The sequence below is a fragment of the Cloacibacillus sp. An23 genome (genome assembly GCF_002159945.1).
GTDB lineage: Bacteria > Synergistota > Synergistia > Synergistales > Synergistaceae > Caccocola.
Window position 1 is genome coordinate 1 of sequence record NZ_NFJQ01000015.1, and the last position, 48,554, is coordinate 48,554.

Below are 48,554 nucleotides of genomic sequence, written 5' to 3' on the forward strand. Positions count from 1 at the left end.
ACACCGCTTTATAAAACGCGCCTAAATACATTAAACAACAGCCAAAAACATCGCTTGGCTTCTCCATATTATTACAACACCTTCTGTAAAAGTCAATCGCGTACTGGCGAAAAAGGTACACCTTTTTCGCCGCTTTTTTTATTGCAATGTCAGTCTGTCTTGTGCGGACGGCATATTGCAATCAAAAATTATAAGAAGCTAAAACTATCATTTTTTCAGCGGTAAGACGGCGTGAACGCCGGCACGCGCGTCCGGCTGGGTTAAAAGTGTGTCGGATATTGCAGGCTGAGGGGGGTACCGTCACCGTACGTCGCGGTAGAGTTTCAGCAGCTCTTCGGGCGCGACGCCTTTTCTGTAGAGGTATTGTATTTTCTGCATTTTCCACATCGTGCGCAGCATCCCGCCGTCGGTGAAGCGGCGCGCGGAGGTCTCTATATATCCGTCCGCGACTGCTATTTTCGTCTCGCGCGCTAGCGTTTCTGAGAAGCGGTAGTCCTCCATGAGAGGGATGTCGGGGAAGCCGCCGAGTTTGTCAAAGAGGGTTTTTTTTACGAATATGCCTTGGTCGCCGAAGGCTATCTGGCGGTGCTTCACGCGGAAGGTGGACATGAAGGCGCATATTTTCATTAGAGGATGGCGCATGTCGAAGCGCAGCCGGAAGCATCCGGCTGCGCAGTTTTCCCGCTCGAGTGTGGAAAATATCAGCGCCTCGCAGTCTTTCGGCAGGCGGCTGTCGGCGTGCAGGAAGAGCAGGACTTCGCCGGACGCGGCGGCGGCTCCCGCGTTCATCTGGCGCGCCCTTCCGCGCGGCGCGTCAGCGAGGCGGAAGCCGCTTTTCGCGGCGAGCTCGCGGCTTCCGTCCGCGCTGCCGCCGTCGGCGAAAATCACCTCGTGGGACGCGCCTTCGAGCCGCGCGAGGTTTTCAAGCAGCGCCGGCAAGGCGCGCCGCTCGTTGAGCATCGGGATTATTATCGAGAGTTTTGGGTTCGATTTCACGCTATTATGCCGGTTTCGCGCATGAAGGCCTCCGTGCGCGGAGCGAGGATTTTTCCAGAAATTACGCCTTGCGCCAGAATTTCCAAGTCTTCCGGAGTGTCCACGTCCCGGCATTCGGCGGCGCGCGCGAGGGTTATTCCGGCCTCTTTCGCCGCCGCTTCGGTCGCGGCGAGGACGTCCGCTCCGCCGTAGGTTTCGACGGAAAAGAGACGCGGCAGGTATTTTTTCATGCCGATCAGGTAGTATCCGCCGTCGGCGGCGGGGCCTATTACGGCGTCTTTTTTTTCGAGAAGTCTGAAAGAATCGGTCAGGATATCCGCCGTCAGCGCGGGGAGGTCGGAGCCTATGAGCACGGCGGCACTGTGCTCGTGCAGCGTTTCTTCGAAGGCTAAGCGCATTTTGTCTCCGAGGCCTCCGTCCGCCTGTTTGAAGAGCGCGGCGCCGCGCACCGGTTCCGGCAGAAGCGCGGGGCTACCGCCGGTGTAGTAGAGCCTTACGTTTTTTTTCGCCGCGAGGCATTTTTCGTAGACGTCGCAGAGAAACGCCGCGTGCAGCGCGGCGCACTGCACGCCCGTGAGCGCGCCCATGAGGCGCGTCTTGACCATGCCGGGCACCGGCACACGTGTGAAGAGTATTACCGCTTCGCCGCGCATAGCGCCGCCTTTACCAACGGCGGCGGCGGCCGCGCAGCGCGCCAAACGCTATCAGGACGTACCCTATGACGAGGAACGCGGCGGCCGCGGCGTTTATCGCCGGCACGCCCACAAGCCGCGCGCCGAGCCCTTCGCGTATTATGAGCGCGGGCAGGACGCACATCCTGGAAGGGCCGAGGAAGAAGGCCCCAGCCGCGCATATTAAGACGAGGCTCGCGGTCGTGAAGAGCAGCGAAAAGCGGACGTTCCATATCGCGGAGACGACAAAGAAGAGCGCGAACAGCGCGAAGAGGACCAGCCCCATGTTCACGCGCATTTCGAGCCACGTGTTCTGGAAAAGGGCCGCGGATACGGCCGCGGCCCATATAAACGAGTTGTACAGCCTGCCTATGTGCGTCATGCCAAGGCTATTTCACGAGGCGGAAGATGACGTTGACGCGCGTGCCGTCCGCTGGCAGCACGTCTTTATTGCCGCGGAACTCGACGACTTTGTTCTGCGTCGTTCCGGTCGGATAGGCGGCGTTGCTCGTGATGCCGACGGCACAGCTGTCGAGGCAGAGGACGCATCCGGTGTTGTTTTTCTTAGCGGCTTCGATGTTGCCGCCGAAGCGGATGTCCATCGGCCTGTCTTCGGTCGCGACGATGATGTCGTGGAACGGTATTTCGCCGTTCGAGCCTTCCCATGTCACGAAGACGTCGAGTTTGTCGCCCTCGACGGATCTGCCGTTGTCGGGGCCGGCCTTCATGTCTTCGGCTGTGAGGTTGTCGCCGGCCTTTGCGCCTATGTCAAGGAGCGCCTGATAGAATACTTTTTCGTTTGAGAGTCCGCGAAGGACGGACTTCTCGCCGTTAGAGCCCTTGGCGTAGACCACGCCGTGGCGCGTCGGCTCGGTGAAATACTTCGCGTTGACCTCGGCGGGCATGATTATCTCGGCGCGGTCCTTGTTGACCTCCATCGGAAGCCCCGGGTCGTCTCCGCTTTTCTTCGAGCCGTTCCACAGCGCGAATCCGGCCGCTATGACTACTATCGCTGCTGCCGACCATATTATCTTCTTGTTCATCTCTGTTCCTCCTGTTCAGCTTCGCTGAATTTTATTTGCGTCCGTGTTTTTACACGGCGTATTACTGTTTCGTCGCGCCGCCGCAGCTCGAACCGCTTCCGGCGGTGCAGGCGTAGCAGTGGCTGCCGAAGCGTATCCTGCGCCGGACGCTCTTCGCCTCGGCCCATTCGCCTATCGTCGCCGGCCCTTCGGCGCGGAGGCCGAGCGCCTGGTTGAAATCGCAGTCGTATATGTATCCCTGCCAATCGACGGAAATCTGATCGCGGCACATCATCTTTTCGACCGCGCCGGGATTGAAGCTGTTGTAAAGGCGCTCCATATACCCGCAGAGGTTGCCGCTTCTGTCGAGGAATTCACGGAAACGGCCGACGGGGTTGTTCGTTATCGTGTAAAGGCTGTTGAAGACTATCCCGTGATCCTCCATAAGCCTCGCCTTGTAGTCGCGCTCAAGGGCGGACTGCGACGGCGGCAGGAACGCTCCGCCAGGATTGTAGACAAGGTTCAGCCGCAGTTTTTCATCTTTGCCGTAGCCCAGCTCGTTGAGGCGGCGCAGCAGCGTAACGGACTTGTCGAATACGCCTCCGCCGCGCTGGCGGTCGTTGTCGCGCTTCGTGTAGTACGGCAGCGAGCAGACGACCTCGACGCCGTATTTCGCGTAGAGCTCGGGGATGTCGCGAAAGCCCTCCGTGTCGAGGATGACGAGGTTTGTGCGCACTATGGTGTTGACGCCGGTTTTTGCCGCGTTCTCCAGCAGCCAGCGGAAGTTAGGATTCATCTCCGGAGCGCCGCCCGTTATGTCGAGCGTCTGAATGTTGCGTGATATGACGGCGCGCAGGCAGTCCGCGGCCACTTCGCGCGGCATTATCTCCTTTCTGTCGGGGCCGCACGATACGTGGCAGTGCTTGCACGAAAGGTTGCAGAGCCGCCCGACGTTCATCTGGAGCGTGCGCACCGTATCGTAGGTGTAGGCCCATTCTTCGTTCGGAATCTTGCTCTCGAAGCACGGGATCGGCGGGACAGCGTTGATTTCGGTTTCTGTGCAGGCCGGCATCTTACATCTCCAGTTTTTCGAGAATTTTTTTCATCTGGACGCCGTGGACGAGCGTGGCCCCGCCGCGTATCGCAGCCGCGACGTGGACGGCCTCGGTCATCTGCTCTCCACCCGCCCCCTGTTCGAGACAGGCCTGGGTGTAGGCGTCGATGCAGTAGGGACACTGCACCGCGTGCGCCACGGCGAGCGCTATGAGCGCCTTCTCGCGCGCCGTCAAAGCCCCCCCGGCGAATACGGCGCCGTAATACTCCGAGAACTTTTCCCAGAGCTCCGGCGCTTCTTCGCCTATGGAAGAAAACTTCGGCAGATCATTAGGGTCGTAGTATGTCTCCATCTGAAATACACTCCTTAACACACGGGAAAGCCCGCCGCGCTACGCGGCGCGCCCCCGTTTCAGATAACGCTTGTAGAGAAACGCGCCTATCAAAGCCAGCATCACAGCGAAAACGCCGGCCGCGCACATGAGCCCAGCCCTGTTCTCCGCGTCGGAAAGCCCGGCCGCGCCGATTGTGAAAAGCGCGACGCCCGGCAGCATGAACACGAAGGTGTAGAGCGTGTAGGGCATCAGCCCGATGTCCGTTATCCCGTAGGCGAAATTCTGCAAATTGTACGGGAAGACGGGCAGCAGCCGCGTCACCATCAGCAGCACCAGAGCGCTGCCGTCCGCGTTGTCGAACAGAAAACGCTTCAGCGCCGGGCTCTTTTCGAGCATCGGCTTCACGCTGTCCTTGAGGAAAAAGCGTCCCGCAAGAAACGAAAGTACCGCGCCGAGCGTCGCGGAAACGAGGCACAGAAAAGTCCCCATCACCGGGCCGAAGAGCACGCCGCTGATTATAGCGAAGCAGACGCCCGGCAGCGCCAGCAGCACGCATCCGGCGGTAGTAGCCGCGACGTAGATCAGCGCCGCGGACATATAATGCTCAGCCGCGTAGGCGCGGAAACCGTCGATATACCCAGAATCCGCGAAACACTCCGACAGCCCCATGCGCCGCGACAGGACGTAAAGCGCCGTCAGCGCTGCGGCGAACGCAGCGGGCTTCAGCCATTTGCGGTGCGCGGCGAAAAATCCGCCCTGAGTCACAGCAGCCGCCCCGTAACGGCGTCTATACGGTTGCGCCACGTGCCGCGCTTCTTCCGCGTCCCAGGGAAGAGCAGCTCGAGGCCGTGCGCCGGACTGCATCCAGCGCCGGCGAAAGACTCGACGCAGGCGAAGCAGTAGGTCAGGATGTTCCTGTTCTCGCTCTCCGCGATGCGCATATTGAGTATCTCGCGCCCCTTCTCCGGGTTCAGCACCATAATCATACCCGCCTTGCCGCAGCAGCGCGCTTTCGCGCGCGACGACGGGTACTCCTCCCACTTTATACCGCAGCGCGCGAAGACGTTCCGCGCCGCCTGCTGCGTATCCGGGTCGCTCCGCGTCGGGCATGGGTCGTGCAGCACGAACTTCCGCCCGTCCTCAGTCCTGCGCTCGAACTTTTCCTCGTCGAGCAGCCTCCATATAGAGACCACAGAAAGGCCGAAGCCCTCCTTCAGCGTCCCCGAACAGTTGGGGCAGCAGACGACGAGGCGCTTAATGCCGAGCCCGCCGAGCAGCGCGGAAAGCCGTTCGCGGTGCGCCGCCGCCTTCTCTCCGTCTCCGAGCGCCAGCGTCGGATGTCCGCAGCAGGCGCTGACGAATCCCATCTCTGGATTGACGGAGACGAGCCAGCGGTAGACGCGGCGCATAAGCTCCGGGTCGTAGCCCATGAGGCTGCACCCGGGGAAAAAAGCAGTATCGCCGCCGCGCGACACGGCTTTCTGGAAAATCGGGGAAAAGCTCAGAAACTGATGGAGCTTAACACCCATATATCCGATTTTGTTTTTACTGTTTCGCGCTGCCATTTCCGGCCTCGGCCCGTTTTTTCACCCTTTCCTTATATATCTGGCGCAGCATCACGCTCAGCACGGAAAGGCTGAAAAGTATAAGCAGCCCCATGACGACGAACTTCGCGCCGCCGGTCAGCATACCGCCGACATACGAGTAAACGATCGTAGCCGGGAGCTGCCCTATGCCCGTCGCGACGAAGAATCCGACGAAGCTCATCGACGTCAGCCCCGCGGCGTAGCTCACGAAGTCGAAAGAAATAAACGGCAGAAGTCGCGCTATGAGAATGCTCTGCTTGCCGTGGCGCTCAAAAAATTCGTCTATCGCGCACAGCCCGCTCTTGCTCGTCAGCTTCTCCACAACGTCGCGCCCGAAGATGCGCGCGATATAGAAGCAGAGAGCGGCTCCGGCCATAGCGCTCGACCAGGAAAGGATGGCTCCCTGCCACCAGCCGAAAAGATTCGCGTTAGCGAAAGTGATGAGGAAGGCCGGCAGCGGAGCCGCGACCGACTGGAAGACCATAAGGAAAAACGAAAGCGCGGCGGCCTGCTTGCCGTACTTCGCGATGAACTCGCGCATGACCTCGAAATCGCCCGTCGCGAACGTACGCAGTATGTCGTCGATGACGGCTTTATAGCCTGGGCATACGAAATACGCCCCCACCGCCGCGGCAAGGACGGCGGCGGTTACTATTCGCTGTACTCTCTTTGATTTTTTCTTTGCTTCGGCGGACGCCTCTGCCATCAAAAACCTCTCCTTTTTATTTTACTCCGGCCCGCACAATCCACATACACGCCAAAAATTCCGCGCGCAAAACGACTGCGGAACCGTATAGCTTCCTTTCATATTTTTATGTATATCTTTGACGTTTTCTTAGAGAATGGAGACGGACGCCGTAAAGCTGCGCGCCTAAACGGCGCTTCGGACTGAAGATGCGGACTTACGCTATGCGGACATGCCCGGCATGACGGCGCTCTGTTCTCCGCGCACAACGTGCACGCTCAGAAGCCGTCTCACGTCAACTAACTGCGAACATACGCGCCACCTCCCGCCGGACACGATAAGTGAATTCTAACGCGAGTATATAGTCTGAAACGCCGCATGTCTTTATTCATCAGACCAGAAAGCAACGAACAAAAGCAATCATAAATAAAAGAATGATAAATTTTCAAAGACAACTGGCAAAATTCTTAAAAGAAGCGTCATACGAATTGAGCGCGTGAAAGACGGATATAGACACAACAAAAAAGACATAGAAAAAGTCTTCTATGTCTTTAACTCTTAAAAAAATGGCGCGCCGGACAGGATTTGAACCCGTAACCTTTGGATCCGTAGTCCAATGCTCTATCCAGTTGAGCTACCGGCGCGTATTCGGTTTTTATGGCGGTGAGGCAGGGATTTGAACCCTGGAGGGAGCTTTATGGCCCCCTACCCGCTTAGCAGGCGAGCGCCTTCAGCCTAGCTCGGCCACCTCACCAGCGCGAGGAATATTCTATTGCACATCCTCGGATTTGTCAACGATTTATTTTTGCGTTTTTTATCATTTCCATCAAAAATCGCGGCGGCGCATTTTTGTGGACAAACGGCGTTTTTTACGCTAAGCTGAAAATGTTTATACGTTTATATTAGGCGGCCGCCAAGAAGCGCGCCGCGCATATCGGAGGCAGGCTCGTGAGGTATGTCGGTAAAACAGCAGCGCCGCACCGTTTTTTGTCCCGCATTTTTTTGACAGCTTTGTTCGCCGCAGTCCTTTGTACTGCGGTCCGGCACGCGCTCCCGGCCGCAGCGCTTGAAGCCGGGGACGACGGCGTCTATATCATCGCGACGAGCGCGGATCTCATCGCTTTCCGCGACGCGGTGAACGAGGGCAGCGGCGGCATAAGCGCGAAGCTGACAGCCGATATAGACCTGTCGTCCGGCGGCAGGCCCATAGAGTGGGAGCCCATCGGGAATCCGACATACAACGGCAGATTCGACGGCGGTGGGCATACAGTGAGCGGGTATGTCGTGACTGAGGCTGTCTACGATTCTCGTTCGACATATTATGCCGGCTTCTTTGCAAAGATGGGAGATATAGGCAAAAGATGCGAAATAAAAAATCTCGTGCTGCACGGCGATGTGAATCTGTCGGCCGAATACGACGGCTACCTGCGTGTCGGCGGCGTCGGCGGTCTGCTGTATGGGAAAGATCCGGTTCGCAGTCGTATTTCAAACTGCGTACATGTCGGTTCTGTCTATTCCATCGACGACACAAAGACAAAGTTAGGAGGATTTCTCGGTTATAATGACGGCGGTACGATTGACAACTGTTTTCATTCTGGCGATGTTTACACGAAACCGTCCGGCGATGTCACAGATATGGGAGGCTTCGTTGGAAGCAATTCAAAGGCGCAAAACATACTAAACTGCGGCTGGCAGAGCGGCGGAGGCAGCGGCGAGAATTATGTGAAAAACGGAGTCTGCGGCACAAGCAGTGCCGCAGATGTGACGACGCTTGATTATCAAATTGCAGCCCCTCCCATAGCAACCGCGCTCTCTGCGTCAATAGAAAAAGCTTCCATTGATACGGATGAAGTCACAACGGTAACTATCACAACCGCTCCGGGGACTCCGGCAAACGCCGGTGAATACATCGCCGACGCCCATGTTGCCGAAGATTCCTACAACCGCGCAGTGATAGAAGTTTCGGATAGCGGCGGCCTCACTTTTACAATTACGCCGGTCGCGGCCGGAGAGACCTCCGTAACCTTCGTAGCGGAGCTTCGTCCTACGGATTTTTCAAAGCTTCCCGATTTCGTTCCGTCTTCCGACGACGGCTTGACTAATGAGATGTCGATGACGGTCGGTGTAAAAGTGACGAAAAAAGCCGCGGCCGAGGATATCCGCGTCGTTCCGGCGTCGGCAGATATGACGGTTGGCGAGCGGCTGACGCTTGCTGTTTTTTCTGGGGAAACGCGGCTTGAGGATGGCGTTAGCTGGGCCAGCGGCAGCGAGATGTGCGCGTGCGTCGACGCCGGCGGCGTTGTGACCGCGCTGGCGGAGGGGACCGCCGTGATCACGGCCTGCGCCGGTGAGGAAAAGAGGGCGCGGTGCTTTATCAATGTGTCGCCAACCGACGACGAAAAACCTGTTTCGGACGACGTGCCGCCGCGGCCGGAGGCTCCTGGCGGCACGGACCAGCCTGACGCGCCGAGTTCTTCCGGGGGCGGATGTTCCGCGGGCTTCGGCGCTCCGCTGCTTATAGCTGCCGTTCTCCTCGTTGTTTGCAGACGGCGCTAGCGGCTGTTTTGCGGCAATATCCTGGCGTTCGGCACGAAGTTCTATTCAACTCCGGCATTCGCCATGCCGCGCTCCATCACGGCATCAGCCGTAGTCGCTTTATAGCGCGTTTATAAAAACTCCGTCGCTGGGCGAATGTCTGCCACGAATGACAAAAAGCCGCGAAGAAGCTTTCGCGCTTCCCCGCGGCTTTGACGTTTTCCCGTACTTCGCGCTTCTATTGCTGCTGCTGGCCTCCGGCGGGCTGTTTTACCGGGTCTATGGGACGCGAGACGACGGGCGACGACAGGACTATCGCGGTGGTCGTCATGCCGCAGCTTCCCATTTTGCTGATGACCTCTTCTAGGTGGCCTACCGACGAGACTATGACTTTCAGTATGACGCCGTCGCTCCCCGTGAGGTGGTGGCATTCAAGCACTTCGGGGATCGATTTCGCCAGCTCGTCGGCCTGAGCGAGGAATGAGACCGGAATGGAAAGGCGGACGAAGGCCATTATCGGATAGCCGACGCGCGACTGGTCTACTATCGCGCGGTATCCGAGGATTATCCCCGCTTCTTCCATGCGGCGCACGCGCTCCGCCACGGCTGGAGACGAGAGGCCGACCTTGCGGCCGAGCTCATTGAATGATATTCTCCCGTCTTCCTGGAGGATTCTGAGTATCTGTCTTCCAATGTCGTCAAGAAGTTTATTGCTGAGCATCTGTTAAATCCCCGCCCTTCTCATTAAAAAATAAGTTTATAAAACAATACAACGTTAATATTAAAGCATAATCGAAAAAAAAGGAATAGCTGATAAGGAATTTTTATCCCGTAAAGAGATTTTTTACTAAAAAACGCTTTTTGCCGCTCTTTAGGCGGCGCCGGACGTCTCGTCAAATGAAAAGGAGGGCGGCGCGCGCCGTCCTCCGGTTTCGTCTTGCTTCGTTTATCTTTTGCCGAGCCCCGCCGCGACGGCCCACGCCGCGGAAATCGAGTGCAGGCACGGGATGCCCGCAGAACAGGCGTGGCGGCGTATCAGCGTGCCGTCCGCCATGTGGCGCTCGTTGCCGCCGGGGATGTTGAGCACTAGATCCCAGCCGCCGGAGCGCAGCCGTTTCACAAGGTCTTCGCGTTCGACGCATCCGGCCTCTATGCCCCACTTTTTGAGGTAGGCCGCCGTGCCTGCTGTCGCCTCGACCTTCCAGCCGAGCTGTTTGAAGAGCGCCGCGACAGGCATGGCCTCCGACTTTTCGCTGTCCGCTATGCTCATCAGTATGCGTCCGGCCTGCGGCGGCGTCCAGCCCGTGCCGCGCAGCCCTTCCATGATCGCGTCTGAGAGGTTGTCGGCCATTCCAAGGCTTTCGCCGGTGGACATCATTCTCGGGCCGAGCTTCGGGTCGAGGCCGGGCAGCTTGTCGTTGGAGAAGACGGGGACTTTCACGCCCCAGAGGCCGCTCTCATGGTAGAGGCCGAGGCCGTAGGGCATGTCGCGCAGTTTTTCGCCGAGCGCGAGGCCGACGGCTATATCGACGAGCGGCAGGCCGGATATTTTGCTGGCTATCGGCACAGTGCGGCTCGCGCGCGGGTTGGCCTCAATTATCCAGAAGGCCCCGGACCTGAGCACGAACTGTATGTTGAGCAGGCCGTGGACGTCGAGCTCGCGCGATATGGTCGAGACGAAGCTGAGCACCTCGTCCTGCTGCTCCTTCGTGAGCGAGAAGCTCGGGAAAACGGCTATCGAGTCGCCTGAGTGTATTCCGGCAGGGTCTATGTGTTCGAATATGCCTGGGATGAGCACGTCCCCGCCGTCGCAGAGCGCGTCACATTCAAACTCGCGGCCCGCGAGGAACTGGTCCACCATTACCTTCTGTCCAGGGACCGCGTCGAAGGCTTCTTTAAGCACTGCGACAAGCGATTTTTCGTCGTAGACGGCGCGCATCGCGACGCCGCCGATGACGAAGCTCGGGCGCACCATGAGCGGGTAGCCGAAGCGTTCAGCCGCTTCGAGAGCCTCTTCTACGGATGCGACGTCCACGCCCTTGGGCTCCGGCACGCCGATGCGCGCAAGCAGGCGCGAGAACTGGCCTCTGTCCTCAGCCGCCTCGATGACCTTAGCGTCGGGGCCGAAGAGCTTCACGCCGCGCGCTGCGAGGTCGAGGCCGAGGCGCAGCGATGTCTGCCCGCCGAAGCAGGCGAAGACGCCCGCGGCCTTTTCGCGCTCGAGTATCGGCACGGCGTCGTCCACGGTGAGCGGCTCGAGGTAGAGCGCGTCGGATATGTCGTGGTCTGTGCTGACCGTCTCGGGGTTCACGTTCATCATTATCGCGCGCACGCCGCGGCGGCGCAGCGCTTCGACCGCCTTGACGCAGCAGTAGTCGAACTCGACGCCCTGCGCTATGCGTATCGGGCCGGAGCCGAGGACGACTACGCCGCCCTCATGGTCGCCGTGCGGGTCGTCTCCCGCGCCCGGCGCGCCGTAGTAATAGCCGGAGCCGGAGGGGAACTCGCCGGCGCAGCCGTCAACTTCACGGTAGCCGGAGGCGCAGCCCTCTTCTTTTATGATCCTGCGCGCCTCGTCCTCGGAGAGTCCCGCGGCGCGCGCTATCTGCGAGGCGGTGAATCCCTTCATCGCGGCGCTGGCTATATTGCCGTTGACTGCGCCGTCCTCTTCGAGATATTTTTCCGCGAGCTGTATCGCGTTGAGCTGTTCTATAAAGTAGCGGCGTATGTGCGTCCTGCGCGCTACTTCTTCGACGGTCGTCGAGCTGCGGCGCAGGAGTTCGGTTATAGCGTCGATTCGCAGGTGCGTCGGGCGGTTGACCTGGTCCCAGAGCTTGCGCGTCTCCCACGTGCGCATATTCCTGTCGGGCAGGCTCTTGCCGCGCGCGACGGAGCGCCACGCCTTTGTAAGCGCCTGCGCGAAGTTCGTGCCTATCGCGAGGACCTCGCCCGTCGCCTTCATGCGCGGGCCGAGCGTGAAATCCGCCTGCGGGAAGCTGTCGAAGGGCCACGACGGAACCTTGACGGCCACGTAGTCGAGCGCCGGCTCGGAGAGCGCGCTGCCGGCGCCCGTGACGGGGTTCGCCATCTCGGTGAGCTCGAGGCCGAGCGCGATCTTCGCCGCCATGCGCGCTATCGGATATCCCGTCGCCTTGCTCGCGAGGGCGCTGGAGCGGCTCGCACGCGGGTTGACCTCTATTACGTAATACTCGCTGCCATCCGGCGCGAGCGCAAACTGCACGTTGCAGGCCCCGCGTATGTCGAGCGTGTCTACTATCTTCAGCGCCGCCGTGCGCAGCATCTGCCATTCCTTGTCGGTGAGAGTCAGTGTCGGCGAGACGACGACGGAGTCTCCAGTGTGGACGCCCATCGGGTCTATGTTCTCCATTCCGCAGACGGCCAGCGCATTTCCGGCGCAGTCGCGGACGACTTCTATTTCTATCTCGTGCCATCCCTCGAGGTAGCGCTCGATGAGCGCGCGCCCGACCGGCGATGCGGCGAGCGCGTCCTCCGTCTGGACGACGAAGCTCTCGACGTCGCGCACGACCGAGTTGCCCGAGCCGCCGAGAGTGAAGTCAGGGCGCAGGATAAGCGGAAGCGGCGTGTGCAGGGCGAACTCCTGCGCCTCCGCGACCGACGAGATACCGCGGCTCGCTATTATCGGCTGGCCTGCGTCGAGCATAGCGCGGCGGAAGGGCTCGCGCGCCTCGGCGCGTTCGACCGCCTCGGGCTGCGTGCCGAGCACGCGGCATTTGTGGCGCTTCCATATCCCGCGCTTTTCGCACTCCATACATAGGTTCAGCCCCGTCTGTCCGCCGAGAGTGGCGACGACGCCGTCGGGCGCGTGCTCTCTGAGTATCTCTTCGACGACCTCGGGAAGCAGCGGGCGGATATACACCACGTCCGCGACAGAGCTGTCCGTCTGTATCGTCGCCGGGTTGCTGTTTAAGAGGATGACGCTGCATCCCTCTTCCTTCAGCGCGCGGCAGGCCTGTGTGCCGGCGTAGTCGAACTCCGCCGCCTGTCCTATCTTTATCGGGCCGGAGCCCAGCACAAGAACTTTCTTTATAGATGCGTCTCTCATACTAATTTCTCCCCTGGCGCGCGGCCTTCATGCGGTCAATGAAATTGTCGAAGATATATGAGGCGTCCTCCGGCCCCGGCGAAGCCTCCGGATGGAACTGCACCGAGAGCGCGTCGAAGCGCCTGTGGCGAAGCCCCTCGACCGTGCCGTCCCCGAGATGCTTGTAGGCCACCTCGAGCTCAGTATTCACGAGGCTATCCGCGTCCACCGCGTACTGGTGGTTCTGGCTCGTCAGCAGGCCGCGCCCAGTCGCCACGTCGAACACCGGCTGATTCGCGCCGCGGTGGCCAAAGGAGAGCTTCTTCGTCCTGCCGCCGCAGGCCATCGCAAGAAGCTGATTGCCGAGGCATACGCCGAGCAGCGGAAGTTTCCCGAGCATCTTCGCCGCCTCCGCCGCCTCGCGCCCGAGCACCGATGGGTCGCCGGGGCCGTTGCTCAGCAGCACGCCGTCGGCGCCGCTCGAAAGCACGGTATCGGCCGGCGTATCGTGCGGGAAGCGGATGACGCGGCAGCCGCGCCGCTCCATACTGCGGATTATATTCTCCTTCACGCCGTAGTCCATCACCGCGACGGTGAGCTCCCCACCACCGCTGACGATAGGCATATCGCAAGAGACCTCGTGAACCAGCGTCGGCGGCAGCTCGGTAAGCCCCGGGGCCGCCGGTTCCGTATCGAGGCGGCCCATCATCGAACCCACCTCGCGGATCTTGAGGACAAGCCCGCGCGTATCTATATCGTGGACGATCGGACGGCCGTTCTCCGCCATCCAGTCGTGTAAACTTTCAAAGCGCCCGCATTCCGTTTCGTCGAGGCGCGTCATCAGCGCCGCTCGCGGCCACACGCGCCGCCCTTCGAGATTCTCCTTGTCTACGCCGTAAATCCCGATGGGCGGGAAAGCGAAAACGACGATCTGCCCGTTGTACGAAGGGTCTGTCAGAGTCTGCGGATAGCCGCACGAGGCGGTCGTAAAGACGACCTCCCCCTCCACCGGCCCGTCGAGCCTGCCGCGCCCGCGCCACACCGAGCCGTCGCTCAAAGTCAGATATACGTGGTCATCCATAATCTATGCGCTCCTTCGAGGCGAACTAAAATAAACAGGAACAATTATTTTGTTTACTTTCATATTTCACCCAGCGTTCAAATTTCCAGTGTATTATAACCTTAACAGGAAAAACGTCAACCCCGCAAGCGCACGTTTTTCCGCAAATAATGCAAATTCAACCGATTGCACAAAAATTGGCCCTTATTTTTAGCCAGGAATAGTCAACATCGGGATATACGCGCGTCCGGCCACGCTAAAACACTGGCGCCGAAGCTTTTTCGGCCTCAACGGTACGAATCGAAGTCCGGAAATTTTATATACAACGGCGCATCGGTATGGCTCTCCGCTTCGTCAATCGAAACGCAAGAATTCCGCGCGGCGCGGCGAAAGGATATAATAGCCTGGTAAAAAACGGAAACGGAGGACGCGCGATGAAATACAGCTTCGGCCCGCTGATAAACGAAAACTCAAAAATACTGATACTGGGCTCTCTGCCGGGAGTGAGGTCGCTCGCCGAATCCAGATACTACGCGCATCCTCAGAACAAATTCTGGAAAATAATCTACGGGGCGTGGGGGCTGACGCCAGACGCGGACTTCGACGCGCGCTACGGCTTCATACTCGCCCACGGACTCGCGCTCTGGGACGTGATAAAATGCGCGCGCCGCGAAGGCAGCGCCGACGGCAGCATCCGCGACGAAACGCCGAACGACGTCCCGGCGCTCCTCGCTACCCACCCCGCCGTATCGCTGATAATCTTCAACGGAGGCTTCGCCTTCGCGAAATACAAAAAATACTTCGGCCTCCCGAAAATAGAATACAGAAAAATGCTCTCCACCAGCCCCGCCTGCGCAGGACGGGACAAGGAAAGAGAGGAGATGTGGAGGGCGGCGCTGAGGCGTGCAGCCCCAAGCTCAGCCATCCCATTACAATAGAAAACCACACGGCGCGGCAAAGCGAACACAGCGATGCCGCAGCGGGAGTATAGCATTTGACACCACATTATGTTTGGCTATAATAAAATCAAATTTTAGAATAGCCGGGTATGAATTAAATGTACATAAAACGCGCGGCAGAAGAAACGGTAAAAAAATTGTCGAATATGTTTCCTGTTCTGCTTGTCACAGGGCCCAGACAGGTCGGGAAAACTACACTGTTACAGAAGCTTATGGAGGACGATCGAAAATATGTGACGCTAGACGACCCTGACGTTCGGTATCTAGCAAAGCGCGATCCCGCTCTTTTTATGCAGCGCTATACTCCGCCGGTGCTCATTGACGAAATTCAGTACGCTACGGAGCTACTGCCGTATATAAAGATGAGCGCCGACCGCTCAGGACGCAAGGGAGATTTCTGGCTTACCGGCTCGCAGGTATTCCGGCTTATGAAGAACGTAAGCGAAAGCCTGGCTGGGCGCGTAGGCATCGTCAATCTGCTGGGACTCTCGGACGCGGAGATATACGGATACGAAAGCACTCCGTACACCACAGACGCCGCGCGCCTTATGAAACGAGCCGCTGGTATGAAAGAAAGAGGCCTGAACGAAATCTACGCCAGAATATTCAAAGGGTCGATGCCGGCGCTCTACGCAGGTGACACAGACTGGGAAGTGTATTATAGGTCTTACGTAGAGACATACTTGCAGCGCGATATCCGCGACCTTTCACAGGTGGCGGACGAGATGCAGTTTTATAATTTTATGACGATAACTGCCGCGCACACGTCGAAGCCGGTCGTATATGAGGAGTTTGCGGGCGCAGCAGGCATAAGCGCGCCGACTGCCAAGAAATGGCTCTCTCTGCTCGTATCGTCTCACATTATCGCGCTCGTTCAGCCATACTCGAACAACATCTTAAAGCGCGCGGTAAAAATGCCGCTCATGCATTTCCTGGACACCGGGCTGGCGGCGTACCTTTTAAAATGGGGAAGCCCTGAAGTCCTTGAACGCGGCATAATGTCTGGGGTTTTTTTTGAAAGCTACGTATTCTCCGAAATTTACAAAAGCTATCTGAACGCCGGGAAGGAGCCGCCTGTCTATTACTACAGAGACAAAGACCAGAAGGAAATAGACATCCTGCTCTATCAGAACGGTACGATATTTCCCATCGAAATAAAGAAAGCCGCTTCGCCAGGCAAGAGCTCAATAAAAAATTTCTCCGTGCTGGCTCCGCTGGATAATCCGGAACGCTTCGGAGGAATGCGCGAGCTCAAGACCGCAATAGGCCAAGGCAACGTAATTTGCATGTCGAAGAACCTGCTGCCCATCGACGAAAAAAACTGGTACGTCCCGGCCTGGCTCGTGTAATCAGCTGAGTCAGATACAAAACGAGGATGCCCCGCTTATAACGGCGCGGGGCATCCTCTGCTTCAAGGGAAAAACTCCGGGAAATTGCTGAATTAGTCTTTCGGTTTTACGTCGATTGCGAACTTCGGTCCCTTTACAAAATCTGCAATCGTATTGCGCAGCTCATACAACGACAAGATTGCAAAGGAGACAGGAATCGCCGAATATGTGTACCGATAAGGGATCCTAAGGGCCGGCGTCATGCGTGAGCCTGCGACATTCACGAAATCTATGCCTATGAGCATAACGATCACCGACGCGGCGAGCATAAGAATCTGCGAAACAAATGTCAGAGTGCGGTTCGCGCTGTGCGGCATCATCTCCTTAAAAACTACGATGCTCACATGCTCGCGCTGTACAGCTATTATGGTCGTGCTGAGCAGGCAGAACCACACTAGAAGTATCTTAAGCAGCTCTTCGGACCATGTCAGCGAATCGTTGAGCACATAGCGGCAGAATACGTGCGCCCAAGCGACGACCAGCATTACTAGCCCAATGGCGATTATCACCGCCAGCACTACATTGTAGACTGCTTTTATAAGCTTATCGAGAGCAGCCAGCATAGCTTACGCACTTCCTTCTAATTCATCCCCTTGAGAATATCTGCTTTAACCGCTTTGATGTCGGAAAGGAATTTATCGACGTATTCAGCCCCAAGCTCTTTCTTTGCTCTTTCTATAACGACAGGCTGCGCCGCGTTCCGTATCTCTGCTAACGCCGACGGTTCGAGACTGTTGACTTCCATGCCCCTTTTCTTAAGCTCTGCAAGTATCACGTCCTCGCGGCCCGCGTTTACGAAGCGGCTGTAGTTCTGTCCAAGAATCGCACCGACGGCGAGAGCCTCCTGATATTCGGGCGGCAGCTTTTCAAACCAGCGGAGATTGGCGACAAGCGGCATTCCGTCGTAAATGTGCCCGGTGAGCGAGACATATTTCTGTACTTCGTACATGTTGAGGTCCCACATATTGGAAATCGGGTTTTCCTGTCCGTCTACGATTTTCTGCTGCATCGAAAGATAGAGTTCGGAGAAGGGGACGGGCGTCGGGTTTGCGCCGAGGGCTTCAAAGCTCGCCATGTGCATCGGGTTCTGCATCGTTCTTATCTTAAGCCCTTTGAAATCGGCAAGCTTTGTTATAGGTTTCACGGAAGAGGTAACATGACGGAAGCCGTTTTCCATGTAGGCGAGCCCTTTCATGCCGCATTCTTCGAGCGAGGCGAGCAGATCCTGCCCGACTTTGCTGTCCATCACCATCCACGCTTCATTGTAATTATTGAAAAGGAACGGAATATCGAGGACGAAGAAATTTTTCTGGAACGTGGTGACGGGCGCCAGAGACGCGGTCGCCATTTCGAGGGAGCCAGTCTGCACCTGTGCGAGTGACTCTTCCTCGGCGCCGAGCTGGCTGTTCGGGAAGATGTTGATTACGAAATTGCCGTCGGTTTTGTCCTCGACGTACTGCTTCATTACAAGAAGGCCTATCGTCTGCGGATGCGTCATCGAGTTGCAGGCGGAGACGCGCGCCGTGATTTTTTCAGCGGCGAAGGCGCATACAGACGTCAACATGACGCAGGCAAGAGTTAAAAGTGCAGCTATCGCTTTTCTTCTCATTTTCAGAAATAACTCCTCTCAGTAATATTCTATGCTGCTAGTAACCCGCCAGGCGAGGCAGGAAAAGCACCAGTTTCGGGCAGAAAGTGACGAGCAGAAGGACGCATATCGTGGCGGCGATAAATGGTATCGCTTCCTTGACAGTGTCCTCTATTCGCACCCCCGCCACAGGGCTTGTGACGAAAAGTGTTATTCCAAAGGGCGGCGTCGCGAGTCCTACGACCAGGTTGATGCAGATGACGAGCCCTATATGAAGAGGGTCTATGCCGAGCTCCCACGCTATAGGCGCGATAAGCGGGGCGAGAATGACTATCGAGGCATAGTCGTCCATGAAACAACCGACGATAAGGAGCAGGATGTTGACGCAGAGCAGGAAAAGCCACCACGGCATCGTCGAAAGCGGGCCGATGAGGCTGTCGAGCAGACGCTCGTTCGCGATGGCCCAGGCCATAACGCTTCCTGCTCCAGCAAGCAGCAGGACGAGCCCGGTCGTCGAAGCCGCGTCAAGGAACATATCCGGGATGTCCTTGAGCTTGACGGAGCGGTTGACGCAGAAGGCGAGGAATCCGCTGTAAAGCACGGCAACAGCCGATGCCTCGGTTATCGTGAATATACCGCTGAATATGCCTCCGAGAATGATGACCGGCAGCAGCAGAGACGGCAACGCCTTCTTGGTCGCCGCTATTTTCTGTTCGGCCGTAGCCTTGCCGTGAGCTTTGTACCCGCGCTTCGTCGCTATCCTGTTGGCAATTACGATCTGCACCCCTGCGATAAGCAGGGCCGGGACTATCGCAGCCATAAATAGTCCGGCAATGGACGTTTTGCCGACGGACATGCAGTAAAGGATCATCAGGACGCTCGGCGGCATTATCGGGCCGAGAAGTGAAGCCGACGACATGACACCGGCGGAAAACGCAGCGGAATAGCCCTCCTTCTTCATCATAGGAATGAGAAAGACTCCGAGCGAAGCGGCGGCTGCGACCGCGAGGCCGACGATCGACCCCATAAGGAGGCTAGCGCCTATAGTGACCATCGCTATCGCTCCGTTGAAACGCCCGAAGAAAGCATTTACGAAGTCGATGAGCGATTCAAGCAGCTTCCCCTTGAGCATGAGCTGTCCCGTAAGTACGAAGAACGGAACTGCCAGGAAGGAGAAGCTGTTCATTCCCTCATACATCTTCTGCGTGATGACGATGACAGGAAAACCGCTGACAAGAAGATATGCCAGCGAGCTTATAATCAGGTTATAAGCTATAGGCAGCCCTATCACCATCAAAAACAGAAAACAAATGACCAGCGTCGCTAGTTCCATTTAATTGAACTCCTTCGGCAAAATTTCACCTTGTTACTTTATATACGGCTCGTCCCACAGCAGGAGCTTCTGGCCTACGCCCTGTTTCAGCGCGCGCTGGTAGAGCTCGAAGCCGCATGCGACGTCGAATACCGCCATTCCGCAGGCGACGAAGATTATCGTCTCGTCGTCGCTCGTGCGTCCGGGCTTGTTGCCGAGTATGACGTTTCCGATGTCGGTGGAGTCCTCAAGCTTCGGAAGCTTGCCTTCGTCGATGAGCGTGTATATCGGGCCGCCGATGACTCCGGCGTAATATCCGGGGACGTCGCCGGAGGCGTAGGCTTCTTCGACGTAGGCTTCGTGAAGCTTGATGTTGTCGTAGACTATCTTGCTCTTGAGCCAGAGGTCGTCGTCGCCCTTAGCGGGGCCGGTGAGCATGACGAGAGCGCCTTTTTTAATCCACGAGCTCTCGATGTGGAGCGGCTTGAGGCGCGACGCGGCGACGGTGACGAGGTCGGCCTCCTTGAGCGCCTCCGGCAGTTCCGTCGTGGCGGAGGCTTCGAGGCCGAATTCGCTCTTGGCCCAGTCGGCGAAGGCCTGCGCCTTATCGAGGAATATGTCGTAGGTTATGATCTTCTTGAGGTTCGGGGCCTGGGTTACGATGTGGCGGAAGCAGGACTTGTTTATCGGGCCGCAGCCTATAACGGCGCAGACTTCGGAATCCTTGCGCGCGAGGTGGCGCGTGGCGACGGCGGGGATGGCTCCCGTGCGCGTCGCGCTGAGTATGTTCGCCGACATGTGGCAGAGGGGCGCGCCAGTGTCCTTATCGTTGATGAGGACGGTCAGTATCGAGCGCGGGAGCCCCTTCGCGGTGTTCGCGGCGTTCGAGCCGTACCACTTGTTGCCGCAGACATCGAAGCGGCCGCCGAGATAGGCCGGCATTGCGAAGAAGCGGCGGTCGGGGCCGGCGACCGGCATATTCGGGAAGGGAGATTCCTTCGGGAAGATTATCCCCATGCCGTGGCTGTTGTGGTTCGGCCCGCCCATGAGGTAGTCGCCCTTGGCGAGGAGCCCGAAGACCTCTTCGCAGACGTCTACCCACGCCGGAGCGTCGGTGATACCGAGCTTGATGGTATCCGGCTCAGAAAGATAGATAAACTCAATCTTGTTGCTCATTCAGCATCTCTCCTTATTGCGATCAGTTTTCAGCTTTTGATAAAAGCTATATAACAATCAAGCGGCGCCGCCCTCCTTAACACGGCAAAAAGACAACAAAACCACTGAACTGTCTTTTATAACAGCCTTAAGAATGTATTCACAATAAGTTCTGTCAAACAGTATAGGCATAGGAATAGGTATTTTCTATTAGCTTATTAGCCCGTTTTATAAAAATATTAACTTGTAAGTATGGTACAATATGCTCAACGTGTAAGGGGTTGTGTGTTTATTTTTAATTCTCCAGAAAAGGAGAGTGGATTTTCTGTGATAAATTACCGCCCCATACTTGTAGACAGCACGCTCCAGGAGCTCACGGAGCACGGCGATTTCGCCTTCCCGATGTCTATGGACGAGCAGCGCGTCTCCGACAGCTATGTCGCCTTCGTTCCGCACTGGCACTACGAGATACAAATCTCTGCGGTCGTAAAGGGCTCCGTGATTTTCAGGACGCCGGAAAATGAATTCCGGCTTGAAAAGGGCGAGGCCGTTTTCTTCAACAGCGGCTGCATACACGAGGCCGTCCCGACCGAGGACAAGGACGGCGTCTACACATGCGTCAATTTTCACCCTAAGGTCGTTTACGGCTACGCCGAAAGTCTGCTGCGCCAGGACTATGTCAATCCAGTCCTCTACTCCAACGAGCTGCAGGCGATAGTTTTCCGGGACGAGCCGTGGCATCTCGAGGTGCGTAAGCTCATGGATTCGCTCATAGCGGTCAACCGCGCGGAGCGCTTCGGCTACGAGCTTGAGATGTACTCCATCATACTGAAGATATGGCACCTCATCGTGCAGAACAACGAAAGCCTAATCTCGGCCTCCTCGCTCGTATCCTTCGCGGACAAACAGAGGATAAGGTCGCTCACGCACTTCATACACAAGAACTATATGGAGCGCATATCCCTGACCGAGATAGCGGAGTCGGACCACATCAGCAAAGGCGAATGCTGCCGCGTCTTCCAGCGCGTACTCGGCACAACGCCATTCGCATATCTGATAAACTACCGCATACACCAGGGCATGAAGATGCTGGCGACGACCGACCACAACATTTCGGAGATAGCGCAGAGCGTAGGCTTCGGCTCCGGCAGCTACTTCACGGAATGCTTCAAGAAGATGATGCACTGCTCGCCGATGCAGTACCGCAAGCATATTCGCAAGGAAGGCAAATCGGAGGATGCGCCGCGGCCCGAGGAAGACTATTCGTAATATTGCCCTCAACTATCGACATATTGACGCTCCCGTTGACTTTGTTAAATAAAGCTTTTTATACTGGATTCGCACTCTGGACATAATAAAGCTTCGTACAAAGCCAACGGGAGGTTTTTATATATGCAGTGGAAAATAAGGAACCGCGAGCAGCTTTTATCCCACGGAGACACGGAGTCAAGACGCATCGTCCTCGACATAGCCGACAGGACGCTCCAGAAGCTTGACGCTAAGGAGCGCATCAAGAGCATAATGAGCCTGGACGGCGATATTCTGCGCATCGGGACGAAGAGCTGGGACCTTTCCAAGAAAAAGAACGTCTATCTGCTCGGCGCCGGCAAGGCATGCAACCACATGGCGATGGCGGTGGACGAGATACTCGGAGACAGGCTGACGCGCGGCATAGCGATCGTAAAAATATCGGAGCCGACGGACGTTTTCAATAAAACCGAAGTTTACGTCGGCGGGCATCCGCTCCCCAACGAAGAGGGCTACAGGGCCTGCAGGATAATACTCGACATCGTGGACAACTCCGGACCGGACGACCTGTTTATATGCGTCATCAGCGGAGGCAGCTCCGCGCTGATGAGCTGCCCGATAGACGGGATCTCGCTCGAAGACGAGATAAAGGTGACGGACGTGATGCTCAAGTCCGGGGCGAACATATACGAGATAAACGCGATACGCCGCCACATATCGCAGATGAACGGCGGCATGCTGGCGAAGCGTATAGAGGCGCGCGGCGCTGAGCTGATAGGTTTCGGCATCAGCGACGCCGTGGGCACGCCTCCGACAGGCGACATCGGCATCCCTTACGCAAATTACAAGAGCACGCCGATGGGGCCGGACGCGACGACGCTCGACGACGCGCGGCGCGTGATACGCGATTACGACGTCGCGGACAGGCTGCCGAAGAACGTCGTGGACTACCTGATGAACGCGGGCCCCGAGTGCGAGACGCCGAAGGCCTTCCCGAACAACACGTACTACTTAATAAACACGCTGCCAGACTCATGCGCCTACGCGAAAAAAATTGCGGAAGAGATGGGCGTTCCCGCCGTCATACTCACGTCGTTCCTCGAGGGCGAGAGCCGCGACGTAGGCACGATGCTCGCCTCAGTGGCGCGCGAGATACAGGCCTACGGCAACCCGGTCAAGGCTCCGTGCGTGCTGCTCGCCTCCGGCGAAGCGACGACGCAGATCCTCGACAACAGCACGATAACGGGCCACGGCGGCCCGTCGCAGGAGGAGACGCTGAGCTTCGCGCTATCGGCCGCTAAGGCCAGGGGGATATGCCTGCTCTCGATAGATTCAGAGGGCACCGACGGCACGACCGGCGTCGCGGGCGGCATCACCGACTCGACCAGCTACAAGGCGGCTCTTGAAAAGGGAATCGACGTACACGCAGCGCTGCGCGGACACGCGAGCTTCGAGGCGCTCGACGCGATAGGAGACGCGGTCTTCACAGGAAACACTGGAACCAACCTCTGCGACTTCAACGTAATGTACGTTCCGAAAATAGATTAGGAGGACGCGAAAATGTCAAAGATAACGGAAGTCAAGGCAAGACAGCTAATCGACTGCAAATGCCGCCCGATGGTGGAGGTAGACGTAATAACCGAAAAAGGCTCGCTCGGACGCGGAAGCGCGCCGACCGGAAGTTCCGTCGGAATGTACGAGTCGTTCGTGCTGCGCGACAACGACCCCAAAGAATACAACGGCATGAGCGTCCACAAGGCCGTCGAAAACGTGAACAAGATAATAGCCCCGGCGCTCATAGGCAAAGAAGTTAGCGGGCAGGAAGAAATAGACAAAATAATGATAGAGCTCGACGGCACGCCGGACAAACATAATCTCGGCGGAAACGCGATATACAGCGCATCGATAGCGGCTTTCCGCGCCGCCGCAGGAGACGCCGGCAAAACGCTCTACGACTATATAGCGGGCGAGCCGGTCAAAGACGTGCCGATACCGTCATTCAACGTCATCAACGGCGGGAAATATCCCGGACTGACGCAGGCCTTCAACGAATTCATCGTGATGCCCTACAAGGCCGATTCCATATACGAAGCCGTCGAGATCGCCGTCAAGGTGTTCCAGAAGCTCGGCCCCGTCATCAAGAACTATACGAAAAAAGAGCCGGGCGTCGGCGGATCATACGGCTGGATCGCGCCGTCGGAGGACCCGGAGGTGCTGTTATCGCTCATGCAGGAGGCGATAGACGCGTGCGGCTACACCGGCAAATGCGCTTTTGCGCTCGACTGCGCCTCCAGCGAGATGTACGACGCCGAGACTAAGACGTACTACCTTAACGGCAAGCGCCTTTCCTCCGACGAGCTCATAGGCTACGTCAAAGGGCTTACGGAAAGATGGAATTTCGTCTTCATCGAGGACATGCTCGACGAAAACGACTGGGATGGCTACGAAAAGGCCCACAGAGAGATAACGAGGACTCTCATCATAGCAGACGACTTCACCGCGACAAGCAAGGAACGCATAGCGCGCGCCTGCTCGACGAACTCGATAGACGGCTTCATCCTCAAGCCGAACCAGGTCGGCACGATAAGCGAAGCGCTCGACGCATACCGCTTTGCGCGCGAGCGCGGACTGCTCGCGATACCTTCCGGACGCTCGGGCGGCGTCATCGGCGACGTCGTGATGGACCTCGCGGTCGGCCTCGACGTGAGCTTTATCAAGAACGGCTGCCCGCGCTCCGGCGAGAGGATAGACAAACTGAATTTCCTGATGCGCGTCGCCGACCTGAACCCCGGCTGCGTGATGTCGGACATTTCTTCGCTCGTGCGCTTCTAGGAGAAGCGCGCCTTCCACACGAAAAGGCCGGAGCGACGGCTCCGGCTTTTTTACGTTGTTATATCCGTTCAAGAAACGGCGCGCGTCGCCGCCTGTTCAAAAGTATTTTTACGCTCGCTTTTGCGGACTGCGCACAGCGCAGCGCACGGCATTACGGCCCGGCCGCGCTTGCTTAAACTCGGGCGGAACGGGCCGCGAAACACGAACGCCGCCCCCTCACCACAGCCTCATCCCGACGCGCCTGCAGTACTCCTCCAGAAATTCTTTTTTCGTGCCGGCCAGGCCGCCGCGGGATTTTATCATTGCGCTTATTCTTTCGAAGTTTTTCAGCGCAAACGATGCGGCTTTGTTCGCGCACTCTTCCATGACTGAGCAGAGGACTTCTGCGGCTTCTTCGGAAAGGCCGCGCCTTGCCAGACGGGCCGCCTCGCGTTCGGCTCTCGCGGCCTGCGTTTCGATTTCCTCTTCGAGCGCGACTCCGCCCACGCGGATGAACGGCGCGTATCTGTCGTAGTCGGCCGATACCGCGGCGGCGAGCCTTTCAAAGAGCCACCAGAGCGAGCTTTCACTGAACTTTTCGCCGCTTTCGCTCATAAGCGGCGGCAGAGGGCCGGCGCAGTACGCCGGTATGTAGAGCGACAAGCATGGCAGCGAGCAGGCGAAGCGCATCGCAGGGCCCGCGCCTTCCGCCCAGCGGCATATCATGGAGGCGGCCGTCTGGCTCGACTCCGGCGTCATCGCGTGCATACAGACCGACGGGAAGACGCCGAAGGATACGCCGAAGCGCGGCTCTAGGAGCGTGCCCTCGAAGTGGTCGCGCAGGATGGATTTTACCGTAACGGCGTCGAAGGGGTCTTTTTCGGCTTCGAGCATGGAGCTCAGCCGCCGCAGCCTCGGCACGGCGCCGGTCTGTCTTTGCGCCGGGGCCGTGTAGGCCTTCGCGAAGTTAAACCGCTCGCCTTCCGCGAGCCAGCCTTTGTCCCGCGCATATTTTTCCAGCGCCTCGCTGCATTCGTCCGGTTTCGCGATCGTATAGCAGTTGCTTATCGCGCACGGCTCTTCTATGCGTTTGGCGGCCCACATGCGCCCAGCCGTCTCGAGCAGCCAAATTTCCTCCCTGTCGGCTATAAGAAAAGAATTTTCGTAACGTTTGTCCTCGAGCACGCTCGCGTTGGCGTTCTGCCCGTATTCCTCAAGCAGCGCCGTTATGACGCGCATCGCCTCGCGGGCAGTCGCTCCTCGCTCGAGGCCGAGGCGCAGCATATCCATGCCAAGCAGCGCGTTTCCGCGTCCCGTCTCGGCGGCTTTGCTGCCCTGCGCCTCGTTGCCTATCATCACGCCTTTTTCGTTGACGCCCATCTCGAAGCCCCACATCCAGTAGGGTCTGGAGCCGAGCACGCCGTATGTCTCGCCGGTCTGCGGGACGGATATGTAGGTACATTCGACTTTCTCGCCGGCTCCGTGCTTCGCGCCGGGCGACCATGTCAGCGCCTGCGCCTCGCCGAGCGGCCTGTCGCTGTTTTTCGCCAGAAGATTGCTCCCGCCCAGGCATCTCCCCGCCGGAAGCGCGAATGTGTCGCATGAAAGCATTTTTTACTCTTCTTCTCCCTTCGCGTATGCAGGATTTTCCCGATTACACGAACATTATACTCACTCGCGCGGCAAAGAAAAACGGCGCGCACAAACCGCGGGAAACGAATACGTTTCTGCATAAATAATAGTGAATTGACTAAACCGGCAGACATTTATGTCATTCCGGCAATCTTCTGGCCGGAATCTCCATCCCTTGCACCGAGGCTGAATGAAGCGGCATAGAGGCGACGAGGCTATTGGATATGGGACGAATACCCAGCAGGGCCCGCCACGTTTCACCGGGCGCAGGAGATTTGCAGGGCGACATACAATTTTTAGAAAAATTAATCAAGTATACGAAAGCGGAAACGCCGGAGGCGTGCCCCCGGCGTTTCCGTGCGTTTACTTTGATTCGCGTTTCCGCGCTACTTTCCGAAAACTTCCCTCGCGGCCTTGCGCGAGATTTCGATTCCGAGTTTGATGTCCTCGAGCGGGACGTTGAGCGCCGGGCGGAAGCGGACGGTGTTGCTGCCGCAGCCGAGGATGAGCATGTGGTTGGCCTGGCAGGCTTTGAGGAACTTGTTGCGCAGCTCTTCAGAGCATATGTCGTAGGCGCACATGAGTCCTTTGCCGCGGACGTTGCGGATATACTTCGGGAACTCTGCCTCGAGCTCCTTGAGTCCGTTATAGAGCGCCGGGCCGGCGACGTTCGCGACGTAGTCGAGAATTTTGTCGTCGCGGTAGATTTCAAGGTATCTCTGCGCGCGCACCATATCTACCACGGTTCCGCCCCACGTCGAGTTGAGGCGGCTCGAGACCTTGAAGCAGTTGTTCTCCACTTCGTCGATGCGCGGTCCGGCGATGACGCCGCATATCTGCGCCTTCTTGCCGAAGGAGAAGAGGTCCGGCTTGACCGGAGCGTGGTGCTCCCACGCCCACATCTTGCCGGTGATGCCCATGCCGCACTGGACTTCGTCGAAGATGAGCAGCATTTCGTTCTCGTCGCATATCTGGCGGAGCTGCTTGAAGAACTCCGTGCGGAAATGGTTGTCGCCGCCCTCGCCCTGTATGGTCTCGATGATGACGGCGGCTATTCCGTCGGGATCGTTCATCAGAACGTGTTTGATCTGCTTGATGGCCTGCGCCTCGAGCCACTCGACTTCGCCGAGATGCTCTTCGAGCGGGAAGGTGATCTTCGGGTTGATGATGCGCGGCCACTCGGTGAATTTCGCGTAGCGCTGGTGCTTGTTCGGGTCGTTGGTGTTCGTCACGGAGAGAGTGTATCCGCTGCGCCCGTGGAACGCCTCGTTGAAGTGCATTATCTTCGTGCCTTTGCGCCCGTCGTAGGCTTCGCCAGGGGTTATCTTGCCCTTCTGAAGAAGTTTCTGAGTCTTCCAGTCCATCGCAACTTTGAAGGTGTTTTCGACGGCGAGCGTCCCGTAGTCTATCAGGAACAGGTGCTCGTAGCCTTCGGGCACGGCTACCTCGCCGAAGGTCTTGACGAATTCGGCCATCTCCTGAGTGTAGATGTCGGAGTTGGCGACTTTGTTGATAGCTGCGCGGAATATCTTTTCCTTGAACTCTTCGTTGTCGAGCTTCGGGTGGTTCATCCCGAAGGGGGCCGACGCGAAGAACGTATAGAAGTCGAGCCAGTCCGCCCCGCTGACGGAATCTATGACGTGACTGCCCTTTGATTTCTCCATGTCGATTACGATGTCAAAACCGTCGCGGAGCAGCAGCTTTTCTATCGTCGAGAATACGTCCTTTGGCGCTACGGAACAATTCGATGCCATTTGCATAACCTCCCAATGTTTAGTTAGACTGTTTAGACAATGCTGGGAATAGTTCGTTCAAAACTCCACTGCACTTTTAGTCTACATTCAAAATACAATAAAATCAAGGGTTAATTTCCAGACTTCTACTATTATTTTTTGATAAAATATTATATTTTTCTTTATAGAATAATATTTATTTTATAAATTTAATTTTACTGCCCGCCTCTTGATGCGCGGCGGAGCGCTGTCGTATCCGCTGTGCGGAAAGCCGCCGTTCGCAAGCTTTCGTCTTATGGAGCGTTTTTCGCGGCGAGGGTAAAAGTAACAGCGGCCCCTTACAGGGCCGCTGTGTCGTTTTTTCTTACAGCTCGGAGGCTGCTGGGAGTTCGAGGAATTTTCGCACCAGCTCAGGCGGATAAAGCCTGCCGTCGTTCATGCCGGGGCAGAAGGCGGCGTAATAGTCCCATACGCGCCTGTCGGTCAGCATCGAGGGCCAGAATGGGAACATGCGGCACTGGAGCGGGCGGACTTTGTAGATTTTGCAGCGGCGTGTATCCGCGTCGAGGAAGAGGCAGTCGTAGTTCTCCTTTTCCTTTATGCTGCAGCGCCCGTCTATGCGCGTTAGGCATTCCTTTCTGAAGGCGGCCTCGTCCATGCCGAGCTCGGCGGCTATTCTCGCGCGCTCGGCGGGCGTCACCCATATTTCGCCCGGCTCGCCGCCGCAGCAGCGTCCGCAGCCGCGGCACTCGAAGCGCACGCCTTCTTTTTCCCACCAGAAACTCATTATTTGTTGACGATGCCCTTTCTCGTCGCGAGGTAGACGGCTCCCGTCTCCTTGAGTTTGTCGAGCGATTCAAGCGCTATCCCCGTGCCGAGCGCGACGCACTCTCCGGCGGATTCCGCGACCATCGCGTTTATCTCGGTCTCTTCCATTATAAGCTCGGCTATGCCGCGCAGGTACGCGCCGCCGCCGGTGAGGATTATTCCGCGGTCCATTACGTCGGCGGACAGCTCAGGCGGCGTTTTCTCAAGCACGCGCTTTATTCCGGCGACGATTGCGTTGACGGGCTCTTCTATGGCCTTAGCTATATCGACGCTTGAGACCGTGACCTGGCGCGGAAGCCCTTGTATGAGGTCGCGTCCGCGTATGTCCATCGTCTTTTCGGGCGAGGCGGTCTTTGGGTCGCAGGCTCCTATCTGCTTTTTGATGTCCTCGGCCGTCTGCTCGCCTATCGCCAGGTTGAACTGCTTACGCATGTAGCGGACTATCGATTCGTCGAATTTGTCTCCGCCGACGCGCAGCGATTCGTAGACGACGAGGCCGCCGAGCGATACTATCGCTATGTCGCTGGTGCCGCCGCCTATGTCTACGACCATGTTGCCAACCGGCTCGCCGACCGGCATATTCGCTCCTATCGCGGCGGCCATCGGCTCCTCTATCAGATATGCTTCCTTCGCCCCGACTTCAAGCGCGGCCTCGAGCACTGCGCGGCGCTCGACGTCGGTGGCTCCGGCCGGCACGCCTATCATCAGGCGGTGGCGCACGAGGCGCTCTATGCCGTGGGTAACTTTTTTCATAAATTCGCGCAGCATGACTTCCGTCATGGTGTAGTCGGCTATGACCCCGTCGCGCAGCGGGCGGATGGCTACGACGTTGCCGGGCGTCTTGCCTATCATCACTTTGGCGTCTTCGCCGACGGAGAGTATTTTGCCGGTCGATTGGTCCATCGCTACGACCGAGGGTTCGCGCAGCACTATGCCCTTGCCTTTTACGAATACGAGGACTGTCGCCGTCCCGAGGTCTATGCCTATGTCTTTATTCCACAAAATTCGTCAGCCTCCCGTTTTTATACAGAGGTCTTGTCTGCATAACGTGTTCCGTTCAGATAACAATTTTACCATATCGGCGCGTCGTAGGTGACCTTCCAGAACCAGAGGCCGCAGGCGGGGAACGTCCTGCCTCCGTCGGAGCGAGTGCGCGTTTCCGTGTCCAGCAGCGAGTTTATTTCCTCCGGCTTTATTTTGCCGAGCGCCGCAAGCTCGAGGTTGCCGAGGATTATGCGCACCATATTGTGAAGGAATCCGTCGCCGCGTATCTGGAATACGACGAGGCGTCCTCTTTGGACGAGGCGTGCGCGCGCTATCGTGCGCACGGTCGTATGTTCATAGCCCTCGAGGCGGCAGAAGTTGCGGAAGTCGTGCGTCCCTTCCAGCCGTTTCGTGGCGCGGGCGGCGGCTTTCCAGTCGTAGCCTCCGTGCTTGAGCCAAGCGGCGCAGCCTTTTATGTGGGGGTATATCGAACTTGCGTTCCAGATGAAGTAGCGGTATTCGCGCGAGAGGGCGCTGAAGCGCGCGTGAAAATCGTCCGCGACCCGCGCCGTGCGCATGACGCTCACTCCCTGCGGGAGATGCGCGTTCATCGCCAGCATGAGGCCGCGCGGCTCCCATTCTCGCTTCATGTCGAATGTGCAGACCTGCGCGCGCGCGTGTACGCCGGTGTCCGTGCGCCCGGCCCCCGCGACGTTCGTACGCCCCCCGTTGATCGCTGAGGCGGCTTCTTCGAGCGCGAGCTGGACGGTAGGCAGCCCCGGCTGCACCTGCCAGCCGAAGAATTTTCCTCCGTCGTATGAAACTTCGGCGGCGTATCTCACCATAAGCGCGCCGTCCTGTCGAAGGCGACGAGCAGAACGCAGCCGAGCAGGAAAACTGCGAGCGCAGCTCCGTCAGTCCGTCTCCACACGGGCGGATAAAGCTTGGTTCGCCCCTCGCCGCCGGAGTAGCCGCGCGCCTCCATTGCCAGCGCGAGGTTTTCCGCCCGTCTGAAAACTATGACGAAAAGCGGTATCAGCACCGGAATGTAGGCTTTCGCCCGGCGAATGGGGCCGCCGCAGTCGAACTCGGCCCCGCGCGATTTCTGCGCTTTGATGATGCGCGAAGTCTCTTCAAAAAGCGTCGGGATGAAACGCAGCGCGATGGTGATCATCATCGCTATGTCGTGCGCGGGCAGGCCGAGCCGCTTGAAGGGCGAGAGAAGCCCCTCGAGCCCGTCGGAGATTTTCGCGGGGGTGGTCGTGAATGTCAGCAGCGAGGCAAACATCACGAGGTATATGAGCCGCAGCGACATCGCGGCGGCGAGCGCCGCGCCCTCGCGCGTTATTTCGGCTCCGAAGATCGAGAGCAGCGGCGTGCCTGGCGTAAGGAATAAATGAAATAAGGACGTGAATATCACCAGGAACAGCACCGGGCGCGCCGAGCGGAGCACGAGACGGAAGGGCAGGGCCGCGAGCCGCGAGAGCAAGAAAATAGAGAGGCCGCACAGAAGGAAGGCCGGCATAGTGCGTATCATAAAGACGGCGGCCATCGCGGCGGCGGTGACGAGTATCTTCGCGCGCGGGTCGAGAGAATGTACGAAGGATTCGGCCGGGACGTACTGTCCGAGCGCTATTTTATTGAGAGACGCCATTTCTGACTCTCCTCAGCTCGTCCATCAGCGCATCCGCGCTCCACGCCAATTTAGAGATTTTACCGGCGCGCCGCAGCTTCGCCGAGATTTCCAGAATCTCCGGCGCGGCGAGTCCCTTTATATTTCTCGATACGACGGCCTCCGCGGTCTCTTCCGGCGTGCCCCACGATACGGCGCGCCCCTCCTCGAGCACTAGTATCATTGAGCTGACCTCGAGCGCGAGCTCAATGTCGTGGGTTATCAGCGTTACCCCGGTGCCGGAGGCGGCGAGCCTTTCAAGCATAGATATAAAAGCGGACGAAGCGGCGAAGTCCAGCCCCGCCGTCGGCTCGTCGAGCACGAGGTACGACGGTCGGGCGGATATTACGGAGGCGATGGCGACGCTGCGTTTTTGTCCTCCCGAAAGGCCGTATGGTGAAGCGTCGAGCAGCGCCTCCCCGAGCCCGGTCTCGCGCGCGGCCCAGCGCACGCGGCCCTCGATTTCATCCTCCGGAACGCCCCAGTTGCGAGGCGCGAAGGCTATTTCGTCGAAAACTTTTTCTGAAAATATCTGCTCCTCCGGATACTGGAAGACGAGGCCGACCTTTCGCCTCATGTCGCGCGGCGCGGCCGCGCTCGAGACGCCGTCGGCGGTCACGCTGCCGCCCTGCGGCGCGATGAGCCCGTTCAGATGCTGCGCGAGCGTGGATTTTCCGCTGCCCGTGTGCCCGAGCACGGAGACTACGGCGCCGCGCTCAACCTCGAAAGAGACGCCGCTCAGAGCGGCGCGCTCGGACGGCAGCCCTAAGTTGTACGTGCAGCTCAGATTTTCTACAACGAGCGGCATAATTCCTCCACCAGCGCTTCCGCGCCGTCGGGACATTCAGACGATATGAACCCCTCTGCGCGCAGGTTTTCAGCTAAACGCTCGAGCGGCGGCTTCGTAAGCTTCATCGCAGCCAGCTCGGCGGAGCTCTTACGTAAAAAATCGCGGACCGGCATGTCGCATACAACGCGTCCGCCGTCAAGAACGACGGCCCGGCCGGCGCGGCGTATCTCCTCAAGACGGTGCGTCACCTCAACTATTGTGACGCCTTTTTTATGCTCGGCGGCAATCATATCGGTGAATTCGACGCGAGAGCGCGGGTCGAGCATAGACAGAGCCTCGTCGAGAAGTATCGCCTGCGGCTCCATCGCGAGAGCGCCCGCGAGGGCGAGGCGCTGCTTCTGCCCACCGGAGAGCGACGAAACGAGGTCGCGCCGCCGCTCCCACAGCCCAACGGCTCTGAGCGACCTTTCGACGCGCGCCCGTATCTCTCCAGGCGAGACGCCCAGATTCTCCGGGCCGAAGGCGGCCTCCTCTTCGACGACTGCGGCGACTATCTGATCCTCCGGGTTCTGGAATACGATGGCGGAAACGCCGCGGAGCTCGGACGGCTTCGCGGCCTTCGTGTCCTTTCCGCGGACAAAACAAAAGCCCTGCGTGGGAGTCAGCAGGGCGCTTAATATTTTTAGAAGTGTGGACTTACCAGAACCGTTAGCCCCAAGAAGCGCAACCCACTCGCCGGCGCGGATTTCCAAATCGATCCCGCGGAGTATCTTTTCGCCCGCGTCCGCATAAGCGAACTCCGCGCCTTGGAGAATGAATTGTGTTTCTTGCGGCATAACCGGATTTTTAGTCTACGAGCTGTATTACCGCCATCGGCGAGGAATCGCCTACGCGAGTCCCGATTTTGACTATTCTGGTATAGCCGCCGTTGCGCTCGGCGTACTTCGGGCCGAGCTCGTTGAACAGCTTATTTACCGCCTCTTTATGAGGGATCCTGGCAATAACGAGACGACGGTCGTTGAGCGTCCCGGACTTCGCCTTCGTGATGAGCTTCTCGGCTACGCGGCGAAGCTCCTTGGCGCGGGTCTCGGTCGTCACGATGCTACCCTCTACGAAGAGACTGGCCGCCATGTTGCCAAGCATGGCCCACCTGTGGGCGCTGCAGCGGCCCAACCGCCTTGTACTCATGCGGTGTCTCATTGCTTACTCCTCCTTCGGATTCTGTTCGTTGGTCTCCAAATCCTCGTCGTCATCGTCGATCGGCGTGCTTATGTCGCCGCTCAGATGCAGGTCGAATTTGGCAAGTTTTTCCTCGATCTCTTTAAGCGAGATTTTACCGAGGTTGCGGATTTTCAGAAGGTCGTCCCTCGTGCGCGACACGAGCTCGCCTATCATGTGGACGCCGCCGCGCAGCAGGCAGTTCTCGCTGCGGACGGAAAGCTCGAGATCCCTCACCGGGCGCGTATAAATGGAGTTCTCGCCCATCGGGAAACCCGTCATTCCGGGGCCGAAGCCCTTCGCGCCGCCGAGAGCGGAACGCGATGAATCGTCGCTCTTGATGATCTCGTCGAGAGCGCTGGTACCAGGGCCCGCAAGCGCATCGACGATCGACGCGTAGTATCCCTTGAGGATACGACTCGCCTGGATGACCGCGGACTCTGGCGAAACGACCTCGTTCGTCCAAATCTCAAGGGTGAGGCTGTCGTAGTCAGTCCTCTGCCCCATGCGTTTGTCCTGAATGTCATATTTCACGCGCTGGACGGGGGAGAAAAGCGCGTCCGTCTGAAGCGCGTCGACCGGAAGGTAGGAAGCTCTCGGACGGTCGATCGGAGCATATCCCGTGCCCGTGGTCACATATATGTCCATCGAGATCGAATGGCCTTCCTCGATGGTGCAGATATACGCCTCGGGATCGGGGAACTCTATCTCGCTGTCCGGGTCGATATCGGATACAGTGACGACCTTGGGGCCCTTCGCCTCGAGGTGAAGCGTCCTGACCGTAGCCGAGTGGCAGCGGACGGGTACATGCTTCATATTGACGAGAAGCTCTATGACGTCCTCCTTGACTCCCGGAATTGTGCTGAATTCATGCATAACTCCCTCGATGCGCACCGCTACCACGGCCGCGCCGCTTATAGAAGAGAGCAGGACGCGGCGCAGGGAGTTGCCGAGCGTTACGCCATAGCCTCTTTCAAGGGGCTCGATGGTGATTTTACCATACGACGGGGTGGATTCTTGTACTATGATCTCATGGCGATCATGCTCCATGTTCTCCCCCACCTTTCGTCACACTAACGTGCATAGAATTCAACAACAAGCTGTTCGTTCACAGGAACGTCTATCTGCTCGCGAACCGGTACCGTAAGTAACGTGCCTGACATTGTTTCCGGATTAAATTCGAGCCACGCGGGTATGCTGCGCGCGGCCGAAGCCTCTGCGTTGTCCTTCAGCGTCTGGATATCGCGGCTTCCTTCCGCGACGGCGACGACGTCGCCGGGCTTGAGAAGCGCGCTCGGTATATTGAGTTTGCGGCCGTTGACCGTGAAATGGCCGTGGCTGACGAGCTGGCGCGCCTGCGCGCGGCTCACTCCGAAACCGAGACGGTAGACGACGTTGTCGAGACGGCGCTCAAGAAGCTGAAGGAAGTTGTGACCGGTCTGCCCGGCCATCCCCGTGGCTTTCTCATATATCGTGCTGAACTGCGTCTCGTTGATCCCGTAGAAGCGGCGGAGCTTCTGCTTCTCGCGGAGACGGATTCCGTATTCGCTCTGCTTCCCGCGGCGCGTGCCGTGCTGTCCGGGCTTAGAGTTGCGCTTGGTGAGTCCGCACTTCTCCGTGTAGCAGCGGTCACCTTTCAAAAAGAGCTTGGCGCCTTCCGCGCGGCAGAGCCGGCAGACAGGTCCTGTATATCTGCTCATCTGTATAAGTACCTCCTTATGGGACTACACGCGGCGCCGTTTCGGAGGACGGCATCCGTTGTGCGGGATCGGCGTTGCGTCGCGAATCACGTTTACCTGAAGTCCGGCCGCCTGAAGCGAACGGATTGCGGACTCGCGTCCCGGTCCGGGGCCTTTGACGACGACGTCTATCTCGACGACCCCGTGATCCTGAGCCACCTTGGCGGCCTGGGCAGCCGACATCTGGGCAGCGTACGGAGTCGATTTACGCGTTCCCTTGAAACCGACGTTTCCGCCCGAAGCCCAGGAGAGCGCGTTGCCCTGCTTGTCGGTCAGCGTCACTATCGTGTTGTTGAAGGTCGAATATATATGTGCTACGCCGTAGCTTACGTTCTTTCTTTCTTTGCGCTTGCGGCTGCGCTGTACGCGTTTGGCCAACTGTTATTCCCTCCCTAAAACCTTACTTCGTAGCTTTCTTCTTGCCGGCGACGGTCCTCTTCGGGCCCTTGCGCGTGCGGGCGTTCGTCTTCGTCCTCTGTCCCCTTACAGGAAGGCCGAGGCGGTGACGGAGGCCTCGATAGCATCCGATGTCCATCAGACGCTTGATGTTCATGGCGATGTCGCGGCGGAGGTCGCCTTCGACATGACGGTTGTTTTCAATTTCCGCGCGGAGCTTCTGCTCCTCTTCCTCGGTGAGGTCCTTGACGCGGGTGTTGGGATCTATCCCAGTGACCTTTATAATATCGTTCGCTACTGCCGGCCCGATACCAAATATATAGGTAAGGGCTATTTCGATTCTTTTCTCACGCGGCAGGTCGACACCGGCTAGACGAGCCATTCCCTGCTACCTCCTTGCACCCTGGCGCTGCTTGTGGCGCGGGTTTCTGCTGCATATTACGCGCACGACGCCGTGACGCTTGATGACTCTGCAGTATTCACATATCGGCTTGACCGACGGTCTTACTTTCATTAAATGCAGACCTCCTTGACTAAACTTCTTGTTCCCCGACGACGATTATCTTCGTCTACTTATATCTGTATGTTATCCGTCCGCGGGTCAGATCGTAGGGCGAAAGCTGCAGAAGCACCCTGTCGCCCGGAAGTATTCTGATGAAATGCATCCGCATTTTACCCGAAACATGAGCTAAGATTTTATGACCGTTCTCCAGCTCCACGCGGAACATGGCGTTGGGGAGCGGCTCAACAACTTTGCCCTTTACTTCGATTACCTCTTCTTTGGCCATCCGGCTGATCCATCCTCCTGTTTGCAAGATGCGCAGTCTCTGTTCATCACAACCGAAATCTCCTGCATCAACCAGCCGTTGTCAAGAGGTTTACCGCTAGTGACACGCCCGGCCACATCTTCGAGATTAAAGTGCGTATGCTGCAGATGAATAACATTTTTTTTCTTTGGCTTGGACGCTTCGTACTCGGCCCCGTTAGCGATAAGGACCCTGTCATCGCGCATCCCAACCACCGCAAAGGGTTTGCCGGCGAATTTGCCGCGCCGTACTATGACGACGTCCCCCGCGTGAAAGAGGCCGATGTTCCTCGATCCTCTCACTCCCATGGCGTGAGTATCTCCACGCCGTCTTCCGTGACCAGCAGGCTGAACTCAAAGTGAGCCGCGTCGCTGCCGTCCTTCGTAACGACGGTCCATCCGTCCGCCAGAGATTTCACGTCTTCTTCCCCGGTCATCACCATAGGCTCCACGCAGAACGTCATTCGCGGTTTGACGGTGAGACCGCTGCCAGGCTCCCCGAAATTGGGAACCTGCGGCGCTTCGTGAAGTTTATGCCCGATGCCGTGACCGGCGTAGTCTCTTACGAGGCCGTAGCCGGCGGGAATCACGACGCTTTCTACCGCATGACCGATGTCTCCGAGCGTCGCTCCCGGCTTCACCGCGGCAACTCCCTTATGGAGGGATTCAAGCGTAAGATCGAGCAGCCGCTGTCGTTCATCGCTTATCTTCCCCACCGCGTAGGTACACGCCGCGTCGCCGAAAAAGCCCTCTATGGAGGCTCCGGTATCGATACTGATTATGTCTCCCTCCTGAAGCACGCGGCTTCTAGAAGGAATCCCATGCACGACTTCGTTGTTTATAGAAGCGCAGATCGTGCCTGGGAAGGGAACCGAGACCCACGGAACCTTGTACCCTTTGAAAGCGGGTTTACCGCCGGCTTTCAGTACGAGATTCTCGGCCGCTTCATCAAGCGTCAAGGTATCGACTCCTGGCCTCACCATATCGCGCATAAGCTTGAGGATGTCGGCCACAACCTGACCAGCCCTGCGCATCTTGGCTATGTCGCGGTCGCTTTTAAAAGTAATCATCAGGCGTTAGCCTTCTTCTGTTCCAGTACTTTCAGGACGGCGTCTTTCTCGCCGGTCGCGTCCACCGGCACGAGGATGCCCTGCTTCCCGTAATAATCGATCAGCGGGGCCGTCTGCTCGTGAAAGACGGAGAGACGTTTGCGTATGACGTCTTCCTTGTCGTCGTCGCGCTGTACGACGTCGCCGCCGCACTTGTCGCAGACGCCTTCCTTCGACGACGGCTTCATCACCGTGTTATAAATCTCGCCGCACTGGCGGCAGACTCTTCTCGAAGTCAGGCGTCCGACGACCGCGTCGTCCTCTATGACGAGGTCGACAACCGCGTCAAGCTTGAGCTTCATCTTATCGAGAATCTCGTCAAGCGCTTTTGCCTGCGCAATCGTACGCGGAAAACCGTCCAGCATGAAACCTTCCTTCGCGTCGTCTTCCATGAGGCGTCTTTCCATCATGGCGATTATCACGTCGTCTGGCACAAGCTTGCCGGCGTCCATGTAGACCTCGGCGTTCCTGCCGAGCTCCGTTCCCTCTTTTATGTTGGAGCGAAGCATGTCTCCGGTCGAGATATGAGCGACCGGATATTTAGCTTTTATACTGTCCGCCTGAGTGCCCTTACCGGCGCCAGGCGCTCCCAGAAGAATGATCCTCATCTGATTCGCCTCTTTTGGACTACAGTTTCAAAAGCCCGCCGCCTCTGCCGCCGCGGCGTTTCAGAATCCCTTCATAATGGCGCATCAGAAGCTGGCCTTCAATCTGATGCACGGTGTCGAGAGCGACGCCGACTACGATTATAACCGCTGTGCCGCCAAAATAGAAGGTATTGATGTTCATAATCCCCGTCATCATCGTAGGCACGACCGCTATCACAGCGAGCGCCACCGCGCCGCCGAGGGTAATGCGCCCCATAACCTTTTCGATGTAATCGGTCGTCGGCTTTCCGGGACGGATGCCGAGGATGAACCCGCCGTTCTTCTTCATATTATTCGATATATCTTCAGGCTTGAATACAACAGCCGTATAGAAATACGAGAAGAACACGATCATTATCACATACAGCACCATATAGATTGGGCTGTTCGGGCTCATGGCCTGCTGAACGGCTCTGGCTGCGCTGTTCTGGAACAGGCCGGCGACGGTGTAAGGGAAGAGCAGGACCGAAGACGCGAAGATTATCGGTATAACTCCCGCCGTATTTACCCTAAGCGGGATGAAGCTGCTCTGTCCGCCGTACATTTTATTCCCGACCATGCGTTTGGCGTACTGCACAGGCAGACGGCGCTGTCCCTCCTGCAGCATGACGCAGCCCGCGACAACCGCGAGCATAACCGCTATGGCAAGCAGCAGGACGAGCACATTCATCTCTCCGAGGCGTACAAGCGAGAAGGTACGGACGACGGCTTCAGGAATCCTCACAACGATACCCGCGAAGATAAGGAGCGAGATGCCGTTGCCGATCCCATGGTCGGACATTATCTCACCGAGCCACATGACGGCGACGGCTCCGGTCGTCAAAGTGAGGGAAACGAGGATGATATCCATGAAGCTCCCCGTATAGATTCCCAACCCTCTCAGCCATCCGGTCATTCCGACCGCCTGGATGAAAGCGAAGATGATGGTCCCGTAGCGCGTCCACTGGACTATCTTCTTACGCCCCTCATCTCCCTCCTTCTGAAGCTTCTCTATGCTCGGCACTACTACCGCGAGAAGCTGCATGACGATGCTGGAGTTGATGTAGGGCGTGACGCCCAGCGCAAAGATGCTGAAACGGCTGAGGGCCCCTCCGGCAAAAAGATCAAGGAATCCAAGAATGGATCCCTGATCAAACAGCCTTCCGAGGGCGGCTGCATCCACTCCGGGAGTGGGCACATGGGCGCCAAGTCGGTACACGAACAGCGCTGCAAGCGTAAAAAGGATGCGGCGCTTCAGATCAGGCAGCCGAAAAGTGTCCCGGAATGAATCCAGCATACTATATCACCTCAGCCTTGCCGCCGGCAGCTTCTATCTTCTTCGCGGCGGACGCGCTGTAAGCGTTCGCCTTAACATTGAGGCTCTTGCTGAGTTCGCCGACGCCGAGCACCTTCACGGGGCTTTCGGGCGACGAAATCAGACGGAGCTCGCTGAGCTCCTTCGCCGTGACTTCACTGCCCGCCTCAAAGCGTTCTTCCAGATCCGCAATGTTGACGATCTCGTACTTCACCGCGAAACGGAAGTTGCTGAACCCGCGCTTCGGGATACGGCGCGCGAGCGGCATCTGCCCGCCTTCGAAGTTGGCCTTGATGTCCGGGCTCTTTCTAGCCTTCTGTCCTTTGTGGCCCTTACCGGCGGTTTTGCCTTTGCCGCTTCCAAGGCCCTGGCCGAGACGTTTCGGCTTTCTGCGCGATCCCGGCACGGGACTGAGTTCATGAAGTTTCATGCCAGTACCTCCTTATTCCTCGACTGAGAAATCCAACAGATGGCTGATTTTCGCAATCATGCCGCGAATCTGCGGAGTGTCCTCATGGTACACAGTCTCGTTGAGCCTGTGAAAGCCAAGAGCTTTGATAACGCGCTCCTGGTGCGGAGGACGGCCGATCGTGCTTCTTTTCCACGTTATACGAAGCTTAGCCATGGTGATGTTACCTCCCTAGGCTTCCTTGCGTTCTTTACCGCGCAGGCGGTAAATTTCTTCAGGCGTACGAAGGCGCTTCACCGCGTCGAGCGTTGCATAGGCGATGTTGATCGGGTTGGAAGTCCTGCCCGTAACCTTCGCGATAACGTCCTTCACCCCGCCGAGCTCCATTATCGGGCGAACCGAGGAGCCGGCAAGAACGCCGGTACCCGGAGCTGCCGGACGGAGAAGAACCTCCGCCGCGCCGAACTTCCCTATAATCGGATGGGGAAGCGTGTGCCCCGTCTTCTTGAGGTCGATCATGTTCTTCTTCGCATGCTCAATCCCCTTCTTCATGGCTACGGAAATTTCCTTCGCCTTGCCGGTACCGAGGCCGACCTGGCTCACGCCGTCGCCGACGACGACAAGAACGCTGAAGCGGAAGCGCTTACCGCCTTTTACGACTTTGCTGACGCGGTTGATGGAAACGATGCGCTCAGAAAGTTCAAGGCCCCTGCTGCTGTAGGATTTTGTATTCTGCTGTGTCTCTTTCGCCACTATACTGCGCCTCCCTTAGAACTTCAGACCGGCTTCGCGGGCGGCTTCCGCAAGGGCTTTGATCCTGCCGTGATAGACATGGCCGCCCCTGTCGAAAACCACTTCCGTAATTCCATGAGCGAGAGCGCGCTCTGCGATGAGCTTACCGACCGCCTTTGCGGCTTCCTGATTGCCGGTGCCCTTTATTTCTTCAAACTTATCCTGTACGGTAGACGCAGAAACGAGCGTATGCCCCTTTTCGTCGTCGACTACCTGTACGCTGATATGCTTCAGGCTTGCGAATACCGCAAGGCGCGGGCGCTCGGCTGTGCCGGAGAGATGTCTCCTGAGGCGGCGGTGGCGGATCTCCCGCATTTCATTACGACTGCGACTTTTAATCAACGTCCTTCACCTCGCCTTATTTTTTGGCGCCGGCCTTACCGGCTTTGCGGATCACGTACTCGCCGGCATACCTGATACCCTTGCCTTTATAGGGCTCGGGCGGGCGGTAGCCGCGAACATTCGACGCTACCTGGCCGACAAGCTGTTTGTCTATGCCGCGAACGATGATTTTAATCGGGCTCTCGCAGGCGAATTCTATTCCCGCGGGGGGAACGACTTCCACCGGATGCGAGAAGCCGAGGCTAAGAACGAGGTTCTTGCCCTGCATCTGAGCTCTGTAGCCTACGCCGACGATCTCAAGAACCTTCTGGAAGCCCTCCGTGACGCCGACCACCATGTTGTTGATTAGCGCCCTCGTCATTCCGTGGGCGGCACGAACCGCCTTATTGTCGTTTTCACGGGTGACGGAAACGGCGCCGTCTGCAACGGTGACGGCTATGTGGTGCATGACATCCATCTCAAGAGTGCCCTTAGCGCCCTTGACGGTTACATGCTGTCCATTTACTGTTACGTCCACTCCCTTTGGAAGCGTTATAGCTTTACGTCCTATTCTCGACATTTCGCTTGCCTCCGACTACCAAACGTAGCAGACTACTTCGCCGCCAAGACCGAGCTTGCGGGCGGAAGCGTCCGTCATAAGTCCGGCCGAGGTCGATATCATTGCTATGCCGAGACCGCCCATGACCTTCGGCAGCTCGTCCTTGCCGACATATATACGGCGGCCGGGCTTGCTTATCCTGCGCAGCCCCTGAATGACCCTTTCCTTCTGCGGGCCGTAGTTCATCGTGAGGCGGAGGATGGGCATAGGCTGCTTCGCGTCGGTGATCGTCTTGTAATTGCGGATATATCCTTCTTCTTTTAATATGCGAGCCATTTCAAGACGCATCTTTGAAAGAGGCATATCTACCATTTCATGGTAAACAACATTCGCATTTCTGATGCGAGTGAGCATATCCGCGACAGGATCGGTAATATGCATATTAAAGGATCCTCCCTTCTATGCCCTATTGTTACCAGCTGGCCTTTACCACGCCGGGGATTTTACCCTCGCGCGCGAGCCTGCGGAAACAGCAGCGGCACATATCAAACTTGCGCATATATCCGTGGGGACGCCCACAGATAGGGCAACGGTTATATTTTCTAACCTTGAACTTCGGCTCCTGAGCAGCCTTGTTCTCCATACATTTACGAGCCATTTCCTTCTCCTTCCTAGCGGGCGAAAGGCATGCCGAGCTCTTTCAAGAGAGCCATAGCTTCCTCATCCGTCCTGGCCGTCGTAACGAAGGTAATGTTCATGCCGCGCTGGCGGATGACCTTATCGTAGTCTATTTCAGGGAAAAGGAGCTGCTCCTTAAGGCCGAGGTTGAAATTGCCCCTGCCGTCGAAGCCTTTCTTGGAAATTCCCTGGAAGTCTTTAATGCGCGGTAGAGCGATGCTGAAGAGCCTGTCTACAAACTCCCACATTCTGGCGCTTCTCAGCGTAACGGCGCATGCGACGGGCATCCCCTCGCGGACCTTGAATCCTGCAATAGACTTCTTGGCGCGCTTAAGCACAGGTTTCTGCCCTGAAATAATGGTGAGCTCATTTATTGAAGCGTCCATATACTTCTGGTCAAGCTTGGCTTCGTTGACGCCGATATTGATAACCACCTTCGCGAGGCGCGGGATCTCCATTACGTTCTTGTACTGGAACTGCTCGTTGAGGTGAGGACGAACTTCTTCCGTATATTTTGTCAAAAGACGCGGTGTCATGATGTCCCCTCCTTACTAAGCCTTATCTATTATCTCGCTGCACTTCTTGCAGACGCGGACTTTTCTGCCGTCGTCAAGAAAAGCGCGGCCCACGCGGGTGGCCTTGCCGCACTTGGGGCATACGAGCATAACCTTAGAGGCGGCAAGCGGAGCTTCCTTCTTCACAAGTCCGCCGCGGGGGTCTTTCTGAGTCGGACGCACGCTCTTCGTCACGAAGTTGATGTTCTCAACAATGACGGTATCCTTCTGGATATTGCGGCTGAGAATCTTACCTTCCTTACCGGCGTCCTTTCCGGAAATCACCCGGACGCGATCTCCCTTTTTTATTCTCATCTTAGACATGAGCGGTTTCCCCCTAAACTACTTCGGGAGCCAGAGAGACTATGCGCATATATTTCTTTTCTCTCAGTTCCCTTGCGACAGGTCCAAAAATACGCGTTCCCTTGGGGTCGCCGTTGTTGTCGATGACGACAGCCGCGTTATCGTCAAAACGAACATACGAACCATCCTTGCGGCGGATCTCCTTCTTAGTTCTGACGATGACGGCCTTAACGACGTCGCCCTTTTTGATATTGCCGTTTGGAGCAGCCTCGCGAACGGCTCCGACAATAACGTCTCCGACTGTCCCGACCTTGCGGAAGCTGCCGCCCTTGACCTGGACGCAGAGCAGCTTGCGCGCGCCAGAGTTGTCGGCTACATTAAGTACTGTACGAAGCTGAATCATTACTACTCAGCCCCCTCTTCAGCGGCATTGCCGAGTATAGGCGCTCTCTCGACTATCTCAATGACTTCCCAGCGCTTTCTCGCGCTGAGAGGTCTGGTTTCACCTATCATTACCGTGTCGCCAACGCGGCATTCGTTAGTCTCGTCGTGCGCCATAAATTTCTTGGAACTAAGAACAGGCTTACCGTAGAGAGAGTGCTTTGCCATACGGTCAACGCGAACGACTATGGTCTTTTCCATCTTGTCGCTAACCACAGTACCGGTGCGGATCTTACGATGTGCGGCGCGTTCTTCCATCTCCGGTTACCTCCTTGCTCCAGAATGATCTATGCCCATCTCTTTTTCGGTAATGACCGTAAGTATACGGGCGATAGTCTTCTTAACTTCTTTTATGCGTCCTGAATTGTTCAGCTGGCCGATAGCGTTCTGGAAGCGGAGGTTGAACAATTCTTCCTTGTACTGCTTGTGTTTATCTTTGAGCTCAGCAATACTGAGATCTCTGAGTTCCTTGGGATCCATAATTATTCACCTGCTCCCTCTCGGGTTAACATTTTGACCTTGATGGGCAGCTTGAATGACGCTGTACGGAATGCCTGCTCGGCTATATCGCGAGGCACACCGGCTATCTCAAACATTACGCGTCCGCGTTTTACCGCTGCAGTCCAGTATTCCACGTTACCTTTACCTTTACCCATACGAGTTTCAAGAGGCTTCTCGGTAACAGGACGGTCCGGGAATATTCTGATCCAGATTTTTCCGCCTTTTTTCATTTTACGGCTGATGGCGACGCGGACTGCTTCTATCTGACGCGCGGTGATCCAGCCGTTTTCACATGCCTGCAGACCGTACTCACCAAAGTCGACCTTCGTAGCGCCTTTGCTGTATCCGCGAAGAGCGGTAAGGTGAGGCTTACGATATTTTACTCGTTTCGGAGAAAGCATCGAATGTTACCCCCTATCCTTGGCTGCCGGCTCCGCGTCAAGAACGGGCTTGCGCTCCATGACTTCGCCTTTATATATCCATACCTTGATCCCGATGACTCCGTAGATCGTGTGAGCTTCAGCGAAGCCGTAGTCTATATCGGCACGGAGCGTGGAAAGAGGAAGCTGTCCTTCAAGATACCATTCCGTACGAGCAATTTCAGCTCCGCCGAGACGCCCGCCGCACTGAATCTTGATGCCCTTAGCTCCTGACTTCATGGCGCGGAATATCGACTGCTTCATCGCGCGGCGGAAGCTGATTCTGCGTTCCAGCGAAGAAGCGACGCCCTCGGCTACCACCTGAGCTTCCACATCAGGATTTTTCATCTCCTGAATATTTATCATTACCCGGTTACCGGTCATAGCCTGAAGTTCTTCACGAACTGCCTGTATTTCAGCGCCTTGCTTGCCAATTACAACACCAGGCCGGGCGGTCCAAACTGTGAAACGCATAACGTCGCCTATACGCTCAATCTCTACACGGCTGATGCCGGCCTGAGCCCAGCGCTTCTTTATCCAATCTCTGAGCTCAAGGTCTTTATGAAGAAACTTAGCGTACTTCTTGCCGTCAGCATACCAACGGGACTCCCAATCGTAGATGACGCCGAGTCTATATCCTACCGGGTGAACCTTCTGACCCACTGCTTCACCCCTCCTTACTTCTCGCACACGACCACTGTAATGTGGCACGTGTGATGTCTAAACGCATGAGCGCGTCCCATTGAGACCGGACGGAAGCGCTTCATATATGCTCCCTGATCGGCGGTGGCGGACTTTACCACAAGCTTGTCCATATCAAGACCGTGGTTGTGTTCCGCATTGGCGACCGCGCTCTTCAGAACCTTCTCAGCATAGCGTGCCGGCTTGTTGGGTGTGTATTTAAGAATCATGAGCGCCTCCGAGGCGTTTTTGCCGCGGATTAACGCGAGCACTCTGCGAGCCTTGTTAGCAGAAACACGAAGCTGCTTTGCAGACGCTTTTACTTCCATAACGCAGCCCTCCTACTTCTTCACTTTCGTAGTACGTTCCTGCCCGGCATGCCCGCCGAACTTGCGGGTCGGTGCAAATTCACCGAGCTTATGTCCAATCATGTTGTCGCTGATGTATACAGGGACGTGGATGCGGCCGTTATGCACGGCTATCGTATGCCCGACCATTTCAGGGGTGATCGCGCAGGCGCGGGCCCAGCTTTTAATCACCGTTTTCTTGCCGGATTCGTTCATATCCTCGACCCTGCGAAGCAGCTTAGCGTCGACGTACGGACCTTTCTTAAGTGAACGAGCCATCTAAAAATTCCCTCCTACCAATTACGGGCTACTTCTTACGGCGGCGGACTATAAACTTGTCCGACGGTTTCCGTTTGCGAGTACGGTAACCCTTCGCCGGAGTACCCCACGGAGAGACAGGATGCTTATGAGATTTGCTCTTTCCTTCTCCTCCGCCCATCGGATGGTCGACAGGGTTCTGAATCATACCGCGGATATGGGGGCGAATGCCAAGCCAACGGGTTCTGCCCGCTTTGCCGAAAACGACGTTCTCGTGCTCCTCGTTGCCTACCTGGCCAACCGTGGCCATGCACTCGAGAAGAACGAGTCTCAGTTCACCGGAGGGCATACGCACGAAGGCGTATTTGCCTTCTTTCGCCATGAGCTGGGCGGACGAGCCGGCTGAGCGTACAAGTACGCCGCCGCGTCCAGGTTCCAGTTCTACGTTGTGAATCACCGTACCTACGGGGATGTCCTTCAGCTTAAGGGCGTTTCCCGGGCGAATGTCGGAGCCCTCACCTGCGACAATGACGTCGCCGACGTTAAGTCCGATCGGAGCGAGGATGTATCTCTTTTCTCCGTCCTTATAGGAAATAAGAGCGATCCGCGCAGAGCGGTTGGGATCGTACTCTATAGCAGCAACCTTGCCTGGTACACCGTACTTATCGCGCTTGAAGTCGATGATACGGTATTTGATTCTTCCACGCCCGCCGCGATGGCGCATAGTTACGCGCCCATTGTTGTTGCGTCCGGCAGACTGCGAAAGGGAGACGACTAGGCTGCGCTCCGGCTTTGACTTCGTGATCTCAGCAAAATCAGGAGTCGCCATTTGACGGCGGCTAGGCGTAGTGGGACGATATTTTTTTATACCCATGAAATATTTCCCCCTTCTCCTTAGGCGTTTGCGCCCTCAAAGAAAGCTATCTTCTCGCCCTTAGCGAGTGTAACGACGGCTTTCTTCCAGGAACGGGAACGACCCAAGAAAGCACCCATCCGCTTCGGTTTTGAACGGACCTGGATCGTATTGACCTTTACAACCTTCACTTTAAATACTTCCTCCACTGCTTTGCGAATTTCAATCTTATTCGCTTTCGGAAGTACTTCAAACGTGTACTGTCCGAGCTCCATCTGACGGCTGGTCTTCTCCGTTATGACGGGCCGAACTATTATATCATAAGAAACGGCATTCATTAACCAAATACCTCCTCGAGCTTTTTAATTGCTTCGGGAGTGGCGATCAGCTGATCGTGATTCAGCAGGTCATAGACGTTTACGCTGTCTACGTGCTGCACATACGCGCCCGGGATATTCGCCGCAGATTTGACTACGGCCATGTTCGTCTCATGCAGGACGAAAAGCGGTTTCTTGCCGTTCTGTACCGCTGAGAGGAAGGCCATCATGCTTTTAGTCTTCGGCACGTCCATATCGAACTTGTCGACTACGATCATGTTCTCAGCCTGCGCCTTGAGCGTCAGAGCGCTGCGTATGGCTATGCGGCGGACCTTTTTATTGACCTTCTGGTGATAATCGCGCGGGTGCGGACCGTGCGCAACGCCGCCTCCCACCCACAGCGGAGAGCGGGAGCTTCCCGAGCGGGCGCGCCCAGTATGCTTCTGGCGCCATGGCTTTTTACCGCCGCCGCGGACGTCGCCGCGGTCTTTCGTGTTGTGCGTGCCAAGGCGGCAGTTCGCCAGGTGGGCGACTACGACCTGGTGCATTGCAGGCACGTGGATCGGGGCGCCGAAGACGGCATCAGAAAGAGTTACTTCCCCGATAACCTCGCCCTTAAAATTAACTTCTTTTACTACAGGCATCGTCCTCAGCCTCCTACCTAAGCAGTCTTGCGAATCATAACGAGGCCGTCGCGAGCGCCGGGAACAGGGCCGGCGATCAGGATAAGGTTGTTCTCCTCGTCGATCGAGAAAACCTTAAGATTCTTGGTCGTTACGCGCTCGTTCCCCATGCGTCCGGCCATTCTGCGGCCTTTCATTACGCGCCCGGGGAAGCTGCTGCATCCGATAGAACCGGGGTGACGGTGCGTTACGGAATGTCCGTGGCTCGCCGGCGTACCGCCGAAGCCGTGGCGCTTCATAACGCCAGCTGTCCCCTTACCTTTGCTGACGCCGATGACATCAACAACCTCGCCATTTTGGAACAGAGAAACGGTGATCTCCTGTCCCACCTGGTAGCCCGACGTGTCGTCCACGCGGAACTCCCTCAGCCAGCGCCTGGGCGCAACATTCTGCTTCTCGAAGTAGCCTTTCATGGGCTTCGTAACCTTTACAGGCTTGACGTCTCCGAGACCGAGCTGCACTGCGCTGTAGCTGTTCTTTTCAGGTGTCCGGATTTCAACGATCGTGCAGGGACCTGCCTCTATTACAGTAACAGGTACCGCTTTGCCGTTTTCGTCGAAGACCTGGGTCATCCCTACCTTGCGGCCCAGAATCCCCATACTCATTAACGTTTCACTCCTTTTCAGACTAAGGCTGGGTTAAAGCTTAATCTGTATATCCACTCCAGAAGGCAGGTTGAGCTCCATAAGAGCCTCCATCGTCTTCTGTGTCGGGTCCACTATATCTATCAGGCGCTTGTGCGTCCTGATCTCATACTGGTCGCGCGCGTCCTTGTCGACATGCGGCGAGGTGAGAACGCAGAAGCGCTCTACCGCCGTGGGAAGAGGCACGGGACCGGAAACCTTCGCGCCTGTGCGCTGCGCTGTGTCCGCTATCTGGCTTGCGGAGGCATCAAGTACGCGATGGTCAAATGCTTTGAGTTTTATACGAATCTTCTTCGCCAAAGTTTTCCCCTCCTGGGGCTGCTAGTCGATGATCTCGGTGACGACGCCGGCGCCGACCGTGCGTCCGCCTTCGCGGACCGCGAAGCGAAGTCCTTCCTGCATCGCTATAGGAGCGATGAGTTTGACTTCGAAGGTGCTGTTGTCGCCAGGCATTACCATTTCAACGCCTTCCGCAAGCGT

64 protein-coding genes, 2 tRNA genes and 1 pseudogene are annotated in these 48,554 nt (G+C 57.2%); 7 read left to right on the forward strand and 60 right to left on the reverse strand.

What is annotated here, in order from left to right; genetic code table 11:
• The coding region (locus tag B5F39_RS14490; RefSeq protein WP_204245124.1) for a hypothetical protein at nucleotides 1-225 on the forward strand (225 nt) is incomplete at its 5' end.
• 75 nt (nucleotides 226-300) lie between these two features.
• Here B5F39_RS14490 and B5F39_RS13175 read toward each other — a convergent pair.
• The 12 genes from B5F39_RS13175 to B5F39_RS14315 all read right to left on the reverse strand — a co-directional run bounded on the left by B5F39_RS13175 (nucleotide 301) and on the right by B5F39_RS14315 (nucleotide 7,589).
• Nucleotides 301-996 (reverse strand): TIGR04283 family arsenosugar biosynthesis glycosyltransferase, encoded by a 696-nt coding sequence (locus B5F39_RS13175; protein ID WP_158096064.1) that lies wholly within the window; start codon nucleotides 994-996, stop codon nucleotides 301-303.
• Entirely contained in the window at nucleotides 993-1,694 is a 702-nt protein-coding gene (locus B5F39_RS13180) for a TIGR04282 family arsenosugar biosynthesis glycosyltransferase (RefSeq protein ID WP_087368476.1), read from the reverse strand. The genes B5F39_RS13175 and B5F39_RS13180 overlap by 4 nt, the downstream gene beginning before the upstream one ends.
• On the reverse strand, nucleotides 1,660-2,049 hold the full coding sequence (locus B5F39_RS13185; RefSeq protein WP_087368478.1) for a hypothetical protein: 390 nt from the start codon (nucleotides 2,047-2,049) through the stop codon (nucleotides 1,660-1,662). The genes B5F39_RS13180 and B5F39_RS13185 overlap by 35 nt, the downstream gene beginning before the upstream one ends.
• 7 nt (nucleotides 2,050-2,056) lie before the next feature.
• Entirely contained in the window at nucleotides 2,057-2,710 is a 654-nt protein-coding gene (locus tag B5F39_RS13190; protein ID WP_087368480.1) for a YdjY domain-containing protein, read from the reverse strand.
• Between the two features lie 61 nt (nucleotides 2,711-2,771).
• Nucleotides 2,772-3,761: an arsenosugar biosynthesis radical SAM (seleno)protein ArsS gene (gene arsS / locus B5F39_RS13195; protein WP_087368482.1), complete on the reverse strand. Its 990-nt coding sequence runs from the start codon at nucleotides 3,759-3,761 to the stop codon at nucleotides 2,772-2,774.
• Nucleotide 3,762: 1 nt separating this feature from the next.
• Nucleotides 3,763-4,095 carry an arsenosugar biosynthesis-associated peroxidase-like protein gene (locus tag B5F39_RS13200; RefSeq protein WP_087368484.1) on the reverse strand — a complete coding sequence of 111 codons (333 nt, stop codon included), beginning with the start codon at nucleotides 4,093-4,095 and terminating at the stop codon, nucleotides 3,763-3,765.
• Between the two features lie 39 nt (nucleotides 4,096-4,134).
• Nucleotides 4,135-4,842: a VTT domain-containing protein gene (locus tag B5F39_RS13205; RefSeq protein ID WP_239391290.1), complete on the reverse strand. Its 708-nt coding sequence runs from the start codon at nucleotides 4,840-4,842 to the stop codon at nucleotides 4,135-4,137.
• Nucleotides 4,839-5,606 (reverse strand): (Fe-S)-binding protein, encoded by a 768-nt coding sequence (locus B5F39_RS13210; protein WP_158096065.1) that lies wholly within the window; start codon nucleotides 5,604-5,606, stop codon nucleotides 4,839-4,841. Before B5F39_RS13210 ends, B5F39_RS13205 begins: the two co-directional genes overlap by 4 nt.
• Nucleotides 5,607-5,622: 16 nt before the next feature.
• Nucleotides 5,623-6,369, reverse strand: coding sequence for a TVP38/TMEM64 family protein (locus tag B5F39_RS13215; RefSeq protein ID WP_087368488.1), 747 nt, complete (start codon nucleotides 6,367-6,369; stop codon nucleotides 5,623-5,625).
• A gap of 546 nt (nucleotides 6,370-6,915) precedes the next feature.
• A tRNA-Arg gene (locus B5F39_RS13220) sits at nucleotides 6,916-6,992 on the reverse strand.
• A 14-nt stretch (nucleotides 6,993-7,006) separates the two neighbouring features.
• Nucleotides 7,007-7,102 (reverse strand) — tRNA-Ser (locus B5F39_RS13225).
• Between the two features lie 334 nt (nucleotides 7,103-7,436).
• Nucleotides 7,437-7,589 (reverse strand): hypothetical protein, encoded by a 153-nt coding sequence (locus B5F39_RS14315; RefSeq protein ID WP_158096066.1) that lies wholly within the window; start codon nucleotides 7,587-7,589, stop codon nucleotides 7,437-7,439.
• A 139-nt stretch (nucleotides 7,590-7,728) separates the two neighbouring features.
• On the opposite strand from B5F39_RS14315, the gene B5F39_RS13230 reads away from it, so the two are divergent.
• Nucleotides 7,729-8,904 (forward strand): Ig-like domain-containing protein, encoded by a 1,176-nt coding sequence (locus tag B5F39_RS13230; RefSeq protein ID WP_158096067.1) that lies wholly within the window; start codon nucleotides 7,729-7,731, stop codon nucleotides 8,902-8,904.
• Between the two features lie 217 nt (nucleotides 8,905-9,121).
• Here B5F39_RS13230 and B5F39_RS13235 read toward each other — a convergent pair whose 3' ends face one another.
• From B5F39_RS13235 to B5F39_RS13245, 3 genes are all read right to left on the reverse strand, one after another.
• Nucleotides 9,122-9,604, reverse strand: coding sequence for an Lrp/AsnC family transcriptional regulator (locus tag B5F39_RS13235; protein ID WP_087368492.1), 483 nt, complete (start codon nucleotides 9,602-9,604; stop codon nucleotides 9,122-9,124).
• Nucleotides 9,605-9,829: 225 nt separating this feature from the next.
• Nucleotides 9,830-12,967: a carbamoyl-phosphate synthase large subunit gene (gene carB / locus B5F39_RS13240; protein WP_087368494.1), complete on the reverse strand. Its 3,138-nt coding sequence runs from the start codon at nucleotides 12,965-12,967 to the stop codon at nucleotides 9,830-9,832.
• A gap of 1 nt (nucleotide 12,968) precedes the next feature.
• The gene (locus B5F39_RS13245; protein ID WP_087368496.1) at nucleotides 12,969-14,027 is read right to left on the reverse strand and encodes a carbamoyl phosphate synthase small subunit; all 1,059 of its coding nucleotides are present in this window, start codon (nucleotides 14,025-14,027) and stop codon (nucleotides 12,969-12,971) included.
• Between the two features lie 413 nt (nucleotides 14,028-14,440).
• Between B5F39_RS13245 and B5F39_RS13250 the strand changes: the two genes are divergently transcribed.
• Both B5F39_RS13250 and B5F39_RS13255 read left to right on the forward strand, forming a co-directional pair.
• Nucleotides 14,441-14,944 (forward strand): DNA-deoxyinosine glycosylase, encoded by a 504-nt coding sequence (locus tag B5F39_RS13250; RefSeq protein ID WP_158096068.1) that lies wholly within the window; start codon nucleotides 14,441-14,443, stop codon nucleotides 14,942-14,944.
• 167 nt (nucleotides 14,945-15,111) lie between these two features.
• Nucleotides 15,112-16,314: an ATP-binding protein gene (locus B5F39_RS13255; protein ID WP_255376033.1), complete on the forward strand. Its 1,203-nt coding sequence runs from the start codon at nucleotides 15,112-15,114 to the stop codon at nucleotides 16,312-16,314.
• A gap of 92 nt (nucleotides 16,315-16,406) precedes the next feature.
• Here B5F39_RS13255 and B5F39_RS13260 read toward each other — a convergent pair whose 3' ends face one another.
• From B5F39_RS13260 to B5F39_RS13275, 4 genes are read right to left on the reverse strand one after another with little or no spacing between them, the layout of a single operon-like run.
• Nucleotides 16,407-16,916, reverse strand: a complete 510-nt coding sequence (locus B5F39_RS13260; protein WP_087368501.1) for a TRAP transporter small permease — start codon at nucleotides 16,914-16,916, stop codon at nucleotides 16,407-16,409.
• A 17-nt stretch (nucleotides 16,917-16,933) separates the two neighbouring features.
• Nucleotides 16,934-17,962 (reverse strand): TRAP transporter substrate-binding protein, encoded by a 1,029-nt coding sequence (locus B5F39_RS13265; protein WP_087368503.1) that lies wholly within the window; start codon nucleotides 17,960-17,962, stop codon nucleotides 16,934-16,936.
• Between the two features lie 37 nt (nucleotides 17,963-17,999).
• Nucleotides 18,000-19,274 carry a TRAP transporter large permease gene (locus B5F39_RS13270; RefSeq protein ID WP_087368504.1) on the reverse strand — a complete coding sequence of 425 codons (1,275 nt, stop codon included), beginning with the start codon at nucleotides 19,272-19,274 and terminating at the stop codon, nucleotides 18,000-18,002.
• A 33-nt stretch (nucleotides 19,275-19,307) separates the two neighbouring features.
• A complete protein-coding gene (locus tag B5F39_RS13275; protein WP_087368506.1) occupies nucleotides 19,308-20,429 on the reverse strand; it encodes a tyramine oxidase subunit B in 1,122 nt (373 codons plus the stop codon).
• 306 nt (nucleotides 20,430-20,735) lie between these two features.
• Between B5F39_RS13275 and B5F39_RS13280 the strand changes: the two genes are divergently transcribed.
• The 3 genes from B5F39_RS13280 to B5F39_RS13290 all read left to right on the forward strand — a co-directional run bounded on the left by B5F39_RS13280 (nucleotide 20,736) and on the right by B5F39_RS13290 (nucleotide 24,488).
• The gene (locus B5F39_RS13280; RefSeq protein WP_158096069.1) at nucleotides 20,736-21,677 is read left to right on the forward strand and encodes an AraC family transcriptional regulator; all 942 of its coding nucleotides are present in this window, start codon (nucleotides 20,736-20,738) and stop codon (nucleotides 21,675-21,677) included.
• A 123-nt stretch (nucleotides 21,678-21,800) separates the two neighbouring features.
• Nucleotides 21,801-23,204 (forward strand): DUF4147 domain-containing protein, encoded by a 1,404-nt coding sequence (locus tag B5F39_RS13285; protein ID WP_087368509.1) that lies wholly within the window; start codon nucleotides 21,801-21,803, stop codon nucleotides 23,202-23,204.
• 12 nt (nucleotides 23,205-23,216) lie between these two features.
• A complete protein-coding gene (locus tag B5F39_RS13290; RefSeq protein WP_087368511.1) occupies nucleotides 23,217-24,488 on the forward strand; it encodes an enolase in 1,272 nt (423 codons plus the stop codon).
• A 216-nt stretch (nucleotides 24,489-24,704) separates the two neighbouring features.
• Here the strand turns inward: B5F39_RS13290 and B5F39_RS13295 are convergent, their stop codons facing one another.
• The 41 genes and pseudogenes from B5F39_RS13295 to tuf form a co-directional block, all read right to left on the reverse strand.
• Complete coding sequence (locus B5F39_RS13295) at nucleotides 24,705-26,078, reverse strand: C69 family dipeptidase (RefSeq protein WP_087368513.1); 1,374 nt, start codon at nucleotides 26,076-26,078, stop codon at nucleotides 24,705-24,707.
• 407 nt (nucleotides 26,079-26,485) lie between these two features.
• Nucleotides 26,486-27,853: an L-lysine 6-transaminase gene (lat, locus tag B5F39_RS13300; RefSeq protein ID WP_087368515.1), complete on the reverse strand. Its 1,368-nt coding sequence runs from the start codon at nucleotides 27,851-27,853 to the stop codon at nucleotides 26,486-26,488.
• Between the two features lie 343 nt (nucleotides 27,854-28,196).
• Nucleotides 28,197-28,619 carry a YkgJ family cysteine cluster protein gene (locus B5F39_RS13305; RefSeq protein ID WP_087368517.1) on the reverse strand — a complete coding sequence of 141 codons (423 nt, stop codon included), beginning with the start codon at nucleotides 28,617-28,619 and terminating at the stop codon, nucleotides 28,197-28,199.
• A complete protein-coding gene (locus B5F39_RS13310; protein WP_087368519.1) occupies nucleotides 28,619-29,662 on the reverse strand; it encodes a rod shape-determining protein in 1,044 nt (347 codons plus the stop codon). The genes B5F39_RS13305 and B5F39_RS13310 overlap by 1 nt, the downstream gene beginning before the upstream one ends.
• A 68-nt stretch (nucleotides 29,663-29,730) precedes the next feature.
• Nucleotides 29,731-30,489 carry a tRNA pseudouridine(38-40) synthase TruA gene (gene truA, locus B5F39_RS13315; RefSeq protein WP_239391294.1) on the reverse strand — a complete coding sequence of 253 codons (759 nt, stop codon included), beginning with the start codon at nucleotides 30,487-30,489 and terminating at the stop codon, nucleotides 29,731-29,733.
• Nucleotides 30,483-31,298, reverse strand: a complete 816-nt coding sequence (locus B5F39_RS13320) for an energy-coupling factor transporter transmembrane component T (RefSeq protein ID WP_087368521.1) — start codon at nucleotides 31,296-31,298, stop codon at nucleotides 30,483-30,485. Before B5F39_RS13320 ends, truA begins: the two co-directional genes overlap by 7 nt.
• Complete coding sequence (locus tag B5F39_RS13325; protein WP_087368523.1) at nucleotides 31,282-32,124, reverse strand: ATP-binding cassette domain-containing protein; 843 nt, start codon at nucleotides 32,122-32,124, stop codon at nucleotides 31,282-31,284. Before B5F39_RS13325 ends, B5F39_RS13320 begins: the two co-directional genes overlap by 17 nt.
• Nucleotides 32,109-32,942: an ATP-binding cassette domain-containing protein gene (locus B5F39_RS13330; protein WP_087368524.1), complete on the reverse strand. Its 834-nt coding sequence runs from the start codon at nucleotides 32,940-32,942 to the stop codon at nucleotides 32,109-32,111. The genes B5F39_RS13325 and B5F39_RS13330 overlap by 16 nt, the downstream gene beginning before the upstream one ends.
• A gap of 10 nt (nucleotides 32,943-32,952) precedes the next feature.
• On the reverse strand, nucleotides 32,953-33,306 hold the full coding sequence (rplQ, locus tag B5F39_RS13335; protein ID WP_087368527.1) for a 50S ribosomal protein L17: 354 nt from the start codon (nucleotides 33,304-33,306) through the stop codon (nucleotides 32,953-32,955).
• Between the two features lie 3 nt (nucleotides 33,307-33,309).
• On the reverse strand, nucleotides 33,310-34,374 hold the full coding sequence (locus B5F39_RS13340) for a DNA-directed RNA polymerase subunit alpha (protein WP_087368529.1): 1,065 nt from the start codon (nucleotides 34,372-34,374) through the stop codon (nucleotides 33,310-33,312).
• Between the two features lie 23 nt (nucleotides 34,375-34,397).
• Nucleotides 34,398-35,024, reverse strand: a complete 627-nt coding sequence (gene rpsD, locus B5F39_RS13345) for a 30S ribosomal protein S4 (protein ID WP_087368531.1) — start codon at nucleotides 35,022-35,024, stop codon at nucleotides 34,398-34,400.
• A gap of 24 nt (nucleotides 35,025-35,048) precedes the next feature.
• The gene (rpsK, locus tag B5F39_RS13350) at nucleotides 35,049-35,441 is read right to left on the reverse strand and encodes a 30S ribosomal protein S11 (protein WP_087368533.1); all 393 of its coding nucleotides are present in this window, start codon (nucleotides 35,439-35,441) and stop codon (nucleotides 35,049-35,051) included.
• A gap of 22 nt (nucleotides 35,442-35,463) precedes the next feature.
• On the reverse strand, nucleotides 35,464-35,841 hold the full coding sequence (rpsM, locus tag B5F39_RS13355; RefSeq protein WP_087368534.1) for a 30S ribosomal protein S13: 378 nt from the start codon (nucleotides 35,839-35,841) through the stop codon (nucleotides 35,464-35,466).
• 6 nt (nucleotides 35,842-35,847) lie between these two features.
• Entirely contained in the window at nucleotides 35,848-35,973 is a 126-nt protein-coding gene (rpmJ, locus tag B5F39_RS13360) for a 50S ribosomal protein L36 (RefSeq protein WP_087368536.1), read from the reverse strand.
• Between the two features lie 55 nt (nucleotides 35,974-36,028).
• Nucleotides 36,029-36,247, reverse strand: coding sequence for a translation initiation factor IF-1 (gene infA, locus B5F39_RS13365; protein ID WP_008711020.1), 219 nt, complete (start codon nucleotides 36,245-36,247; stop codon nucleotides 36,029-36,031).
• A complete protein-coding gene (locus tag B5F39_RS13370) occupies nucleotides 36,229-36,573 on the reverse strand; it encodes a KOW domain-containing RNA-binding protein (protein ID WP_087368538.1) in 345 nt (114 codons plus the stop codon). The genes infA and B5F39_RS13370 overlap by 19 nt, the downstream gene beginning before the upstream one ends.
• Entirely contained in the window at nucleotides 36,564-37,334 is a 771-nt protein-coding gene (map, locus tag B5F39_RS13375) for a type I methionyl aminopeptidase (protein ID WP_087368540.1), read from the reverse strand. Before map ends, B5F39_RS13370 begins: the two co-directional genes overlap by 10 nt.
• On the reverse strand, nucleotides 37,334-37,981 hold the full coding sequence (locus tag B5F39_RS13380) for an adenylate kinase (protein WP_087368542.1): 648 nt from the start codon (nucleotides 37,979-37,981) through the stop codon (nucleotides 37,334-37,336). The genes map and B5F39_RS13380 overlap by 1 nt, the downstream gene beginning before the upstream one ends.
• A 19-nt stretch (nucleotides 37,982-38,000) precedes the next feature.
• Nucleotides 38,001-39,296: a preprotein translocase subunit SecY gene (secY, locus tag B5F39_RS13385; protein ID WP_087368544.1), complete on the reverse strand. Its 1,296-nt coding sequence runs from the start codon at nucleotides 39,294-39,296 to the stop codon at nucleotides 38,001-38,003.
• A 1-nt stretch (nucleotide 39,297) separates the two neighbouring features.
• A complete protein-coding gene (gene rplO, locus B5F39_RS13390; RefSeq protein ID WP_087368546.1) occupies nucleotides 39,298-39,744 on the reverse strand; it encodes a 50S ribosomal protein L15 in 447 nt (148 codons plus the stop codon).
• A 12-nt stretch (nucleotides 39,745-39,756) separates the two neighbouring features.
• Entirely contained in the window at nucleotides 39,757-39,939 is a 183-nt protein-coding gene (gene rpmD / locus B5F39_RS13395) for a 50S ribosomal protein L30 (RefSeq protein ID WP_087368549.1), read from the reverse strand.
• A 15-nt stretch (nucleotides 39,940-39,954) separates the two neighbouring features.
• Nucleotides 39,955-40,476: a 30S ribosomal protein S5 gene (gene rpsE, locus B5F39_RS13400; protein ID WP_087368551.1), complete on the reverse strand. Its 522-nt coding sequence runs from the start codon at nucleotides 40,474-40,476 to the stop codon at nucleotides 39,955-39,957.
• Nucleotides 40,477-40,491: 15 nt separating this feature from the next.
• Nucleotides 40,492-40,830, reverse strand: coding sequence for a 50S ribosomal protein L18 (gene rplR / locus B5F39_RS13405; protein ID WP_239391298.1), 339 nt, complete (start codon nucleotides 40,828-40,830; stop codon nucleotides 40,492-40,494).
• 43 nt (nucleotides 40,831-40,873) lie between these two features.
• Nucleotides 40,874-41,416 (reverse strand): 50S ribosomal protein L6, encoded by a 543-nt coding sequence (gene rplF, locus B5F39_RS13410; RefSeq protein ID WP_087368555.1) that lies wholly within the window; start codon nucleotides 41,414-41,416, stop codon nucleotides 40,874-40,876.
• 15 nt (nucleotides 41,417-41,431) lie between these two features.
• Nucleotides 41,432-41,836, reverse strand: coding sequence for a 30S ribosomal protein S8 (rpsH, locus tag B5F39_RS13415; RefSeq protein WP_087368557.1), 405 nt, complete (start codon nucleotides 41,834-41,836; stop codon nucleotides 41,432-41,434).
• A 31-nt stretch (nucleotides 41,837-41,867) separates the two neighbouring features.
• Nucleotides 41,868-42,053: a type Z 30S ribosomal protein S14 gene (locus tag B5F39_RS13420; RefSeq protein WP_087368559.1), complete on the reverse strand. Its 186-nt coding sequence runs from the start codon at nucleotides 42,051-42,053 to the stop codon at nucleotides 41,868-41,870.
• A gap of 13 nt (nucleotides 42,054-42,066) precedes the next feature.
• Nucleotides 42,067-42,609 carry a 50S ribosomal protein L5 gene (gene rplE / locus B5F39_RS13425; protein ID WP_087368561.1) on the reverse strand — a complete coding sequence of 181 codons (543 nt, stop codon included), beginning with the start codon at nucleotides 42,607-42,609 and terminating at the stop codon, nucleotides 42,067-42,069.
• Between the two features lie 15 nt (nucleotides 42,610-42,624).
• Complete coding sequence (rplX, locus tag B5F39_RS13430) at nucleotides 42,625-42,951, reverse strand: 50S ribosomal protein L24 (protein ID WP_087368563.1); 327 nt, start codon at nucleotides 42,949-42,951, stop codon at nucleotides 42,625-42,627.
• A 13-nt stretch (nucleotides 42,952-42,964) separates the two neighbouring features.
• Nucleotides 42,965-43,333 (reverse strand): 50S ribosomal protein L14, encoded by a 369-nt coding sequence (gene rplN / locus B5F39_RS13435; protein ID WP_087368565.1) that lies wholly within the window; start codon nucleotides 43,331-43,333, stop codon nucleotides 42,965-42,967.
• Nucleotides 43,334-43,335: 2 nt separating this feature from the next.
• The gene (gene rpsQ / locus B5F39_RS13440; protein ID WP_087368567.1) at nucleotides 43,336-43,629 is read right to left on the reverse strand and encodes a 30S ribosomal protein S17; all 294 of its coding nucleotides are present in this window, start codon (nucleotides 43,627-43,629) and stop codon (nucleotides 43,336-43,338) included.
• A gap of 6 nt (nucleotides 43,630-43,635) precedes the next feature.
• Entirely contained in the window at nucleotides 43,636-43,851 is a 216-nt protein-coding gene (gene rpmC / locus B5F39_RS13445) for a 50S ribosomal protein L29 (protein ID WP_087368569.1), read from the reverse strand.
• Between the two features lie 2 nt (nucleotides 43,852-43,853).
• Nucleotides 43,854-44,273: a 50S ribosomal protein L16 gene (gene rplP / locus B5F39_RS13450; RefSeq protein WP_087368571.1), complete on the reverse strand. Its 420-nt coding sequence runs from the start codon at nucleotides 44,271-44,273 to the stop codon at nucleotides 43,854-43,856.
• 6 nt (nucleotides 44,274-44,279) lie between these two features.
• The gene (rpsC, locus tag B5F39_RS13455) at nucleotides 44,280-44,954 is read right to left on the reverse strand and encodes a 30S ribosomal protein S3 (protein ID WP_087368573.1); all 675 of its coding nucleotides are present in this window, start codon (nucleotides 44,952-44,954) and stop codon (nucleotides 44,280-44,282) included.
• 14 nt (nucleotides 44,955-44,968) lie between these two features.
• On the reverse strand, nucleotides 44,969-45,301 hold the full coding sequence (gene rplV, locus B5F39_RS13460; protein ID WP_087368575.1) for a 50S ribosomal protein L22: 333 nt from the start codon (nucleotides 45,299-45,301) through the stop codon (nucleotides 44,969-44,971).
• Between the two features lie 12 nt (nucleotides 45,302-45,313).
• Complete coding sequence (gene rpsS, locus B5F39_RS13465; protein ID WP_087368577.1) at nucleotides 45,314-45,598, reverse strand: 30S ribosomal protein S19; 285 nt, start codon at nucleotides 45,596-45,598, stop codon at nucleotides 45,314-45,316.
• Nucleotides 45,599-45,626: 28 nt separating this feature from the next.
• Complete coding sequence (gene rplB / locus B5F39_RS13470) at nucleotides 45,627-46,451, reverse strand: 50S ribosomal protein L2 (RefSeq protein ID WP_087368579.1); 825 nt, start codon at nucleotides 46,449-46,451, stop codon at nucleotides 45,627-45,629.
• A gap of 20 nt (nucleotides 46,452-46,471) precedes the next feature.
• Nucleotides 46,472-46,768: a 50S ribosomal protein L23 gene (gene rplW, locus B5F39_RS13475; RefSeq protein WP_087368581.1), complete on the reverse strand. Its 297-nt coding sequence runs from the start codon at nucleotides 46,766-46,768 to the stop codon at nucleotides 46,472-46,474.
• Nucleotides 46,768-47,391, reverse strand: a complete 624-nt coding sequence (gene rplD / locus B5F39_RS13480) for a 50S ribosomal protein L4 (RefSeq protein WP_087368583.1) — start codon at nucleotides 47,389-47,391, stop codon at nucleotides 46,768-46,770. The genes rplW and rplD overlap by 1 nt, the downstream gene beginning before the upstream one ends.
• A gap of 17 nt (nucleotides 47,392-47,408) precedes the next feature.
• On the reverse strand, nucleotides 47,409-48,035 hold the full coding sequence (gene rplC / locus B5F39_RS13485; protein WP_087368585.1) for a 50S ribosomal protein L3: 627 nt from the start codon (nucleotides 48,033-48,035) through the stop codon (nucleotides 47,409-47,411).
• A 33-nt stretch (nucleotides 48,036-48,068) separates the two neighbouring features.
• A complete protein-coding gene (gene rpsJ / locus B5F39_RS13490; protein WP_087368587.1) occupies nucleotides 48,069-48,374 on the reverse strand; it encodes a 30S ribosomal protein S10 in 306 nt (101 codons plus the stop codon).
• A 21-nt stretch (nucleotides 48,375-48,395) separates the two neighbouring features.
• Nucleotides 48,396-48,554, reverse strand: a pseudogene (gene tuf, locus B5F39_RS13495) (elongation factor Tu); the annotation flags it as partial.

Coding starts and splice junctions, on each gene's coding strand:
- rplP (WP_087368571.1), bottom strand. CDS start 44,273: ATGCTTTCTCCGAAACGAGTAAAATATCGTAAGCCTCACCTTACCGCT.
- B5F39_RS13200 (WP_087368484.1), bottom strand. CDS start 4,095: ATGGAGACATACTACGACCCTAATGATCTGCCGAAGTTTTCTTCCATA.
- B5F39_RS13420 (WP_087368559.1), bottom strand. CDS start 42,053: ATGGCTCGTAAATGTATGGAGAACAAGGCTGCTCAGGAGCCGAAGTTC.
- lat (WP_087368515.1), bottom strand. CDS start 27,853: ATGGCATCGAATTGTTCCGTAGCGCCAAAGGACGTATTCTCGACGATA.
- rplO (WP_087368546.1), bottom strand. CDS start 39,744: ATGAAACTTCATGAACTCAGTCCCGTGCCGGGATCGCGCAGAAAGCCG.
- B5F39_RS13235 (WP_087368492.1), bottom strand. CDS start 9,604: ATGCTCAGCAATAAACTTCTTGACGACATTGGAAGACAGATACTCAGA.
- rpsH (WP_087368557.1), bottom strand. CDS start 41,836: ATGCATATTACCGATCCTGTCGCGGATATGCTCACTCGCATCAGAAAT.
- B5F39_RS13255 (WP_255376033.1), top strand. CDS start 15,112: ATGTTTCCTGTTCTGCTTGTCACAGGGCCCAGACAGGTCGGGAAAACT.
- B5F39_RS13270 (WP_087368504.1), bottom strand. CDS start 19,274: ATGGAACTAGCGACGCTGGTCATTTGTTTTCTGTTTTTGATGGTGATA.
- rplD (WP_087368583.1), bottom strand. CDS start 47,391: ATGCCTGTAGTAAAAGAAGTTAATTTTAAGGGCGAGGTTATCGGGGAA.
- rpsM (WP_087368534.1), bottom strand. CDS start 35,841: ATGGCTCGTCTAGCCGGTGTCGACCTGCCGCGTGAGAAAAGAATCGAA.
- rpmC (WP_087368569.1), bottom strand. CDS start 43,851: ATGGATCCCAAGGAACTCAGAGATCTCAGTATTGCTGAGCTCAAAGAT.
- rpsS (WP_087368577.1), bottom strand. CDS start 45,598: ATGGCTCGTTCACTTAAGAAAGGTCCGTACGTCGACGCTAAGCTGCTT.
- arsS (WP_087368482.1), bottom strand. CDS start 3,761: ATGCCGGCCTGCACAGAAACCGAAATCAACGCTGTCCCGCCGATCCCG.
- B5F39_RS13305 (WP_087368517.1), bottom strand. CDS start 28,619: ATGAGTTTCTGGTGGGAAAAAGAAGGCGTGCGCTTCGAGTGCCGCGGC.
- B5F39_RS13340 (WP_087368529.1), bottom strand. CDS start 34,374: ATGGAGCATGATCGCCATGAGATCATAGTACAAGAATCCACCCCGTCG.
- B5F39_RS13190 (WP_087368480.1), bottom strand. CDS start 2,710: ATGAACAAGAAGATAATATGGTCGGCAGCAGCGATAGTAGTCATAGCG.
- B5F39_RS13245 (WP_087368496.1), bottom strand. CDS start 14,027: ATGGATGACCACGTATATCTGACTTTGAGCGACGGCTCGGTGTGGCGC.
- B5F39_RS13320 (WP_087368521.1), bottom strand. CDS start 31,298: ATGGCGTCTCTCAATAAAATAGCGCTCGGACAGTACGTCCCGGCCGAA.
- secY (WP_087368544.1), bottom strand. CDS start 39,296: ATGCTGGATTCATTCCGGGACACTTTTCGGCTGCCTGATCTGAAGCGC.
- B5F39_RS13285 (WP_087368509.1), top strand. CDS start 21,801: ATGCAGTGGAAAATAAGGAACCGCGAGCAGCTTTTATCCCACGGAGAC.
- infA (WP_008711020.1), bottom strand. CDS start 36,247: ATGGCCAAAGAAGAGGTAATCGAAGTAAAGGGCAAAGTTGTTGAGCCG.
- rpsQ (WP_087368567.1), bottom strand. CDS start 43,629: ATGGAAGAACGCGCCGCACATCGTAAGATCCGCACCGGTACTGTGGTT.
- rplB (WP_087368579.1), bottom strand. CDS start 46,451: ATGGGTATAAAAAAATATCGTCCCACTACGCCTAGCCGCCGTCAAATG.
- B5F39_RS13250 (WP_158096068.1), top strand. CDS start 14,441: ATGAAATACAGCTTCGGCCCGCTGATAAACGAAAACTCAAAAATACTG.
- carB (WP_087368494.1), bottom strand. CDS start 12,967: ATGAGAGACGCATCTATAAAGAAAGTTCTTGTGCTGGGCTCCGGCCCG.
- rplX (WP_087368563.1), bottom strand. CDS start 42,951: ATGTCTAAGATGAGAATAAAAAAGGGAGATCGCGTCCGGGTGATTTCC.
- B5F39_RS13380 (WP_087368542.1), bottom strand. CDS start 37,981: ATGAGGATCATTCTTCTGGGAGCGCCTGGCGCCGGTAAGGGCACTCAG.
- rpmD (WP_087368549.1), bottom strand. CDS start 39,939: ATGGCTAAGCTTCGTATAACGTGGAAAAGAAGCACGATCGGCCGTCCT.
- rplE (WP_087368561.1), bottom strand. CDS start 42,609: ATGACACCGCGTCTTTTGACAAAATATACGGAAGAAGTTCGTCCTCAC.
- B5F39_RS13215 (WP_087368488.1), bottom strand. CDS start 6,369: ATGGCAGAGGCGTCCGCCGAAGCAAAGAAAAAATCAAAGAGAGTACAG.
- B5F39_RS13330 (WP_087368524.1), bottom strand. CDS start 32,942: ATGCCGCAAGAAACACAATTCATTCTCCAAGGCGCGGAGTTCGCTTAT.
- B5F39_RS13185 (WP_087368478.1), bottom strand. CDS start 2,049: ATGACGCACATAGGCAGGCTGTACAACTCGTTTATATGGGCCGCGGCC.
- B5F39_RS13370 (WP_087368538.1), bottom strand. CDS start 36,573: ATGGGAGTGAGAGGATCGAGGAACATCGGCCTCTTTCACGCGGGGGAC.
- rplR (WP_239391298.1), bottom strand. CDS start 40,830: ATGCGGGAGATCCGCCACCGCCGCCTCAGGAGACATCTCTCCGGCACA.
- truA (WP_239391294.1), bottom strand. CDS start 30,489: ATGGTGAGATACGCCGCCGAAGTTTCATACGACGGAGGAAAATTCTTC.
- B5F39_RS13265 (WP_087368503.1), bottom strand. CDS start 17,962: ATGAGAAGAAAAGCGATAGCTGCACTTTTAACTCTTGCCTGCGTCATG.
- B5F39_RS13260 (WP_087368501.1), bottom strand. CDS start 16,916: ATGCTGGCTGCTCTCGATAAGCTTATAAAAGCAGTCTACAATGTAGTG.
- rplQ (WP_087368527.1), bottom strand. CDS start 33,306: ATGAGACACCGCATGAGTACAAGGCGGTTGGGCCGCTGCAGCGCCCAC.
- B5F39_RS13210 (WP_158096065.1), bottom strand. CDS start 5,606: ATGGGTGTTAAGCTCCATCAGTTTCTGAGCTTTTCCCCGATTTTCCAG.
- map (WP_087368540.1), bottom strand. CDS start 37,334: ATGATTACTTTTAAAAGCGACCGCGACATAGCCAAGATGCGCAGGGCT.
- rplC (WP_087368585.1), bottom strand. CDS start 48,035: ATGAGTATGGGGATTCTGGGCCGCAAGGTAGGGATGACCCAGGTCTTC.
- rplV (WP_087368575.1), bottom strand. CDS start 45,301: ATGGAAGTAAAAGCGTCTGCAAAGCAGCTTCGTGTTTCTGCTAACAAG.
- B5F39_RS13275 (WP_087368506.1), bottom strand. CDS start 20,429: ATGAGCAACAAGATTGAGTTTATCTATCTTTCTGAGCCGGATACCATC.
- B5F39_RS13295 (WP_087368513.1), bottom strand. CDS start 26,078: ATGCTTTCATGCGACACATTCGCGCTTCCGGCGGGGAGATGCCTGGGC.
- rplW (WP_087368581.1), bottom strand. CDS start 46,768: ATGAATGCCGTTTCTTATGATATAATAGTTCGGCCCGTCATAACGGAG.
- B5F39_RS13325 (WP_087368523.1), bottom strand. CDS start 32,124: ATGCCGCTCGTTGTAGAAAATCTGAGCTGCACGTACAACTTAGGGCTG.
- rplF (WP_087368555.1), bottom strand. CDS start 41,416: ATGTCGAGAATAGGACGTAAAGCTATAACGCTTCCAAAGGGAGTGGAC.
- rpsD (WP_087368531.1), bottom strand. CDS start 35,024: ATGAGCAGATATACAGGACCTGTCTGCCGGCTCTGCCGCGCGGAAGGC.
- rplN (WP_087368565.1), bottom strand. CDS start 43,333: ATGATTCAGCTTCGTACAGTACTTAATGTAGCCGACAACTCTGGCGCG.
- rpmJ (WP_087368536.1), bottom strand. CDS start 35,973: ATGAAAGTAAGACCGTCGGTCAAGCCGATATGTGAATACTGCAGAGTC.
- B5F39_RS13290 (WP_087368511.1), top strand. CDS start 23,217: ATGTCAAAGATAACGGAAGTCAAGGCAAGACAGCTAATCGACTGCAAA.